This window comes from Paenibacillus sp. 7523-1 (assembly GCF_002276415.1).
Classification (GTDB): Bacteria; Bacillota; Bacilli; order Paenibacillales; family Paenibacillaceae; genus Paenibacillus; species Paenibacillus illinoisensis_A.
This window is the reverse complement of record NZ_NPBR01000003.1, coordinates 1-57,671: the sequence shown is the minus strand read 5'-3', so window position 1 is coordinate 57,671 and position 57,671 is coordinate 1. Positions and strand designations below refer to the sequence as shown.

Annotated in this window: 45 protein-coding genes and 1 pseudogene (1 of these 46 running past the window's edge); 16 read left to right on the top strand and 30 right to left on the bottom strand. The window is 45.7% G+C overall.

The features are described from left to right. Both CHH60_RS01910 and CHH60_RS01905 read right to left on the bottom strand, forming a co-directional pair. Window positions 1-837, bottom strand: partial view of a DgaE family pyridoxal phosphate-dependent ammonia lyase gene (locus tag CHH60_RS01910; protein WP_095357643.1) — the 5' portion only. 273 nt of this gene lie to the left of the window's left edge; 837 of the gene's 1,110 nt are visible here — the first part of the coding sequence; its start codon is at window positions 835-837; the stop codon falls past the left edge of the window. Then, window positions 815-1,867 carry an amidohydrolase/deacetylase family metallohydrolase gene (locus CHH60_RS01905; RefSeq protein ID WP_255247779.1) on the bottom strand — a complete coding sequence of 351 codons (1,053 nt, stop codon included), beginning with the start codon at window positions 1,865-1,867 and terminating at the stop codon, window positions 815-817. The genes CHH60_RS01910 and CHH60_RS01905 overlap by 23 nt, the downstream gene beginning before the upstream one ends. Window positions 1,868-2,146: 279 nt before the next feature. On the opposite strand from CHH60_RS01905, the gene CHH60_RS01900 reads away from it, so the two are divergent. After that, a complete protein-coding gene (locus CHH60_RS01900) occupies window positions 2,147-4,483 on the top strand; it encodes a helix-turn-helix domain-containing protein (protein ID WP_095357641.1) in 2,337 nt (778 codons plus the stop codon). 61 nt (window positions 4,484-4,544) lie between these two features. On the opposite strand, the gene CHH60_RS01895 is transcribed toward CHH60_RS01900, so the two are convergent. The 4 genes from CHH60_RS01895 to CHH60_RS01880 are packed head-to-tail and all read right to left on the bottom strand — an operon-like array spanning window position 4,545 to window position 9,138. Continuing rightward, complete coding sequence (locus tag CHH60_RS01895; protein ID WP_095357640.1) at window positions 4,545-5,558, bottom strand: glycosidase; 1,014 nt, start codon at window positions 5,556-5,558, stop codon at window positions 4,545-4,547. A gap of 52 nt (window positions 5,559-5,610) precedes the next feature. Beyond that, window positions 5,611-7,221 (bottom strand): extracellular solute-binding protein, encoded by a 1,611-nt coding sequence (locus CHH60_RS01890; RefSeq protein WP_095357639.1) that lies wholly within the window; start codon window positions 7,219-7,221, stop codon window positions 5,611-5,613. 38 nt (window positions 7,222-7,259) lie between these two features. Further along, window positions 7,260-8,171: a carbohydrate ABC transporter permease gene (locus tag CHH60_RS01885; RefSeq protein WP_095357638.1), complete on the bottom strand. Its 912-nt coding sequence runs from the start codon at window positions 8,169-8,171 to the stop codon at window positions 7,260-7,262. A 16-nt stretch (window positions 8,172-8,187) separates the two neighbouring features. Beyond that, window positions 8,188-9,138, bottom strand: a complete 951-nt coding sequence (locus CHH60_RS01880; protein ID WP_095357637.1) for an ABC transporter permease — start codon at window positions 9,136-9,138, stop codon at window positions 8,188-8,190. Between the two features lie 407 nt (window positions 9,139-9,545). Here CHH60_RS01880 and CHH60_RS01875 point away from each other — a divergent pair, with 407 nt between their 5' ends. From CHH60_RS01875 to CHH60_RS01865, 3 genes are all read left to right on the top strand, one after another. Further along, on the top strand, window positions 9,546-10,826 hold the full coding sequence (locus CHH60_RS01875; RefSeq protein ID WP_095357636.1) for a glycoside hydrolase family 125 protein: 1,281 nt from the start codon (window positions 9,546-9,548) through the stop codon (window positions 10,824-10,826). A 445-nt stretch (window positions 10,827-11,271) separates the two neighbouring features. Continuing rightward, window positions 11,272-12,099, top strand: a complete 828-nt coding sequence (locus CHH60_RS01870) for a helix-turn-helix transcriptional regulator (RefSeq protein ID WP_095357635.1) — start codon at window positions 11,272-11,274, stop codon at window positions 12,097-12,099. Between the two features lie 286 nt (window positions 12,100-12,385). Next, window positions 12,386-12,616, top strand: coding sequence for a cupin domain-containing protein (locus tag CHH60_RS01865; protein ID WP_441339376.1), 231 nt, complete (start codon window positions 12,386-12,388; stop codon window positions 12,614-12,616). A gap of 243 nt (window positions 12,617-12,859) precedes the next feature. Here the strand turns inward: CHH60_RS01865 and CHH60_RS01860 are convergent, their stop codons facing one another. Next, complete coding sequence (locus tag CHH60_RS01860) at window positions 12,860-13,315, bottom strand: DinB family protein (protein WP_095357634.1); 456 nt, start codon at window positions 13,313-13,315, stop codon at window positions 12,860-12,862. A 247-nt stretch (window positions 13,316-13,562) separates the two neighbouring features. Here CHH60_RS01860 and CHH60_RS01855 point away from each other — a divergent pair, with 247 nt between their 5' ends. Further along, entirely contained in the window at window positions 13,563-14,201 is a 639-nt protein-coding gene (locus CHH60_RS01855; RefSeq protein ID WP_095357633.1) for a nitroreductase family protein, read from the top strand. A gap of 144 nt (window positions 14,202-14,345) precedes the next feature. Next, complete coding sequence (locus tag CHH60_RS01850; protein WP_095357632.1) at window positions 14,346-14,771, top strand: MarR family winged helix-turn-helix transcriptional regulator; 426 nt, start codon at window positions 14,346-14,348, stop codon at window positions 14,769-14,771. 106 nt (window positions 14,772-14,877) lie between these two features. Here the strand turns inward: CHH60_RS01850 and CHH60_RS01845 are convergent, their stop codons facing one another. From CHH60_RS01845 to rarD, 15 genes are all read right to left on the bottom strand, one after another. After that, complete coding sequence (locus CHH60_RS01845; protein ID WP_095357631.1) at window positions 14,878-16,335, bottom strand: S8 family serine peptidase; 1,458 nt, start codon at window positions 16,333-16,335, stop codon at window positions 14,878-14,880. 128 nt (window positions 16,336-16,463) lie between these two features. Then, window positions 16,464-18,776, bottom strand: a complete 2,313-nt coding sequence (locus tag CHH60_RS01840; RefSeq protein ID WP_095357630.1) for a stalk domain-containing protein — start codon at window positions 18,774-18,776, stop codon at window positions 16,464-16,466. A 265-nt stretch (window positions 18,777-19,041) separates the two neighbouring features. Further along, window positions 19,042-19,446 carry a VOC family protein gene (locus CHH60_RS01835; protein WP_095357629.1) on the bottom strand — a complete coding sequence of 135 codons (405 nt, stop codon included), beginning with the start codon at window positions 19,444-19,446 and terminating at the stop codon, window positions 19,042-19,044. Between the two features lie 281 nt (window positions 19,447-19,727). After that, a complete protein-coding gene (locus CHH60_RS01830) occupies window positions 19,728-21,008 on the bottom strand; it encodes an MFS transporter (protein ID WP_095357628.1) in 1,281 nt (426 codons plus the stop codon). Window positions 21,009-21,552: 544 nt separating this feature from the next. Beyond that, window positions 21,553-22,344: an SDR family NAD(P)-dependent oxidoreductase gene (locus CHH60_RS01825; RefSeq protein ID WP_095357627.1), complete on the bottom strand. Its 792-nt coding sequence runs from the start codon at window positions 22,342-22,344 to the stop codon at window positions 21,553-21,555. Between the two features lie 381 nt (window positions 22,345-22,725). Continuing rightward, window positions 22,726-23,934 carry an MFS transporter gene (locus tag CHH60_RS01820; protein WP_095357626.1) on the bottom strand — a complete coding sequence of 403 codons (1,209 nt, stop codon included), beginning with the start codon at window positions 23,932-23,934 and terminating at the stop codon, window positions 22,726-22,728. 72 nt (window positions 23,935-24,006) lie between these two features. After that, the gene (locus CHH60_RS01815; RefSeq protein ID WP_095357664.1) at window positions 24,007-25,221 is read right to left on the bottom strand and encodes a M24 family metallopeptidase; all 1,215 of its coding nucleotides are present in this window, start codon (window positions 25,219-25,221) and stop codon (window positions 24,007-24,009) included. Between the two features lie 18 nt (window positions 25,222-25,239). Continuing rightward, the gene (locus CHH60_RS01810) at window positions 25,240-26,061 is read right to left on the bottom strand and encodes an ABC transporter permease (RefSeq protein ID WP_095357625.1); all 822 of its coding nucleotides are present in this window, start codon (window positions 26,059-26,061) and stop codon (window positions 25,240-25,242) included. Further along, complete coding sequence (locus tag CHH60_RS01805) at window positions 26,054-26,971, bottom strand: ABC transporter permease (RefSeq protein WP_095357624.1); 918 nt, start codon at window positions 26,969-26,971, stop codon at window positions 26,054-26,056. Before CHH60_RS01805 ends, CHH60_RS01810 begins: the two co-directional genes overlap by 8 nt. Next, window positions 26,968-28,086, bottom strand: coding sequence for an ABC transporter ATP-binding protein (locus tag CHH60_RS01800; RefSeq protein ID WP_095357623.1), 1,119 nt, complete (start codon window positions 28,084-28,086; stop codon window positions 26,968-26,970). The genes CHH60_RS01805 and CHH60_RS01800 overlap by 4 nt, the downstream gene beginning before the upstream one ends. Before the next feature lie 57 nt (window positions 28,087-28,143). Beyond that, window positions 28,144-29,280, bottom strand: coding sequence for an ABC transporter substrate-binding protein (locus tag CHH60_RS01795; RefSeq protein ID WP_095357622.1), 1,137 nt, complete (start codon window positions 29,278-29,280; stop codon window positions 28,144-28,146). A 59-nt stretch (window positions 29,281-29,339) separates the two neighbouring features. Next, the gene (locus CHH60_RS01790; protein ID WP_095357621.1) at window positions 29,340-31,328 is read right to left on the bottom strand and encodes a hydantoinase B/oxoprolinase family protein; all 1,989 of its coding nucleotides are present in this window, start codon (window positions 31,326-31,328) and stop codon (window positions 29,340-29,342) included. After that, entirely contained in the window at window positions 31,325-33,370 is a 2,046-nt protein-coding gene (locus CHH60_RS01785; RefSeq protein WP_095357620.1) for a hydantoinase/oxoprolinase family protein, read from the bottom strand. Before CHH60_RS01785 ends, CHH60_RS01790 begins: the two co-directional genes overlap by 4 nt. Before the next feature lie 16 nt (window positions 33,371-33,386). After that, window positions 33,387-34,139 (bottom strand): FCD domain-containing protein, encoded by a 753-nt coding sequence (locus tag CHH60_RS01780; protein WP_095357619.1) that lies wholly within the window; start codon window positions 34,137-34,139, stop codon window positions 33,387-33,389. Window positions 34,140-34,575: 436 nt separating this feature from the next. Then, window positions 34,576-35,454, bottom strand: a complete 879-nt coding sequence (gene rarD, locus CHH60_RS01775; RefSeq protein ID WP_095357618.1) for an EamA family transporter RarD — start codon at window positions 35,452-35,454, stop codon at window positions 34,576-34,578. Window positions 35,455-36,112: 658 nt separating this feature from the next. On the opposite strand from rarD, the gene CHH60_RS01765 reads away from it, so the two are divergent. Next, window positions 36,113-36,514: a VOC family protein gene (locus CHH60_RS01765; protein ID WP_095357616.1), complete on the top strand. Its 402-nt coding sequence runs from the start codon at window positions 36,113-36,115 to the stop codon at window positions 36,512-36,514. Between the two features lie 74 nt (window positions 36,515-36,588). On the opposite strand, the gene CHH60_RS01760 is transcribed toward CHH60_RS01765, so the two are convergent. After that, window positions 36,589-37,239, bottom strand: a complete 651-nt coding sequence (locus CHH60_RS01760) for a GntR family transcriptional regulator (RefSeq protein ID WP_095286705.1) — start codon at window positions 37,237-37,239, stop codon at window positions 36,589-36,591. A 292-nt stretch (window positions 37,240-37,531) separates the two neighbouring features. Between CHH60_RS01760 and garR the strand changes: the two genes are divergently transcribed. From garR to CHH60_RS01740, 4 genes are all read left to right on the top strand, one after another. Then, window positions 37,532-38,440: a 2-hydroxy-3-oxopropionate reductase gene (gene garR / locus CHH60_RS01755; protein ID WP_095357615.1), complete on the top strand. Its 909-nt coding sequence runs from the start codon at window positions 37,532-37,534 to the stop codon at window positions 38,438-38,440. Then, window positions 38,427-39,860, top strand: a complete 1,434-nt coding sequence (locus tag CHH60_RS01750) for a four-carbon acid sugar kinase family protein (RefSeq protein WP_095357614.1) — start codon at window positions 38,427-38,429, stop codon at window positions 39,858-39,860. Before garR ends, CHH60_RS01750 begins: the two co-directional genes overlap by 14 nt. A gap of 132 nt (window positions 39,861-39,992) precedes the next feature. Continuing rightward, entirely contained in the window at window positions 39,993-41,312 is a 1,320-nt protein-coding gene (locus CHH60_RS01745; protein ID WP_095357613.1) for a gluconate:H+ symporter, read from the top strand. Window positions 41,313-41,517: 205 nt separating this feature from the next. After that, window positions 41,518-42,879, top strand: a complete 1,362-nt coding sequence (locus CHH60_RS01740) for a PD40 domain-containing protein (RefSeq protein WP_095357612.1) — start codon at window positions 41,518-41,520, stop codon at window positions 42,877-42,879. A gap of 408 nt (window positions 42,880-43,287) precedes the next feature. On the opposite strand, the gene CHH60_RS01730 is transcribed toward CHH60_RS01740, so the two are convergent. After that, window positions 43,288-44,058, bottom strand: coding sequence for an alpha/beta hydrolase (locus tag CHH60_RS01730; protein WP_095357611.1), 771 nt, complete (start codon window positions 44,056-44,058; stop codon window positions 43,288-43,290). A gap of 123 nt (window positions 44,059-44,181) precedes the next feature. Here CHH60_RS01730 and CHH60_RS01725 point away from each other — a divergent pair, with 123 nt between their 5' ends. Next, on the top strand, window positions 44,182-44,799 hold the full coding sequence (locus tag CHH60_RS01725) for a TetR/AcrR family transcriptional regulator (protein ID WP_095357610.1): 618 nt from the start codon (window positions 44,182-44,184) through the stop codon (window positions 44,797-44,799). Window positions 44,800-45,148: 349 nt separating this feature from the next. Here CHH60_RS01725 and CHH60_RS01720 read toward each other — a convergent pair whose 3' ends face one another. The 3 genes from CHH60_RS01720 to CHH60_RS01710 all read right to left on the bottom strand — a co-directional run bounded on the left by CHH60_RS01720 (window position 45,149) and on the right by CHH60_RS01710 (window position 48,561). Next, window positions 45,149-46,375 (bottom strand): multidrug effflux MFS transporter, encoded by a 1,227-nt coding sequence (locus CHH60_RS01720; protein WP_095357609.1) that lies wholly within the window; start codon window positions 46,373-46,375, stop codon window positions 45,149-45,151. 616 nt (window positions 46,376-46,991) lie between these two features. Then, window positions 46,992-48,218, bottom strand: coding sequence for an NO-inducible flavohemoprotein (gene hmpA / locus CHH60_RS01715; protein WP_095357608.1), 1,227 nt, complete (start codon window positions 48,216-48,218; stop codon window positions 46,992-46,994). A gap of 94 nt (window positions 48,219-48,312) precedes the next feature. Then, a complete protein-coding gene (locus tag CHH60_RS01710) occupies window positions 48,313-48,561 on the bottom strand; it encodes a hypothetical protein (protein ID WP_095357607.1) in 249 nt (82 codons plus the stop codon). 247 nt (window positions 48,562-48,808) lie between these two features. Between CHH60_RS01710 and CHH60_RS01705 the strand changes: the two genes are divergently transcribed. From CHH60_RS01705 to CHH60_RS01695, 3 genes are all read left to right on the top strand, one after another. Beyond that, complete coding sequence (locus CHH60_RS01705) at window positions 48,809-50,413, top strand: extracellular solute-binding protein (RefSeq protein ID WP_095357606.1); 1,605 nt, start codon at window positions 48,809-48,811, stop codon at window positions 50,411-50,413. A gap of 93 nt (window positions 50,414-50,506) precedes the next feature. Further along, window positions 50,507-51,397: an ABC transporter permease gene (locus CHH60_RS01700; RefSeq protein WP_095357605.1), complete on the top strand. Its 891-nt coding sequence runs from the start codon at window positions 50,507-50,509 to the stop codon at window positions 51,395-51,397. Between the two features lie 14 nt (window positions 51,398-51,411). Next, window positions 51,412-52,302, top strand: a complete 891-nt coding sequence (locus tag CHH60_RS01695) for a carbohydrate ABC transporter permease (RefSeq protein WP_095357604.1) — start codon at window positions 51,412-51,414, stop codon at window positions 52,300-52,302. Window positions 52,303-52,342: 40 nt separating this feature from the next. On the opposite strand, the gene CHH60_RS01690 is transcribed toward CHH60_RS01695, so the two are convergent. Then, a complete protein-coding gene (locus tag CHH60_RS01690) occupies window positions 52,343-53,974 on the bottom strand; it encodes a cache domain-containing sensor histidine kinase (protein ID WP_255247775.1) in 1,632 nt (543 codons plus the stop codon). Window positions 53,975-54,102: 128 nt separating this feature from the next. After that, complete coding sequence (locus tag CHH60_RS01685; protein WP_095357602.1) at window positions 54,103-55,737, bottom strand: helix-turn-helix domain-containing protein; 1,635 nt, start codon at window positions 55,735-55,737, stop codon at window positions 54,103-54,105. 281 nt (window positions 55,738-56,018) lie between these two features. Here CHH60_RS01685 and CHH60_RS01680 point away from each other — a divergent pair, with 281 nt between their 5' ends. Beyond that, window positions 56,019-56,921: a dihydrodipicolinate synthase family protein gene (locus CHH60_RS01680; RefSeq protein WP_095357601.1), complete on the top strand. Its 903-nt coding sequence runs from the start codon at window positions 56,019-56,021 to the stop codon at window positions 56,919-56,921. A 155-nt stretch (window positions 56,922-57,076) separates the two neighbouring features. Here the strand turns inward: CHH60_RS01680 and CHH60_RS30465 are convergent. Next, window positions 57,077-57,671 (bottom strand): annotated as a pseudogene (locus tag CHH60_RS30465) (hypothetical protein); the annotation flags it as partial.

Below are 57,671 nucleotides of genomic sequence, written 5' to 3'. Positions count from 1 at the left end.
CACCTGAAGAGCCTCCAGCGCTTGCTTCTCCCGTTCGCTGTTATCGGTCTTGTTCTGGTATTCCTCCAGCGCCTGAAGCAGCCCGAAGGTAGTCTCTTTACCAACCTTCATACTGCGGCCGATCCCGTGCAGCTGTACCTTCAGCCATTCGGTATATTTCTTTTTACCGGCAACAATCCCGGAGGTCGGACCCTCAATCGCTTTGGATCCGCTGTAAATCGCCAAATCTGAATAATGGACATATTTGGACAGGTCTTCTTCTGCTGCGGCATCAACAATTAGCGGAACCCCTCTGCGCTGTGCTACCTCCCAGGCCTCTTCCACAGAAATCATGTTCTTTTGGACAGCGTGGTGAGATTTGACATAGAGAATTGCCGCAGTATATTCACCGATAGCCTGTTCAATATGTTCCTGCCGGCCTTCATTGGCGTATCCCACTTCCACAACCCGGCCGCCGCCAAGAAATACCATGGTTTCAACAGGTGCTCCATATTGCACGTTATGACCTTTTAGCATAATAATTTCGTTTTTCAATATCGGCTCTTGGTGAAGACGAAGACTGAGCCGCGGATCTCCGCCGGTCACCATGGATGCCACCGACAGGGCTATGCCGCTGGACGCCGAGTTCACAACAACTGCCCCTTCCGAACCAAGCAGGTGTGCAATATATTCTCCCGATTTGTCTACAAGGTCCGCGATTTCTACGTACTGTTGTCCGCCTTGTTTCATGGCCTCCATGACCGAATCCGTTGGTGCGGAAACGCCAAGAATGCTCATTCTACCACTTGCATTTATCACACGCTTCAGTCCATATCTAGCTTGTAATGAGTGATCCATTAGCATAGACTCCTTTAACCTTAATATAGTGCTGTGCCATTCGAACATCGCCTTCCGAGTCCATCAGTTGCTTCTCACCTGCTTCCAGAGCAAACAAAGTCAGGTTCGCCTGCTGTCCCACCCTAATCTGTCCGAGCTCCGGCTTGCCGAGCCATGCTGCTGCGTTGATTGTAACCGCGCGGATGACCTCTTCCAAACTGTAGCCAAGAACGAGAAACTTGGTCAGCACATTCGACATACTGTACACTGGCCCGTTCAGACGGTTGCCGCGGTAAATATCCGTACTGATTGTATTCAGTTCAATGCCAGCCGCTTTGGCCTGTTCTGCAATTCGGAAAGAGAAGCTCGCTGTGCCATGGCCCACATCCAGATGAACTCCACGGGAAGCAGCATCAAGCAGTCCTTGTAGAGGTGTGCCGTCCTCATGGAACAGGTTATTGGACTTGCCATTAAGGTAATGGGTAATTACATCGCTCGGCTGTAATAGCTCCAATACTTCGGAGATTGCAGGCGGAGCGGAACCAATATGAACCATGAGCGGCAGCTTCGTTTCTTCGGACAATATGCGTGCCAGCTTGAGCGGTTCAATGCCGTTGTCTTTGACGACGCTTCCGCTTATGCGTGCCTTCAGACCAACGATAAAATCAGGATAAGCCGCCGCCGCTGCCTGGGCCTTCGCCCGGTCTATCCATTTCAGCTGTGACAGCTCATCTGTCCGTTCGAGCCCGATCCTCGAAATATTCAATAGAGCAAACACCCGCGTATCAGCCTTCAGGCTGGCACTGTACAAGGCACCGATCCGATCTGCACCGCAGCTTCCGGCATCCACGAGCGTGGTTACTCCCTGCTTCACACCAATTTCGTCGATTTCATCGCCATAGGGATCAAGCTCCGGCACGGCATGCACATGCAGATCAATCCATCCGCTAGACACATATAACCCGGAACAGTCTTGACCTCTCTTAGCTTCCACGGCCTGGCCTGACGGTGTAATGTTGGTGATGACTCCGTCCTGAATGGCGATATCCATGATCCGCCCGTCAACAAGCTGCAAATTGCGCAGCACATTCTCTGTGCCCAATCATCCCATCTCCTTCTTCGACCCAGGTATACAGGCAAAATTCAAAATTGGATTCATTTCATGAAACCTGTACCTCCTTCTATTAAAAATAAACCTGACGTGCTACTTTATTCCAAAGATTATAATGTTATAATGTTTATGCTGACTTAAGTATACTCCAGAACAGAACATAAATTTATATTCCAGAATGACTAATTCTAACTTTTTAAATACGGGAGGGACAACTACATGGCTAATCCGGCACTCAAGCCATCCTTGCTCAACCAATTCAGACTCAGCTGGAATCATTTCAAATCAAGACTTCTTCTGAAATATGCGTTTTCCTACATCCTCATATTTCTCATTCCTCTAACAGGGGTTACTATTTTCGTATATGAAAACGCTGTCAAGGGCCTTCGTGTCGAAATTGAACAATCCAATGTCAATCAGCTGAACCAGGTGAAGAACACCATAGATACCCGTATGAACGAGCTTCAGGAAATAGCCGGGCGAATCGCTTATGACAAGTATTTGACCCCATACATGGTGAAGGATCCCTACTACAGCATGGAGGCGGTACAGGCCTTGGCGAATTACAAAGCCAGCAGCAACATTGCCGAGGACCTACTTCTGTATTTCCATAATGACTCCAATATCTATTCTCACCGTGGTCTCGCTGATCTTCATGTCACCTTCGATACGCTCTATCAATTTGAACGCTGGACTCCTGCAGAATTGCGACAGGACTTAAATGAAACCAGACAACCGCTGGTACGTCCCGCGGAGAATGTAACCATAAATTCTCGGACAGATCCAATGCTTGTCATGCTCGTACCCATTAAACCGAATGACCCTTATCCATATGGAACGGTTGTCTATTTAATGAAAGAATCCAAGCTTACTGGCGTTATGGATTCGATTTTGAGTGACTTCACGGGGAGCAGCTATATATTCGGTCCTACTGGAGAGGTGTTGACCGCAAACAGCCACGGCGTCACCCTTCCACGGAACGACCTTGAGAAGATATCCGGACTTGAGCCTGGGATTCATAATCTGAAGCTGGACGGGGAACAACACTCCGTCGTTTCGGTGCAATCAGAAGAAAATGGCTGGACCTATGTGACCACGATGCCAAGCTTCCAATTTTTCAGCCGTGTGGCCCATGTTCAGACCCTGATTTTAATTGTCTTTTGTATTACGGTAATCACTGGAATAGCTGCCGCACTGCTGCTGGCCAAACGGCAGTACCATCCGATCAGGGATCTGATGGAATTCGCCAAGCTGAAAAGCAGCGGCAAGGATGCTCCCAAGGTTCGCAATGAGTGGGAATGGATCCGGCAGACTTTCCATGATTACATTGCCAAAATTGATTTACAGGAGCCTTTCGTCCGCAATCAGTGTATGCTGCTGCTGCTCAAACATGGCAAGCCGGACGACCCTGAGATTGAGCAGATGATCTTCAGTACCGGCTTCAGCCATCCTCAGGGAGAAGGGCTCTATTTCTCAGCTATATTATCCTGGGATGACACCAAGCCGGGCAGCAAGTCCTGGCAGGAACGGCATCTCCTGCAGGAAATCCTCAGCAATGTGTGCTTGCCCACTTCTGGTGCACAGATCTTTGGTGTGGAATTTTCGGTCAAGGACCAATTTGCCCTGATCATTTCGCTTCACGGAGATGCGGACATGCTCGTCCAGACCCGGATGGAGCAGGTTATTGAAGGCATTCAAGCGATCATTCGCGAGCACTCGCAGCTGTCCTTAAGCATCGGTGTCGGTATGGCATACAGCGACCTGAGCCGCCTTAACCAATCGTTTATTGAAGCTGCTGCGGCACTGGAACACCGAATGATCCGTCGCAGCGGACAGGTAACCTACTTTGAGCAGCTTGCAGAGCTGAACCCTTCCGCCACCGAGAGTTTCTGGATTCCGCGCAAATCCATGTTGAAGCTGGAGCAGAGTCTGAAACAGGGCAACGAACCCGTAGCCGTCCAGATGATTGCTGATACCATCGAGATGATCAAAGACGAGCCGCTGCAGGTTCATCTGCTGCGCTGCATCTGCTTCGAACTGCTGAACGCTTTTCTGCGCACGGCCTCCGAACTTGGGATGGACAGTGTGTTTGCCAATATGCCGGAATTGACCTCCTTTGAAACGCTGGAAGAGCTGGAGAACCGCCTGCTCTCTCTGGCCGCTGACATTTGCATGCAGGTCGAGCGGAACACGGAGACTAGCGAATCTTCGTTAATGGATGACATTCTGGCATACGTGGACGAGCAGTTCGCAGACTACACACTCAGCCTGGAACATGTGGCGCTTAAGTTTGCCATTTCAACCTCTTATTTGAGCCGGAGTTTCAAAGAGAAGACTGGCAGCAATTTCTCACAATATATCTGGCAAAAACGTGTGGATGAAGTTATCCGGCTGTTAGAGAATACTAGCGCACCGCTCAAGGAAATTATCGAGCAGGTCGGTTATTTGGATACGCCGAATTTCATCCGCAAGTTCAAAAAAGAAATCGGTCTGACACCAGGGCAATACCGTAAAGAACATGCTTTGAAGGGGACTGTTGTGAAAAGGCCCATTTAATTCCGGGCTTCCTTCTTCCCCTGCAAAGCAATTGAATTACTAAGCAAGTCGGCCCTGCTTACTACCCTTCCCGAAGGACATGCTCTACCAACTCATCCAAAGCAACCGTGGCGAGAGCAATCGCTGTATCCGTTACTCCGTAATAGATATAGAGCAGTCCGTCTTTGACCACATTTCCGGTCGGGAAGATTACATTCGGAATCTGGAATCCAAATTTCTCGTAGTACGTCTCCGGCTCCATAATGTAATGATGGGTCCGGGCAATGATTTTCTCAGGCTGCTCCAAATCCAGCAGCATAGCTCCCACACGGTAGACGATATCTTCATCGACGCCGTGATAGAGCACCAGCCAGCCCTTGTCGGTACGGATAGGAGGCGTCGAGCCCCCGATTTTCCGCGATTCCCAGGACAGGTTTCCGGCGGTAGCGAGCAGCTTGGGCTCTTCCCAGTTCACCAGATCCTCGGAGTAGGTAATCCACATGGCCGCCTTATCCGTACCGTAGTCTCCACCCACATATTCCTCGGGGCGGCGCAGGAGCACGAATTTGCCACCTATTTTTTCAGGAAACAGAATGTTGTCCCGGTCGTTAATATCAAGGGGCGTCGTATCCGCCACAAACTCCCAATCCAGGAGATTATCCGATTTCAGAATGGAGGAGCGGGTCAACCAGTGTCTCTCCTCTTCCCCCCATCCGTCCGGATATTCAGGAATAGAGCGCATGGGGATGCCAGCTCCGGTAGGATAATAGCTCATTGCACAGGGACGCAGGGCGTAGTTCAGATAAAAGGTTCCATCAATTTTGACAATACGGGGGTCCTGCACACTGCCATAAGGAAAACCCAGCATATCGGGGGTCACAATGGGCTCATCCTTCACGTGGGTGAAGTTAACGCCGTCATCGCTCTCCAGCAGCCCCAGATAATTCTTGCATGGAGTCAGGGAGCCTGCGGTGCGCTCAATCATGTAAAATTTGCCGTTATCTATGATGACCGCCGGGTTGAAGACCGTAACCTTGCGCCACTCATAGCCGCCCGGGACGACAATGGGATTGTTCGGGTGTCTCGTTATCTGCATGTCTGTTCCTCCTGGAATTCATGTTCAAGGTATAGTTTACGCATGGGCTTGATTAGTTGGATTTCCAGCGGTCATATGCAGCCTGATTAATTTCAGCCACACGCTCTCCGCCCATTTTCTTAACGGTAGCCACATAATTGTCCCAACTGGTTAGCGGCTCTGCACCGGTGATAAACTTCGCTTCCATCTGCTTCACATAAGTGCTCAAATCCGAATTCAGGTTGCTGATTTCCGTCTGTTCTTCCACGGTCAGGAACAGTGTTGGGAACGGAATCCGAGCGCCTTTATCGAGAAGCTTCTGCTTCGTTTCCTTCTCTACCCAGAGATCAAAGTCTGTCTTCAGCCCTTTACTAATATCATCCATGGACAGGGTCGGAGCAGGAATACCGTAGTTAGGTGTCAGAGTGGCTCGATAATCTTCCATTTCCTTTCCGTCCGGTACAGGCAAGTATTTCTTGACCCGATTTTCTTTGTCGGTGTATTCCCAGAGAATGCCCTCTGGCCCTTTATTGAAGAACATGGCACCTTCGTAGGAATAGAGATAATCCACCCAACGCATGGAGGCTTCCGGCGCCGGGTTGCTCTCCGTAATGGCAAAGGCACCCGTTGTAATGCCTCTGTTCTTCGCAATCGCCGGAGCATCAACCGATTCGCTACGGACAGGTGCAAACATCGGATCTGCCGTCGAAGGCTCTCCGCCTTTGGACATGTAGGCATGCCAGTCGGAGAAGAGGGCGACCTGGTTGTTCTGTGCCTTAGCCTTCTTTTGCTCTGCCGTCTGCGAGAAGCTCTCATGATCCAGTAGCTCTTCGGACCACAGACGATTCATATAAGTCAAATATTCCTTATAACCTTCTTCAAGCGGTGTATAGTGCACCTTATCGTTATCATCCACGTATATTTCTTCTTCATAAATACCGAAGGCGCCAAGCAGCCAGGTGCGAATATCACGGAGGTTGGCAGCAGGTGTTGTCACCGAAGATATCGGAATTTCATCAGCGATACCGTTACCGTTCGGATCCTCCTCCTTCACACGCTTCAGGTAGGTATACAGCTCTTCTGTCGTTTCGGGAAGCTTGTCGATATTTAATGCTTTCAGGAAGTCCCCGTTGTACCACATTGGGTTGCGATACCAATGCTGACTTAGTTCTACTACCGGCAAAGAGTAGATATGCCCGTCCGGTGCTGTAATGGATTTCCGGACATCCGGGTTCTCATCCAGCAAGGCCTTGAAGTTCGGAGCGTATTCTTCAATCAGATCCTCCAGTGGAACGAGGATACCCTGCTCTCCATAATTCATCTGCTCCGCAGTAGTCAAACCGGCAGCATAGAGAATATCCGGGTAATCTCCGCTGGCGAGCACCAGATTCTTCTTGGTCTCGAAGCTGTCCTTCGGTGCATTTCTGTATTCCAGCTTAATGCCTGTCTTCTCCTGCATCTGCTGGAGCACTTTCATGTTCTCCCAGTTCTGAATCCCCACATCCGGCGCCATAAGCGTAAGAGTTACGGAGTCATTGACAATCGGGAAACCCTCTTTATTCACAGCAACCGCTCCGGTACTGTTATCTCCTGCTCCTTTGTCAGCATTGCTGCAGCCTGCCAGCAGTGTAAGAACTAAAGCCGAAGACAACAGAAGCTTCCATGGTTTGCGTGTGGTCTGCATGAATAATTCCTCCCTTGTTATATACACATTCTAATGGTTCAACCTTTAACTGAGCCAATCATGACCCCTTGGACAAAGTAACGCTGCAGGAATGGATAGACCGCAACGATCGGCAGCGTGGAGACCACAATGACTCCATATTTGATTAGTGATGCTGTTTCAGCCTTATTGTTCATGGCCGTCGCCACCTCACTATTGATCGAAGCGCCCGTGGTTTCGGCCGACATCTCCTGAAGGACAAGGATCTGGCGCAGAACCATCTGCAGCGGATACTTGGCTTCATCATTCAAATAGATCAGGGACGGGAAATAACTGTTCCAGTGTCCTACTCCATAGAATAGAGCCATAACGGCAATAATGGGTGCCGACAGCGGCAGAATAATGCGAATGAACAGCTTCAGATTCGTACAGCCATCCATGTGAGCCGCTTCCTGCAGTTCTTTTGGGATGGTCGTCTGAAAAAAGGTGCGGGCCACGACAATATTCCAAACTGAAGCAGCCACCGGCAGAATCAATGCCCACATGCTGTTGATGAGTCCGAGGTTCTTGACCAGCAGATACGTCGGCACGAGCCCTCCGCTGAAGAACATCGTAAACAGAATGAGACCCATGAACAGATTACGCCCGACAAAATCAGATCTGCTAAGCGCATATGCGGCTGGCAGAGTAACGGCGAGATTGACCAGAGTCCCTACCACCGTATAAATAATCGTGTTCAAATAACCATTCCATATCTTCGGGTTTTCGAAAACAAGCTTGTAGCCGTCCAATGTCACATTCTTCGGAAACAGCCACATGGCTCCCGAATTGACGTCCTTCGGAGAACTGATGGAAGCACTGAGTATATAGATCAGCGGATAGAGAACAACGAGCAGAGCAAGAACCAAATAAATATAGGTGCAGATCACAAACAGCTTGTCTCCTCTGGATTCTTTCATGGCAGTAACCAAAGACCTCAACTCCTTTCTACCAGAGGCTATTCTCACTGGTACGTTTGGCAATCTGATTGACAGTAACAAGCAAAATAACGTTGATTACCGAGTTAAACAAGCCAACAGCCGTTGAGAAGCTATACTGGGCATCCACCAAACCGGCGCGGTAGACATAGGTGGAGATTACATCGGAGGCTTCCATATTGAGTGAATTCTGCAGCAGCAGAATTTTCTCGAAACCAAGGCCCAGTATATTACCCATATTTAAGATCAGCATAATTGTAATCGTGGGCACAATTGTCGGTAGATTGATATGCAGCATCCGTTTAATCCGGCTCGCTCCATCCATAATGGCCGCTTCATGCAGCTGGGGATCTACGCCAGACAGAGCCGCGAGATAAATAATCGTACCCCACCCGGTACTCTGCCAGACTCCCGAGAAAACATAAATCGTCTTAAACCAGGCTGGGTCCGTCAGAAATTGTGCAGGTTGAAAGCCCAGGAATTCGATGAACCGGACGATCATTCCACTGGAAGGCGACAGAAAGGTAATGATCATCCCCGCCATAACAACGACGGAAATGAAATGCGGAGCATAGGTTACCGTCTGAACCGATTTCTTGAACGGACCGTTCCGAACCTCATTAAAGGCTAGCGCCAGAATAATCGGAAGTGGAAACCCGATCGCAAGTTCATAGAAGCTGATGCTGAACGTGTTCCAGAGCAGATCCCAAAAGAAATAAGAATTGAAGAATCGTTCAAAATGGTCAAAGCCAACCCATTCACTGCCTGTAATTCCTTTTGAAGGTACGAAATTCTTGAAAGCAATCTGAATGCCGTACATCGGGCCGTAATGAAAAACGAGGAAATACAACAACGCGGGAAGCATGAACAAATAAAGCTCCCAATTTTTCCAAATTCTTTTGCCAAGGGATTTGTTCTTTAATGAAGGTTTTACGGATACTGCAGCATGACTCACCTTCATTCTCCCACTCCTCTCTATGGTTTTTTTCGTTACATAAAATAAATTTGTATCCGCTTTGCATGTAGCTGACCTCTCTTATGCTAGCGCTTACAATTCAAATTGTAGTGAACCCTAGCTGACACCGTAAATATGTAGGTTGTGCATTGTCATCTTAGAAAGCGCGTATAACCGTGCTGCAGCGGTACTTTCGGGCTTGCCGTGATGTAAATAACCACTGATAAATGATGGCGATAATGTGTGAATTATGAACCTCCCTTTAAGCTGCAAAAGTTACATATTGTGATCAACGGGCAAGTATGCAAACATTTGCTACGAATGCCAAGGCTACCACACGGACTGATGATATCAGAAGGTTTCTATTATGAGCCGTGCAACCTTAACCTAACTATGTAGGAGGAGTTTTGACTATGAATCTGCCACCTTCCATTACCGAGTACTTGAATGAAGCCGACGAACGGCTTGCCCATCATCCCAAATTGCAAAAGCTGTTCCGCAACTGCTTCCCCAATACACTTGAGACGACAACCAAGCTGCTTGAAGACGGCACCACTTTTGTATTTACTGGCGATATTCCAGCCATGTGGTTGCGCGATTCTACGGAGCAGGTGCGCCACTACATCCCGTTTGCCAAAAATGACTCTGAGCTTCAGCGGATTCTTCGCGGCCTCATAGCCCGGCAGATGTTCTATGTGAATATCGACCCGTACACGAATGCATTTAATGAAACAGCAAGCGACAAGCATTACCGGGCTACGGATGATTGCAATTTAAACCCATGGATGTGGGAGCGCAAATACGAGCTGGATTCCCTCTGTTTTGTCGTTCAGCTGGCCTATATGTACTGGAAAGAAGCGGAGCAAACCGATATCTTCGATACCGATTGCTACCAAGCACTCAGCTCCATTGTGAACGTTATTGAAACGGAGCAGTACCACGGAGAGAAGTCGTCCTACCATTTTATACGGCAGACGCTTCAGGATACGGAGACGTTGTACAATAACGGACGTGGCATGCCTGTCAACTACACCGGCATGAGCTGGTCGGGCTTCCGCCCGAGTGATGACAGCTGCGAATTCGGCTACAACATCCCCTCCAACATGTTCGCTGTGGTGATTCTTGAGTATATCCGCGAGATCGCCAGCGTTATCTATAAGGACGAAAGACTGGCTGCCCGAGCAGCGAAGCTGCGCAAGGAAATTGACTTCGGCATCCGGACGTACGGGATTGTGAATCATCCGAAATACGGTCGAATCTACGCCTATGAAACGGATGGATTCGGGAACTATTCACTGATGGATGATGCTGGCACACCGGGATTACTATCTATTCCTTATATTGGTTATGTAGGGGTGGAGGATGAAATATATCAAAACACCCGCCGATTTGCCCTCAGTTTCGATAACCCCTTCTACTTCGAAGGTAAACATGCCAAAGGCATTGGCAGTCCGCATACGCCAGGAGGTTATGTGTGGCATATGGCACTGTCTATGCAGGCGCTAACAGCAGATAACGATGAGGAAATGAAAGAATTAATCGATATGCTGATCAGGACTGATGCAGATACCGGGTATATGCACGAAGGCTTTCACCCGGATGATCCCTCCGACTTTTCACGTGAATGGTTCGCCTGGTCTAACAGCCTTTTTGCTACGCTGATCGGCAAAGCGATGGACAAGGGAATTATTTAAGCCCACTAAGATATACACTCTTTTAGAGACAGCTACAGCGAGAATTATCGTATTCCAACAAAAAACCTCTGCACCGTCCTGTTTATAGGGAAGGCCGTAGCAGGTTTTTCGTTTTTTGTAGGTTTCCTCACTATTCTATATTTAGTAGCTAATCCGAGTCCGATCGATTTTGACATTAGACACGCTGTCGCTTGCCTCATAATACGTGCTTCAACGCCAGCGTAAATGATTCACAGACAATACAGGAGCACCAATGTCTCAAGGTGATCCTGTTGAAAAAATTCTCATGTTATTTAATTTCTGAACTCATTCTATTATCCCGGTGAGCATTAGTACGTTCGTTCTTGACAATGATAATCGTTATCAATAATGTGAATATAGGAAATACATTGATTAATTAACTTCAAAATTTGATCACATACTACTATTGAAGTGAGGTCGCACTGTGAACATAAACATCAATCTACTAGCAGAACACTTTGCACAAATTCCTTTTCAAGTAGAAGGAGTATACCGATATGGTAATACATCTGGAGTGCCCTACGCAGATTATACAGATTCTTTCCCGGGATTTGTGTTCCCCTTGACAGGGAAAATACAATTTCATTTTAATGGAATGCCTTATATTTTTACGCCAGGGAAAATTGTTCATGGGGGGGCGAAAATGAAACTAGAACAAACAATGTTTGGTGACACTTACTGGGAGTATATTCTTGTGTTATACCGGATACATGACTCAAAATTAAAAGAGTCGTCCTTTTCTCATCAACATTTTGAATTGCCAACCGGAGATTCCACCCGTCTAACCGAATTAATTATACGCCTTTGGCATGTGTATAATCAGCAAGGTGGAATTTCGATGTTTCAGACAGAAATGTTGTTTCGTGAAGCACTAAATGAAGCATTATTATGTGCGGATAACAGGCAAACTAGCAGTGAATCACATGCCTTATTCCAAAGTGTATCGAAATTCATACATGAACACTATTATCAAGGTCTTACAATATCATCGCTCGCAGAGCATTATGACGTTAATCGAAATCGCCTTTCTTATGTGTTTAGAAGACATTCTGGTATGGGGCCCGCAGAATATGTACTGAAATACCGCATTAACATTGCGCAAAAAATGTTATTTACAAGTGATGTCTCAGTACAGCAGATTGCAGAATCTGTTGGAATTACAGACCCCTTTTATTTTAGTAGAGTGTTCAAGAAACAATTTGGTCTTTCTCCAACCGAGTATAGGCAGAGATTCACCAATAATCCATGTTAGTTTCAACAGGCATCCATTTTAAACTGAAAATAAAAATTATATGCTAATAGCAAGCCAGGAAAACAAGATGTCTGGAATATTGCGTATGTAAAAACGTAAATGTCTGATCATCCCAAAGTGATATGTTACGGACCCCAGGTGGTGAATCGCCAATTTCAGTGTTTGCATTCTTGTGAAGCAAAGTACATAAAAATAAGGAGTGATTATTATCCATTATAAAGTTATTAAACTGAGTGAGGAACTATCTACAATTCATGATCAATGGACTCCAAAATTCATTGGTGAAATGAATGACTATCAAATTAAGCTTGTAAAGATTGCCGGAGAATTCGATTGGCATGTTCATGAAGAAACAGATAAGGTATTTTTCGTGATCGAAGGGGAAATGATCATTGATTTTCGTGATAGTCAAGTGAAGATTTACAAGGATGAGATGATTGTTATCCCGAAAGGAATAGAGATCAAGCCATCCGCCATAAAAGAATGTCATATCATGTTGATGGAGCCAAAAGCTTAGCAAATGCCGAGTATACAGCCGTCAAAGGTCTTTGAACCTCATGGTTTGTTTGTGGCAAGAACATCAGTGAGCTGATTCAGAACATTCATTTACCTAAGAAAGGAGCTGGTAGCAGAAGCTCCTTTCTATTTTTTTCAACTCTTTGGTTATTAGCCGTTATTCCCAGTACTTTTTTATTGAGCTACCTTTAAGTGTTATCTCAAAGCCACTTCAATTCAGTGTATTGGTGATTATGAGCCGCCGTTAAAGCCTCGCAAACGTGATGTAATCGATTGGGACAGGCTCTGCCGATTCAATTCGAAGCGCTTGGTTGATCTGTCCCCGGTGATATTGCCCATGTAAGATAACCTGTGACAGAATGTCCCGGACGGACGTTTGAAACAGAACCCCGCTCTGGTTCGCGTAGTCGAGCATCTCATCCAACTGGGATTCATCAATTCCTTCTATATAGACGCGATATTGCTTGGCGTTTTCTTCGAACATCGACCGAATCACCGAGAGGTCTTCAGCCTCCTCCCACAACGAATATTGCCCGCTGCCCTTGCCATGCAATCGGGATAGCCAGACACGTTCTGCAACCGCGACATGCCTAACCAGCTTTAACAGGTCTTTGTTCCTCGTCTCACTTTTCTGAAGCGCGTCCAAGATTCGTTCGTCGGCCCAGTAAAGATGCTCCATCATAGCCTTAATTGTCTTCATTTCGACAACCCTCTCTTCTTCTCATCACTTTAAATTCACCAATTACCTTCTAATCAACTACATTCGACAAACGCTCATTTTCTTATTGTGCAATTGAACAATACAATCGTTCATCTCATAGTTTGGCATATTTTAACAGAATAAAAAAGGTTGAAATGATTCAAGAATTCAATTATATTTGACATATCAACTATTGACTAGTCAAATATTGATGCATCAACTATTAGATAAAGGGAGAGAAATGATTATGAAACCATCTCAAAAAACAAACGATTTTAATGAAATTATATACGGACGCCGCTCGATTAAGACTTATGATCCATCCGTCAAGATTACCAGAGAAGAAATGACTCAAATGATCAACGAAGCGAGCACTGCTCCTTCCTCCATTAACATGCAGCCTTGGCGTTTCCTTGTTGTGGATACACCAGAGGGAAAAGACAAACTCGTGCCACTGTCCCGCTTCAACAAAGAAAAAGTAGCTCAAGCGTCAGCTGTTATTGCGGTGTTTGCGGACAAAAACAACTTCGATTATGCCGAAAACATTTATGGAAAAGCCGTTGAACTCGGATTAATGCCACAGGATGTGAAGGACTTTCAGTTGAATGCATTCAAACCGATCTATAACAGCATGTCTGATGCTGAAATGAACGATGTCATTATGCTTGACTCCGGTCTGGTTTCCATGCAATTGATGCTGGTTGCCCGTGCGCATGGATATGACACCAATCCAATTGGTGGATATGAAAAAGATCAAATTGCCGAAGTGTTTGGATTGGATAAAGAACGTTATGTACCCGTCATGCTGCTGACCATCGGTAGAGCTGCGAGCGAGGGATATACGTCCTACCGCCTGCCAGCAGAAGAAACGACATTCTGGGCTTAATTCAAATAAGCTGCATGCCATAATGCGATCAGCCATCACATTGTGATATAGTTGCCTTTAGCTGCTGAATGTCTTGGAAGAGATGTGCCTTGGTTACCAGGCTGCTTTTCCAAGATATTCGGCACCATTCAAGGAGGGGCACACATGAATTGTTCATTGGAGCAAGAAAACCTATTAATTCTACTTAAAAATATAAGCAATCAGCTGAAACCCAAATTTGAACGTTGTACGGGGATCAGTTCCTCACGATATGTTCTGCTGTATCATCTCTATATTCATGAAGAGGTGACTCAAAGCCATTTGCAAAAAGCCATTCACATCGACAGTGCTGCCATTACACGCCATTTGAAGCAGCTGGAAGCAGATGGTCTCGTATCAAGAAGACGAAATCCCATTGACCAAAGAGAAACCTTCGTTCGGTTAACTGAACAAGGACTCACACATATAGCCAACTTCAAACAGGATCGTAACGAGTTCGTTCATCAGATGCTGCTTGATTTCAATGAGGAAGAAGTTGCCATGATGACAGACATGCTCGCACGTATGCAATTCAATATGAAAGATATGTAACATTTAATGGAAACGGTCTGGAACTGCCGAGGTTGGTCAATCTTATGGAGATCTTTACGTCCTATTAACGTAACGATTTTTATAGACCGTTTTCATCTGTTCTTCTTCACATTAAATTCTTGGATTTTTTTAACCACTGCAGTACCTTACTTGCCTTTTCTTGTATCAAATCCGGATCATGCGTCTTTTCCAATTGAGGAAAGGATTCAACATATCTAGTTAAGTATTCACTAACAGACCAACGGACTGCCCAATTGCTATCTGTGGAACATGGAATCCACTTGGATACTTCTGACTTATTCGTATTTTGTAACAATCCGTGCGCATACCAACCGCGCACTCCTCCCTCGCTTTCCTCGCTTAATCGTTTCCAATAGCGCCTTCTCTCATATTCGTCTTCTGGTTTAGCTAAGGCGTAGACTGCTATTTTCCTTATTACATCGGATTCATCTTCAGCATACTTCCATAATTCTTGTCGAGTTACGATTTGTTGTTGAACAAGTTTGGATAAAGCTAACCCCCTTTCAATATCATTTAAAGATTCTATAGAATGGTCATCGCCAGCAATACGGACACTCGATACACATTGGTTTGCTTTTTTCAGGTTGACCTGCATTTCTAAACTATGAATTACATTACCTACATTTATTCTTGGTGCATTATTTTTGTAATCTTCTATTGGATCAGCATTCTCAATCAATTTACTACGTAAGTTTTTTGTATTTAATTCTGGATATTTAGAAAATAAGTACGCAGCAATACCCGTTACGAGCGTTGCTGCACCGGAAGTTCCCCAATAATATGATACCTGTTCTTCTCTCTGCTTGGACTCACAGAAAGGAAGCGTTAGATATACTCTTGGAGCTAGAATATCTGGCCTGAAATGTCCATCTCCATTCTTGCCAAACGGCTCATCGGGATAAGGCAAATGCAGGTGACTCTCCGCCTTCCCACGATCATTGAAACCGCCCACAGTGAAATATTCGATAGGCGGCATAATGTTTCCCAATCTGGTATTGCCGTTTGAACAGATGACCATCAAACCTCTTTGGACTGCAGAATTTAAAGCTTGAACTGTTGAATTCTTATGAGTTTTCTGTAGGAGTACAGGATTATCCGAAGCATGCCAACCTGTGCATAAAATTATTTTGATATTCCAGTTTGGCTGTTTCAGGACCCAATCCATTCCATATTTTAAACGCTCACCTTCACCTTCTCTGAAAGCACCATGGTCAAGCACAATGAAGTTTGCAGCAGGAGAAAGACCTACATGTGTTTTTCCTTCTAAAAAGAAAGGTTTATGAGCCAGGGTTAATATGGTCATCAAGCCATGTTCACCAACTTCCTCATCTAGCTCACCTGAAGATTGGAATGCAATATTATTGCAATTTATAGTTAGATCATTTTCGACAGTTACGTACTTAATTCGGTCACCCAAGTGGCGAATCGTATGATGGGGCTTCATTTTATCAATGATTACTACTCCAATATTATGGCCGGAATTATGAAAATCCGGTGGTTCCATAAATCCTAACCTTGCCCATGTCGGATCAGGAAATGCCATCGTTGTTATCCCCCTATATCTTCTAACAGCGATTGTATAACAGAAAAGACTCCCTAAGGAGTCCCTTCTTTCAATGCTTAAGCCTAACAATATATTTGTTATCACTCTGGTCCATAAGATCAACTACACTACTTCTCCATTGGGAGCGGTGTAAAGAGCAGGTTAACTGGCAGGTTGCTTCCTGGCGCTGCTGAGAAAAGAATCGTTACACTCTCCGAAGAGGATCCTGTTCGGTAAAGTACGCTTTGTTCACTGGACGTGTTGATCGATATGCTACCATCGACAATTTGTACAACTTGACCGTTCACAAGTGCTACTCCAAAGTACTTTCCTCCACGTGGGTTAAACGAAATCAGTGTACGCGGAGCCACATTGCTTAACGTGATTTTGTATAACACCCCAAAGTTACCTGCATTGGATGCATCCGTGTAAGCCATTGGATCCGTTCCAACCAAATTCGGGTCGCTTGCATTATCTCCAAGGGGTAAGCGTGCAGGCGTTGCTCCCACTTGCTGGTCGTACGTTATAACACGAGTTGCATTCGGGTATGTGCCACGGTTGTGCACACCGTCACGATCAAGCACAGGCAGCGTTGGTAACGCTTCGAACGGGTCTTTATTTTCTTCGACCAGAATAACGTTATAATCCAGAGAATAATCGCTGAATGCATCCGAATAGAGTGAAATCACTTGTCCTTCTTTCATCGGAGTTTTATTAAGTTCGGTCAAAATCAGTTTACTTTCCCCAGGTTCAAAATATTCTTTCTTTTGATCCGCTCCAGTCTGTATAGACCTGAACCATTTATCAATAGACAATTTACCAGCCACAGTAGCAAACGGAGTCGGTCCTGCGAAGCCCATATTTTGCTGCTCGAATACTGCCGGATATGGGTTGTTATTTGTTGCAATAACATACATTTTTACTCTTTTGCCTGTATTGTTCACATGGTGAATCATGAAGCGCGTCTGCCCCGAAGAAGACTCTTGGTACACAATGCCTTCCGTATTAACTGTTTCCGGACTGTTGCTGCGAATCAGCAGACTTGCTTCATCCCTATACGTATAAGGCACTTTCTCCATGGAAGTCACTTCGCCACCATTGAAGGTGAATTTCTGTCCAACCGGTGTGAAAAGTAAATTAAAATCCGAGAAATTATATAACGTTTCATTGGTTATGTTAATGACTTTGGAATACGTATCAGTAGCCCCATGGTTATCAGTGACGGTCAAGGTCACCGTTTTGGGTCCAGGTTCAAAGAATGCGAGCGGATTGTTATCCCAAGCCGTTTTCTCAATCTTGCCTTCATCATCTGTACTTTGATCCAAATACGTTATTTTTTCGCCCATTTTATATTGGTCCTTGTCCGTTGTGAACATGGCTACAGGTGGAAGATTAGGCTGCAAAATTTGAATGGTAACCGAATAGGGATCACTCCACTGGCCGTTTGAATCCTGAACTTGATATGAAATGGTATATGTACCCGCTTGATCAAACGAATCCTGACGACCTGTCCAGCGTTCGCTCGTGATCTCCAGACCGTTTGGCGAACTATAGGAAGTCACATAATCCACTGGATCTCCCGCAAAAATTTCCTTTTGGGAAATCACAAAGCTTGCAACAGGTTTCTTATGTAGATTGAGCACAACGGTTTTCGCCGACTGATTCACTTTGTAGGAAATGTTCAGCGCTTGAGTAATGGAAGTTAACGGCACCATAAACGTATTTTTTTGCTGATACGCAGGTCCTTTCATCGTTCTGGATTCACCATTAACGGTATAAACCTTGCTGTTTGTTTTGAATCGGAGCTCATTGTCACCACTGATAATAATGGTCTCCTTGGTTTTGTTATCGTATTTAACTCCGTATCCCACACGATCCACCAGTGCACGAATCGCAACATAGGATACACCGTTTTTGACAGTCATTGGCTGGCCTGCAAGATACGATTTTCCATCCTGCTCCATTTTATTGCTGTTCATGTACAATATAAGGTCTCCACCTGATGTAACAGCAGTGGAATCTCCTGTTGCAGGTTGTTGCTCGACTTGAGCTGGAGTAGCTGGAGTAGCTGGCGTCTTGTCATCCTCGGCAGTTCCCTCCTGGATTGCAGAACCCTCCTCGGATTCATTCGTTGTTGCTGCTTTATCAGTAGTATCCGGATCATTTTCTGCCGCCGGTGTTGTCTCCACGACTGCTGATTTGGAGGCTTCTGTGTCTTCTTCAGCAGATTCAGCTTTTGATGATGCTGTGCTGCTTTTTATTTCCACTACATTCTCGGTATGCTGCTGCTCTTCCTTAATGACCTCTACGGATTCTACTTTGGCAGGCGTTACAACTGCTACATCCCCTTGATCCACGGGTTGTGCGCTCGCCGAACCGACTGTAAATGCTTGAAGTACAGCTACAGCGGTAAATATGGACATATTCCTCTTCAGATTCATTCTTCGTTTCTTCCCCTTTCGTTTCCTAGCAAATTTGATTCTATTAAAAGTCATACTATTAAACGCTCGAATACGGAAAAAGTTACTAAATAAATTGAATATTATGGATTTGGTGCAGCTATTTTCAATGGGGATGCTATTCATATAACAAGATTATTGAGTCATCTCTAGCTCAGACACTATCCTTTCGTTAGGTTAGAAGTAAATCAAAAACAGCTGATCCTATTGATCAGCTGCTTTGATTCGGTTTACTAGTGTTAGACTTTCAACCTCTACTGCTAAACCGTTTAATCGCTTCCTCGGTCACCGGCTGGAAGAGGTTAATGAGATTGCCGTCGGGATCACGGAACAATATCGCACGGTTCCCCCACGGCATCGTGGTCGGTTCCTTCACCCAATCATCAACAATGGGCTTCAAGCGTTCGTATTCAGCATCGACATCGTGAACACGGAACTCGAGGATGACACTGCGATTATCGGCAGCCACTGCAGAACCAATACCGAACAGTGGTACCGTCTCGGAGTGACCTATAGCCAGAGTGCACGAAGGCAGAACGAGTTCGGCAAAGACTGGCGCGGAACGTTCCGCTGTTATACCCATGACTTCCTCATAGAACTCGACAAGACGATCCACGTCGTCAGTAATCACACGTACAGAAGCAAAATTCATAAAAGTACATCCTTTCTCTTCTAAAAGATAAATACCATATCATCTTTGGGTTAGAATAAGCTTTCCATCCTACTGGTTTACTTCATGAATCATAAAAGAACGCTACTGACCACGGTATGTCAGTAGCGTTTACACCTCATAACTTCTTAGATCTTTAAATTCTTAAATCATTCAAACAGATTCAGATTTCATGTATTAAAAAAGGCAGACTGCCATTCCGCAGACTGCCCGTGTTTTTAGAGTTAACGTTATCGTTTCTTAATCATGGTACATGGCATAAATTACCCGCTTATATGGGTATGATCGGCTTGGTCCCGGAAAGCCCGGTAGCTCAGTAAACCTACCAGGAGTGCTAGAATGGTCAGTCCGGCCGCGAACAAATAGAGATTCACAATCCCGATGTATTCGGCAAGTCCAGCCATGCCCAGTAGCGAAATACAAAATACGAGATGCATAAGTGAAGCTTGAGCAGATAACACCTTGGGCAGCAGCTGTTTGTCTACACTATGCTGAATCAATGTGCGGCGGTTAATCACGGAGAGTTCCGCGAAGGGCCCCATTAACATGACTAAAATAAGAGCGACAAAAGGCTGCGTGTTAAGTGCATAAAGCGCGGTCAGCACGCCATATCCAGCCATTCCAATCATCATCACTATTACATAACGGTTACCGATGGTCCGTGCCAGTGCCAGTACCAGCAAACCACCACCTATGGTCCCTGCGAAATAAGCGGCATTAATAAATCCCCACCATTCTTCGCCTTGACCAAGTGCAACTTGTACAAAAGCAAGGGTAAATGCACCTACCCAAATGGATGCCCCGAGCATGTCGATAATGTCCATAAAGGTTAGAACCCTCAGACGAGGCTTTTCCCATATCATTTTCCAGCCTTCAGTTAACGTATGCCATTTGGATATGCCAATTTCCGGTATGGCATTAGAAGAAAGTGCATCTAATTCCTTTTCTACTACATCCGATCTCACGGGTTCTTTGACACCCAGCGTAAATACCGCGGCCAGACCGTAAATAACAGCGGTGAGCAATAAAGTGGGGCTAGCTCCCATAAATGCAACGATGATACCGCTTAGTCCCCAGCCTGCAAATTGCACGATCTGGTCGCTGACGCTAAGCAGTCCGTTGGCTTTAAGCAGACCTTGCTCACGCAATACCAAACGTGGAACAAGTGCATTACGAGCCGGAGTTGTCCATCCATCGAGAAAAGACATCACGAATACTAGCAAAAATACTATAACAAGTGATGAAGCCTCTCCGTTAAACTGCAAATAAACCGCCAGGCCAATAAATAACAAAAATTGTCCCACTTGCGACATTAGTAGAAGGTTGGACAACTTGAAACGATTAATCAGTAATGGCGCAATCAAGCTGCTCAACATTTGGGCTCCGCTGCGCATTAGCGGCATCAGTGCTGCCGACACAAGAGAGTCAGTTCGATCAAGGACCAGCACTGTAAGTGCCATGATGTAAAGCACGTCTGCTGCATTCGCAGCAGTTTGGGTTGTCCATAGAAAATAAAATGGACGGGTTAAATCAGATGACTTCATCGAAGCTTATTCTCCATTTCTCCATAAGTTACTTCATAAAACAATATAATCGATATTACAATCAAAATAAGATTACGGCACTTAAAACCGTTTTACAACAAAAATCAATACAAAAAATATAGATAGTAGCAGCAAATCACCGTATAGGTGGTACACCTTATACCAATACATAGAGGTCACCCTCCTATCTAACTAGTCCTGTCAAAACAAAAAAAGCCGCAAAATAGCGACTTCCAACACATTGCTAAGATGCGATCAGAAAAGGACCGTTAATTAAAGACGACATGGATATCTTCTGGATATCCATATGATACTCTTACAAACTGTGTATACAACGATAACGGTACAGTGAGACAAGTTAATTGCATTCCAGAAGCAATGTGAAGCTAACAAAAAAAAGGCGAGCCCTTAAGCTCGCCAACATGTGACTTTCAAGCACTAGATGATTTGAATAACTTCTACTGTACCAACATCCCATCATTGAAAATGAACATACCCGCAACCGAGAATATCAGCTATACATTCGTTTCTAAGCCGTGCATGTTTAGTAAATCGTTGGAACCATTCCTCCATCCATACGAATCGGTGAACCTTTAAACGGTGCTGCATAAGGGCTGCATACGAATGTAGTAAGTCTACCGATCTCGCTCGGTCTGATGAAACGCTGCAGCTCGGATTGCGGAAGATTCGCAGCCATGAATGTTTTTTCTTTTTCCTCAAAAGTCATGTTCTCATCCTGATAAACGCTCTCGATAATCTGTTGTACATTCTCCGAAAGTGTTGGTCCAGGCATGATTGTATTGACCGTTACTTCCGTTCCCGCTGTCAGTTTGGACAGACTCTTCGATAACGAGAGCAGCATGGATTTAGTAACGGCATATTGCGGCATATGACCTGGCATCACGGCTTCTTCACTCGCTATGAAGACGATTCGGCCAAATCCGCTGTTCAGCATAGCCGGCATATAAAATTTGGTCAGAGCATTTGCGGAAAGCACATTGGTCTGAATGTATTTTTCCCACACGGCGTCATCTACATCGTAATAAGACATGATCTCATAAATCCCGGTGTTATTTACCAAGATATCAACCTGCGGGAATTTTGCAAACAATGCTTCGCGCTCAGCAACAATAACGATATCAGCTGCCGCATTTTGAGGCGAAGTATTCGGATACGCCAACTTGATTTCTCTGACAACACGTTCAACATCTTCATGTTTCCGTCCATTAATCAGTACGTTGACCCCTTCTTTAGCCAACTCGTTGGCAATTGCTTTGCCTATTCCTTTCGTGGAACCTGTTATCAACGCTGTTTTGTTATTTAAACCCATATCCATGATGCATTTCTCCTCTGTTCTGGTTGATTAATGAATATTCATTCTTTCTGAAGGCATATCTACTGCACGGATCTAATGATACGCTCCACAATTCGATGTGTAACTAGCAGAGAGCGACAACAAACTAGCAGATCACGCCTTTCTCGAATGATACGTACCAGAAAACAAACCAGGAGATCTGGGGAACTGAATCCACTTGTTTACAGATCAAAGGTACACATCAAAAAACCGTTGATCTTGAGATCAACGGTTCAAAAAATAATAATTTGTTTCGCATAACTGTTATGTTCTTTGAGAATCTATTAAACACCCTTCATAACCGAATCACTATGGATTTCATTTGTGAATGGCGTTCTGATCTTTGACATCACAAGTTGTCTCTCAGTATATCGGAGTGCCGGTCGTCTGTTGTTTTTGACCAATCAGGAGAAAACGGCATAGCGCAAAGCCTGCCACAGCGTACGCGCCGATCATGCCAACAATGCCGATCCATCCAAAATGGCTGTACAGGTATCCCCCACCAGTTCCACTAACACTGGAACCAACATAATAAAAGAATAAATACAGGGCATTTGCCTGCGACTTATGATGGGCCGCAACAAGACCGACCCAGCTGCTGGCGATGGAATGTCCACCAAAGAAGCCGAAGGCGAACAAACCGAGACCCACAATTTTGATCCACAATGCCGGATGCACGGTGCAGATAGCACCCGCCAGAATGATCGCAATGGTAATGCTAAGTACATGGGACCGTCCATAACGGTCGGCAAGCCTGCCCATCCAGGTACTGCTGACTGTGCCCATAAGATACACAACGAAAAGACTTCCTACCAAGGATTGGCTGAGATGATACGGAGCACCGGTCAGTTCAAAACCGATGTAATTAAACAGCGTAACAAAGCCCCCCATTAGCAAAAAGCCCAGCCCATACAAACTGAGGAGCCGCGGATTTCGGCATTGTGACCATAGAAGAGACAGCGCCTTGGTTAATCCCGGAGAAGTCTTGATAAAATTCCGTGAGGGCGGAATGACCAACCAGAAAACAACAGCTGCACACAGGCCAAGCACACCGATATATCCAATGGCTGCTCGCCAACTGAACCAGTCCGTGATAACTCCACTTATAAACCGCCCAGCCAGACCCCCGATGGAGTTGCCACTGATGTACAGCCCCATGGCGTACCCCAAACTAACAGGTTCAATTTCTTCCGACAAATACGTCATCGCCGTGGCAGGCAGACCCGCAAGTGCCACGCCTTGCAGGACGCGGAGCAGCAACAAATCTGTATATCCCTGGCTGAATGCGCTCAGAATAGCGATGATCGAAGATAGCACCAAGGATGCCGTCATGATAAATCGCCGCCCAAGGGCATCAGACAACGTGCCGATAAACAACATGGTGATAGCCATGGCCACCGTTGAAACGGAAAGCGTCAGGCTCGATTGTGCCGGAGTAATGTCAAATGCCTCACTAATCTCCGGCATAAGAGGTTGGAGACTGTATAACAACGCAAACGTAACGAATCCTGCGGCAAACAACGCAAGGCTAATGTTTCGAAACGTCTTGGTTCCCTGCTGAATCATTGAAATTCCAACTTTCTCGGCAGGAAAGCTCCTGATCGGCAGCTGCCTGATCGCTTGCTCGAAGCCTTCCGGGATTCGTTATTTAATGAATAATTTGCGCTCCATATGCGTCAGAAACTCATATCCGTCTGGCGTTACGACAACCGTATCTTCGATTTGAAAGCCACCTGCGCCAAGCTCGTAATAAGGGACTTCCACGCAAAGTACCATACCAGGCTCCAGTATGTGCTGGTCACCCGGGGAAATGGTCAAGTCGTCATACAGCTCGAGGCCGATCGCATGGCCCACATGCTGTCTCCGGTAATGAGGGATGCCTTCCTGCTGTACGCGGGATACAGCCGCATGAAATATATCCGATGCTCTGACACCAGGTCGTACGGTTTCTAAGGCAGTTTCCCAACCGCTCTTCACCGCATGAAAATGTTTTTTCATCCAAGCCGTTGGTTCACCAGCAACGACGGTGCGGCCCGTATCCCCCCAGTACCCGTCCAACTGCATGCATAGATCGAAGCGGATCTGGTCACCCTGCTCGATCGTGTGGAAATAATTCTCGATCAGCGGCAGGGCACTGCGCGGTCCTGCTCCCACGGCTGTCATCGCTGGTGTACCGCCCGCACGCATCACAGCGATCCGGTAATGATCGGCGAGTTCCTTCTCGTGCATGCCTGCCGCTATCAGATGAATCAGCTCCTGCTCGATTCGTTCATTGACCTCTGCCGCGTGGCGCAGCCGTTCGATTTCGAATGGTGTTTTGACTAGCCGGATATGCCTGAACAATTTATAAGCAGGTACAACAGCACCATCTGGCAGTGCGTCCTGTACCTGTGCCATAATATCCGGCGCAATCCGCATTTCGTCGATACCAATAGGCTGGTTCTCGATGCCGAGGTGTTTCAACGCAGCAAACAGGGCATCTGCTGCCCCTTGGTGAATCACGGTCGTTTGCAGCAAGGAATAGAACAGATCGATGTCTGCGGTGGATGGTTTGCCTTCAATCGTTCCCTCAACGAAGAAATCGCTATAAGCAAAAATGTCAACGTTGGTGATACCAAACTGAGCAACGACGCCCAGACGATTCGTCGGAATGACGATGCACGGCCTTGCAGAACGGTCAGCGGGTAGTATGGCATAGATCTGCATCGTCCAATTGCTGGCACGCAATTGCGATCCGATGACATAATGGATGTTTTCCGGCGTCGTTGCGATAAGGGCTTGTAGTCCCTTCGCTTTCATTACTTCATCTGCACGGTCCCTGTTTAAGCCTGAAGCTTCGGATGGTTGCTGTAGTTCCATGTTCTCAATTCCTTCCATTTATTTTTTTCTGCTACCAAACCATCCTTCGAGCCCCGGAATAGAGTGAAGCACCAGCTTGATGGCCAAGAATAGTGCCAAGGCTCCAACAATCAATACGACAGATACGGCTGCGATCGTTGGATCCTGCCACTTCTCCATATAGAGGAATAGCTGGATTGGCAGTGTATAGCTGTCCTGACGAAGAAGCAGCAATGCAGCTTCGACTTGATCAAACGTAAATACAAAGGCGATCGATCCAGACAACAACATAGCGAATTTGAGCTGAGGCAGCGTAATGGTAAAAAAGATCCGCCAAGGGCTTGCCCCCAGATCCGCCGCAGCTTCCCGATGGACGGGCTTCAGGTTGGCCAGTGCACTACCCACGATGGTGAGTACAAACGGGAGTACAATGACGGCTTCGCCTAATACAAGTCCAAACAATCCACCTGCGATGTGCATTTTGGAGAACAGAATCAGATATGCAATACCCAATGTGATTTTGGGCATAACCATGGGCGATACAAAGAAAGCTCGCAGCAACCCCGTACCCGGAAAAGGATACTGCACGATGGCTACCGCAGCGAGCGTGCCCGTCACCATTGCCAAAATGACAGCTCCTGCTGAAGCAATCAAGCTGTTTTTGAAAGCATCAAGAAACTGGGTTTGTTCCTTCAGGTTGGCGTACCATTCTAAGGTGAACCCTTGAGGCGGAAATTTGCTTGCTGAACCCGAGCCTATGGAAGTGAATGCAATCATTAATAGTGGAAGCAGCAAGTATATGGCGACCGCTCCAACGAACACCGTGAGAAGCCATTTTGTCACACGTCCCGATTTAACCACGTGCACGTCCTCCTTCCCGGGAACGGCGGAACATAAGCCACTCCGCTCCTTTGTTGACCAGCAACGATACCACGACGGACGACACCAGCAGGAATAAGCTAGCCACTGCCGCCATCGGCCAGTTGGTGTCCAGTGTTCGCTGGTAGATGAAGACCGGCAGCGTCATTACCCTTCCCCCGCCGATTAGCTGAGGGGTCGTGAATGCCGTCAGGCACAAGGTAAATACGATTTGGATTCCGCTTGCAATACCTCTGGCCGACAACGGCAATGTTATGGTAAAAAAGGTCCGCCAGCTTCCGGCTCCGAGATCATGTGCAGCTGCTTTGAGTGAAGCATCACTCTGGGAGAGCACATTCAGAATCGGAAAGACCATAAAGGGCAGGAAGATGTGTACAAGCGCAATGACTACGCCAGTCTCGTTGTTCATCATATTGAAGCCTTCCTCGGTCATGCCCAGATGAATGAACAGCCAATTCATGAAACCCTGCTTGGACAGAAGCAGCTGCCAGCCATAGGAACGCACGACCGCGCTCACGAGCAGAGGCAGAAACGTAAGCAGCAGCAAAAACTGCTTCCATCCCGGCTTCTTCAAGCCCGCGATGCAATATGCGAGCGGATAAGCGAGCAGCAAACTCCACGCGGTTACCTTGAACGCAATGCGGAACGTATTTCCAATCAGTTTCCAATAATATGGGTCCGTCAGAAAAGCCCGGTATGTGCCCCAGTCCCAGCCGCGAACCAGTTTGCCATTGTCGTATATGTCGAAACTGTATCTTCCGAATATCAGCAACCCGCCGAGATACACGATGCCCATCAACAACAGCGCAGGCAAAAGCAGAAGCAATTGGGTCGTCCATTTGCGATTGCCGGACGAGTATATATTGACGACCTTGTCGGTAATCCGGCTCATGATGCCGCACCCGTGCCTGAATCTGCGAGCAGGAGAGCATCGTCTGGATCAAAACCCAGCTGGACTGATTCGCCCGGGGAATATCGCGTTCCTCCACGTTGATGCGGTACACTCGCCTGAATGCGAAGATGATCCAGCGTTTCGATGACATATCGGATACTTGCCCCGCCATATACACTCTCAATAACGCGACCGTGCAATTGGTTTGCACAATGGGCCGCCTCTTCCCCTAGACGAATATACTCGTAACGGATGGATAAGGAATGTTTCGCCCCTGGCCGGAATGAAGCAGGTTCTTCATTGCTTCCGGCGAGCAGCGAATGTCCCAGAATGCTTACACGTATTCCATTTGAATCCGGCTCGACAACCGAAACCTCCAAAAGGTTGGTATCCCCGATGAACTTGGCTACAAAGCTGTCGGCAGGTCTTTCATATATTTCATCCGGCGTTGCGTATTGAAGCAGCCGACCTGCACGCATAACGCCGATGCGGTCAGACATGTTCATCGCTTCACTCTGATCGTGTGTGACGAAGATGAAGGTACCGCCGAATTCCCGCTGGATGCGTTTCAACTCCCGCTGCATATCAAGACGCAGCTGCATGTCCAGCGCGGAGAGCGGTTCATCCAGCAGCAGCACTTCCGGTTTGTTGATTAATGCTCTCGCAATCGCTACACGCTGTGCCTGTCCGCCAGATAGCTGAGACACGGCCCTTCTGCTGTAGTCTCCAAGTTGTACGAGTTCCAGCATCTCATGGACCTGGCGTTTGATTTCTGCTTTTGGGGTCTTTTTCACCTTGAGTCCATAAGCGATGTTGTTGAATACATCCATATGCGGAAACAGTGCCAACTGCTGGAAAATCATATTGCTGTTCCGGCCGTATGCAGGAACACCCGTGACATCTTGCCCACCGAGCAGAATGATTCCGTCGTCGGGTTGTTCGAGCCCACCCAGCATTCGAAGCAGCGTTGTTTTGCCGCAACCGCTCGGACCGAGAAGGGAGACGAACTCTCCCTTGTTGACCTGAAGCGTGACTTGATCGACGGCAGCCCGTCCGTCATAGATTTTTGTAACATGCTTTGCCTCAATCGAGACGGATTGGTGCTCATTGCTCATCTTGGATCCTCCTATTCCTGCCTGGTAATCATCTCGTCTATGTTCCAGGCGACCATGTTATTGAAGATTGGTTTTCACGAGACGATCCCACAGGTCCTTCCATGCGGAGCTGTTCCGAGCGAGTACGTCCCAATCTGGATTGATGCCATTGCTCTGGGTCTCAACAGAGAACGATGGATCATCCTTGTATTTATCCGGTACAGCAGCGGCTGTGCTGGTCACGGGTGTGCCGGTTGCTTCGGCGTAACGTGTCAGCGCGTCTGCACTCAGCAGCTCATTGATAATTTCGTTGGCCACACGTGTTTGTTCCGGCGTCGAACCTTTCACGACCTGGAGCGAGTACGGAAACGAGATTGCCCCTTCTTTCGGATAGGCTACCGCCAGCGGTGAACCGCCATCAATCCAGGTTTGAGCGACTTGCGCACTGAATGGTGCAATGAGGGCATCACCGGATTCGAGCAATGCTTTTAACTGGTCGTTGGATGTAACGAGCGTGCCGACTTGATCACTGTGGTCAGCCCAATATTGAAATGCAGGTTCAGGATTGTCGTAGGATGCGCCGATCTCTTCTCCTTTGGTTGCAATCAGAGGTGAAATATAGGAATAGAACATGTAATCCCATAATGCCGTTTTGCCTTTGAATTGCTCGTTATCCCACAGATCATTCCAACTGGTTGGCGGCGTAGTTACCAGATCTTTGTTGTAAACCAGGCCGAAGCTGGATACGCCCCATACGATGCCTTTGTTGTCAGGCTGGTGAAATTGTTCAGGAATGTCCTTGATGTTTGTTACGATGCTGGTATCCAGGGGCTCCCACATGTCATCGTTTACGCCTTTGGCTGTGGCATCTGCATTAAAGTAACCGAAGTTGACGACCGGATTGTTCGGATCAGCTTGTTTGCCTGCTACCATTTTGGGATACATGATCGCATTGGAGGATTCCTCGAAAGTAACTTCAACGTTAGGGTGTTCCTTGACATATTCCGCAACCACTTCTTTAGGTACGACGTCCTGATTGGAGCCTGCCCAGATAAACATGGTCAGCTTGATTTTGTCACCGCTGCTATCCGAAGTGCCCCCATTCTCTGAAGCGGTTCCCGAGCTGCTCGCTCCGCCGCAGGCTGAAAGAATAAGTGAAGCAGTCAGCGTTAATGAGGCCAAGCTTAAAAAACGTTTGCGTTTTGATTTAAACATACGAATTCCCCCATAAGATTAGTTGGTTTAATACCCATACACCTTCACATTTTGTAGGCTTACATACGACCTGTTCCCTGCAGTCCGATGCTGTTCCTTAATCCGCTCACGGTGGAGGCAATTTCCTCTGTTGTCACGGACAGTCCATCCACATGCCTTTGTTCCAATATATCCATCGTACGGCGCTTCAGGTAATCCCGAAGAGCAAGCGGATATTCCTTTAACGCTTGTCCCAACGTCAGCTGCATCTCATCGCTCCAGATGGCTTCGAATTGGTCTCTGGTTGGACCATAACTGAAATCTTCCACATTGATCTGCATAGTCGCCCGCAGTGATTGCGTTTCGGACTCGTTAACATTCGTGCCCTTCACGACGACGCCATAAAGTTCCCGTGCTTTTGCGATGGAAAGCAAACCACTTCTAACGTCTGCGAGCACGGACTGGACATTTCGATTTAAAGGATCTCCATATCCTCCTCCTCCTTGGGACAGGAAGGTCACCGTATCCCCAGGCTGCAGCAGCAGTTCGTCGATTCGGCCAAGGTCTCTCTCTTCGGGAAGCCCCTCATTCAGAATAGCCTCTCCATGCGTTCCAACATCGCCGCCCATTCTGCCCCAAGGCTGAAATTCCATGCGCTCCATGTTGCGTGCCGTCATGACCGTGTCTGGTGTGACGATTCTAACCCGCAAGGCGATCCCGCTTCCGCCGCGATATTCCCCGGCGCCAGCGGAGTCTTCGCGAAGCCCGTAATGTTCAATGAGAACTGGCATCTCGGCCTCCACCGTTTCTACCGGAATGTTGCGCAGATGACCAACGGCGAAATCCATGCCGTCAATGCCGTCTTTCATTGGTCTTGCTCCGGAACCACCGCAGATTGGCTGGATGACCCCAACCTTTTTCTTTCCGTCATTTGCATCCGTCATCGCCATCATGACGATACAGGCTTGGCCTGCTCCGGCCGCAGGCACTTTACTGGCCTCGGCTTTGCTAAGAGCACCCGTAATCACGTCCATCAGACGGATAAACGTAGCTGCTCGTGCGCCGACAGCGGCCATCGGTTCCGGATTCAACACCGAGGCTGGTGGCGCATAATTGCTCACCATACGGATCATGCCGGAGTTCCATGGAATTGTCGGGTCCAGGGTGCGGAAATAGCGAATCAACGCAGGTACTAGCATATAGTGGCCTTGCTGATTATGCGTCGGAATATTAAACGAAGCCCGGACCTGAGGGTCGGTGCCGCTGAAATCGAGATGAATGTTGCTATCTTCGATTGTCATTTTGCAGCGTAAACGGATTGGATATCCTCCGGGTCCCTTTTCGAGATAATCCCAGAAATCGTAAGCTCCATCCGGAATTTCACGAACGATGGCACGAGCCTTCATTTCGGCATATTCAAGCAATTGCTCGATGCCCTGCTCAATCCGTTCCGCGCCATAACGCGCGATCAGTTCGGCAAGCCGCTGTTCACCCCGATTTAAAGCAGCCATCAGTGCCTTGAGGTCCCCAAGGTTTTGCTCTGGAATCCGGCTGTTATCCAGAAACATTCGCATAACCTGCTCGTTTAACACGCCTGCTTCATATAACTTGACAGGGGCGATTCGTATGCCTTCCATATGAATATCGTATGCACTTGGAGAGACACTTCCAGGTACCTTACCGCCAACATCGGATGAGTGAACGAAACACATCCCGTAGGCAATGATGCGCCCCTCGTGGAAGTAAGGTTTGATGAGATGAATGTCGGGAAGATGGGTTACCATGCCTTGGGTCACATAAGGATCATTGCAGATGACCAAGTCTCCTTCCTGCCAATCCTCAATGCTGCGTATCGTTGCTTCTGCTGGAATACCGAGCGAAAGGTTATACCCTGTTTCCAGCGGTGAACCAAACGTCTCTCCGGAAGGAGACAACAGATAAGTACCAAAATCACCGGTCTCTTTTACAAAAGCGGTAAATCCCGTTCGCAGAACGACGTTTGCCATCTCTTCGACCGCCGCTTGGATTCGATTGTTGAAAATTTCCAGAAATACCTTGTCTGCGATCATTCCGCCGCCTCCCCGATCAGATTGCCATGCGCATCCCTTCTTACGTTATAACCTGGAGGAACAAAAATGGTCGTATCGTATTCCTCCACAATGACTGGACCCGGAATACTTGCTTCCAGCGGGATCTGTTCCCTAGTCAGCACTTTCGCCGTTCTACGCGCATGATCGAACGTTATCGTTCGTTCCTCTGCTCCTCCGCCATGACTGACTTGGGCATACGAATCCACGCTTCCATGGCTTGGTACGATGCCGACAATTGTCGCCCTCAGGCTGATGAACATCACTTCGGATTCTGGCTGGCTGATTCCGAACACATTATGGTAGAACGCATGGAACTTCTCCTTGGCCTGTTCAGGATCGGCTATTTCCTCCTGCGTTAGTGCAATCTCCAGATCAAAGGCCTGTCCTTCGTATCGCATATCGGCACTATAGAGACAGTAGACGCTCTCGAGTTCAACACCGCCACGTGCCTCTACCTCTACCCAGCTTCGCCCCTGCTGCTCCAGATCTGCATAAAAGGAGGCCAATTCTCCACTTACTAATGCATGGCTGCTCTTGTGCAGCGATAGGACAAAGTCATTTCGGAGATTTGCCACCGTGCAGCCCATGGCACAAAGTGTTCCAGGAGCAGGTGGCACAAGTACACGCCGGATCCCGACTTCCCGGGCCATTAGAAACGCATGCATTGGTCCCGCTCCTCCGTAAGCCAGCAGTGTGAAATCACGCGGATCAACACCCTTACGAGCCATTAGAGGCGAAAATTGGGCGTACATATTCGCTGTGGCCACATCCAGAACCGCCTGTGCGGTCTGTGATGCGTCAAGTCCCAGCTTCGTGCCGACCGTATTCAGTGCACGTTCTGCGAGCTCTGGATGGAGTCTCATCTGACCACCAAGGAAACGATCTGCCTGTAAAATACCAAGCTGCAGGTAAGCATCCGTCGTTGTCGGTTCCTCGCCACCTCGGCCGTAACATGCAGGTCCGGGATAGGCTCCGGCGCTGCGTGGACCAACCTTGAGTACACCGACGCTGTCGAGCCATGCAACCGATCCACCTCCTGCGCCAATCGCCGTAACGTCAACTGCCGGCAAAATGACAGGAAAATCACCGACTTTGTTTTCGGTTGAATACGCTGGCTCCTTGTCAATTAAAGCCACATCCACACTTGTGCCGCCCATGTCGAACGTGATGACTTGATCAATGCCGGCCTTCCTGGCAATATGCGTCGCTGCAATGACACCTGAAGCCGGACCCGAGAGCAGGGTGCGAACAGGTTCACTCGCAGCACTTGCCGCTGTCATGATGCCACCGTTGGACATCGTGGAGAGCAGATTTGCTTTTAAACCGTACTGGTGAATACCTTCCTGCAGCCTGACAAAGTACGAACCCATGCGTTCACCCACATATGCATTCATGGCCGTTGCGAGTGTCCGTTCGAATTCACGCTGCTGCGGCCAGATGGCACTACTGCGGCAAATGAACAACTGCGGATGCCGTTCCCTGATGAGCTCTTCAGCTTCCTTCTCATGAGCAGGGTTAGCGTAAGAGTGCATAAAGCTGATCGCCAGTGCGGTAATGCCTTCGTCCACCAATTCGTCAACCGCCTGCACCAGCTGATCTTTGTTGAGTGGTTGCAGTATGTCTCCACTAGCTAGAGCGCGTTCTTCAATTTCTTTGACGAGATATCTCGGTACGAGCGCCTCCGTTTTATCACCGTACAGGTTCGTCGTATCCTCCAGGCGAAGTCTTCGAATTTCGAGAATGTCCCGAAAGCCCTGGGTTACGATCAGCCCGGTTACAGCTCCATTGCGTTCGATCAACGTGTTCACACCAAGCGTCGTGCCATGCACGAACATATCGATATCGCCAATGTCCACACCTTGTTCCTGAAGCTGATCCAATGCATTAAAAATAGCCCGTTCTGGCGCTTCTGCGATAGATGGCGTTTTCAGTGCAGCCACCATCCTGCCTTGCCGATCCGTCACCAGTGCGTCCGTGAACGTGCCTCCGATGTCGATACCCAAGCGATAGTTTTTGTCCACAAGTTCATCTCCCTTTTTAACGCGCTTCCTCGATGTTTAATATCTGGTTTTTTATAGCAAAATAACGTTTGACGTCTTCAATCATCTGATTGATGTGATTGACCATCGCGGCTTCGGCTTCTTCCGGGGAACGTGATATAATGGCATCCAGGATCTGGCGATGATCCACCACCAATTCACTCCCTACAGTGCGCCGAATATACGCAGTCTCCAGAAAGTCTCTGCTGGTGTCCCATACCAATTCCACGGCATGGCGCAAAAACTGGTTCTGGGCTGCAAAGGCGAGCAACCGGTGGAATTCCCGATCTTCCTCATAAGGTATGATATTTTGCTCCAATTTCCGCTGCTGCTCCTGAATGGATTGTTCGAGGAGATGGATATATTCTTTTGTGGCATGCTCCGCTGCCAACGAAGCAATCTCCCGTTCAAGCGCTTTGCGTGCAACGAGAATGTCAAGAAGTGCCTTTTCCCCTGAATGATTCAGCGTCTGCATCAGGCGTGAGTTAGCATTTTTCTGCTGCAGCTCCCGTTCAATTAACTTCAGCCGTTCTGAACCCGCTTCTGTCAAAATACGGCCTTTCCTGCCTTCCAGCGCCGTATATCCTTCAACGTCCATCTCCATTAGCCGTCTGCCTATAGTTGCCTGGCTTAATCCGTATTTTTTGCCTAACGTATGAACGAGCGTACTTGCACCGATAGGAGCAGTTGCATCCTGAAGCTGCTTGAGCAGGTCGTACTCCAATTCCAATTCATATAACTCTGGAGCCACATGTTCCCCTCCTATATATGTAAGTTTCACTTCCTTGTTACTCACTGATGATTAACGTAATAAACAGAAGTATAACTTCTATCGAACATAATATCAATCATTCGCACCAAAATAGTATGAATTAACTTTATAGAATGTGGTATATCTAGGGTTTCTTATTGGTGATGTTTTTCTTATGGGTTTTTTTCATTCAAAGAATGAATCAATCAGTAAATGCAATCAAATAGTTATCTAATTTCAACCCAAAAAGACTAGCTTACAGAGCCAGCCTTTTTAGATCTTCCCCTCCATTTCTATCCCCAAACTTGTAGTTCTAATAATTAAATAGAATGCTGAAGGCCCTGTCTATCAGCATACAGGCAGCAAATAGAAAAATGGCCATTTCCGTCGATTAGACAGAAACGACCATTATGACGCAACCAGAGCTCTTCTGCCTTCAGCTCGCTTTCGCGAGTTTCGTGCCACGTACTGATGATATCGCATATACGATCAGTGAAATCCAGATCAACGCGAACCCAACAAGGAGAACCGGCGATACGGATTCCTTAAATACAAATATGCTTAGGAACAGCATGATGGTTGGCCCGATGTATTGTACGAATCCGAGTGTGGACAGCGACATCCGTGCAGCAGCACGCGCAAAAAATAACAACGGCAGCGCCGTTACCACGCCAGAAAGAAGCAGTCCGATGAACATAGACGAAGACAGCGTCCATGCAGTCGATTCTCCTACGACCGCCAAATAGATCCAATAGCCTAGCGCGATGGGAAGGACTACAGCCGTCTCCGACAGTAAGCCTACAGAAGCGTCTTGCACCGTCTTTTTCTTCGCAAGTCCATACAAGCCAAACGATGCAGCCAGCGAGATCGCGACCCACGGAAAACGACCATAGTCGATGGCGATAATAAGTACTGCGGCACCAGCGATAGCAATGGCGAGCCACTGCCCGCGGTTTGGCTTCTCATGAAGGAAAACAACGGCTAGCAGTACGTTTAGCAGTGGGTTCAGATAGTAACCAAGACTTGTCTCAACAACGTGCCCATTGTTGACCGCCCAGATGAAAATAAGCCAATTCACTGCAATCAACAGTCCACTTGTAGCGAGCGATAACAGCTGTGAACGATTAGCAGCAATCCGCTTCATATCACCCCAGCGGCGCTGGACAGCCACGAGAATACCCATGAAGACAAACGACCAGACGACACGGTGGGACAGAATCTCGCCTGCTGGCACATCGTTGAACAATTTCCAATAGAGTGGGAGAACCCCCCACATGATATAAGCAATTATAGCGTTGACTAACCCGTTGTTCATGAATCCAATTCTCCTCTTCTCTCTCTGATGTCTGAACGGATTATACGCCTTGATCCTAACCTAAGTAAAGGAAATAATCTGACATGCAGCAAGCCACGCTCATGACCATCCCTCCTGGTATTTTGCAAAGAAGATATCAAAAAGCAACATTTCATGTTAGCCCGCTGCTCACATGAAATGTTGCTGAGTCACTAATAATAGGATAAGTGAAAAAATACAGCTTGTTATTGCAATGATGATCTGAAAACAAGTGAATGAGATTTTTTCCAGAACATTTCTTCTCTTCTTTTTTTGATTAAAATACGAGTAAATTAACACAGTAATCACAACAGGCAAATATTGATGAAGGTCCGGTCCTTCCCTACTCGGCAATATTTTATGTATATAACCACCTATAGTCTCGTCAATGATCATAAAACTATATATAACTCCGATGATCGCAGAAATAAGAAACGAAAAGGCTACCTGAACTAGACCTTTATTATGAGTGATAAGACCCAGTTTTCGGTGTAAGTCTTTTATCATAAACGATTACTAACCTCCTCCATTTAGTTGATCTCCCTATACTTTACCACACCCTTCCAATTCATGCTGGTTTGGGCAGCAGCAGTAGAGTATAGTGGAAATAGTTAAAAAAATATTCCAGGAGGCTACAGCCATGTCACAGGATATCTGGATTAACCTGCCGGTCAAAGACGTTGAGAAATCTACTTCCTTTTTCAACGAGATTGGATTCCATGCGGTTAGCGTTGGTAATGAAAGAGCCAAGCTTACCATTGGCCAAACCACAATTCTGCTGTTCCCGGATGCAGCGTTTGAGAAATTTACAGGTTCAACCATCACAGATACTTCCCATAGCGCAGAAGTCATATTCTCAATTGGTGCTGATAGCAGAGAAGAAATCGATGCTTTTATTCAGAAAGTTGAAGTTGCCGGAGGAAGTATCTTTGGCAAACCAAGTGAAAATGAAGGCTGGATGTATGGCGCAGGATTTGCAGACCTGGACGGTCACCGATGGAACCTGCTATACATGGATGAGAGCAAAATGCCGAAACGCTAATTGAAAAACGCCGGTAGCCTTATTAAGGTTACCGGCGTTTTAGTTATACCTCTTCACTCTTACCCTCTTGCCTCTTACTGATTACTCATGACATGGAGATAAAAGTTCAGATCGTTCTCGAGGTGCTTTTTCATCAACTCTTCAGCTTTCTCGCCTTCTCTGGACTTGATTGCATTATAAATTTCTTCATGCTCATCAATCAGATGAGGACGATTATAGATGACAACGGTTTTCCTGAACAGATAAATAATAGCCTGCATCCGGTCTATAATATCGATCATAAGCGGGTTATTACTCGCTTTTACAATGTCATTATGGAAGCTTTCATTCGCGGACATAATCTCATCTTTGGTCCCCGATCTCCCGATTTCCACATACTTGTAAAGTTCCTCAATCTCGTTGTCTTTTAGGAAATTCGCCGCGCATTTAGCTGAATACCCTTCCAACAATATCCGAACATTGAACAAATTTCGTAAGTCCTTTTCCGTTGGCTTAACCACTTTCTTTTGAACAATTAATCCTTCGTTCTCCAGTTTTCGTATGGAATCCCTTATGGGCGTTCTGCTAACACCAAGCTCTGCAGCTAGTTTCTCTTCAACGATCTTTGTACCGCTAGGAAGCTCACCGTTTAAGATCTTGTCACGGAGAATTTCGTAACACTGATGATACGCCGGTCGTGAGCTATTATTGTCATGCACTAACTTCACCTCAGTTTCATTTCTCATCATAAATATAGTACCAAATTATGTTCATAAAATCATTCCAATAAACGATGCCAAGTAATAAAAGTATACGACAATTCATAAATTGTATACAATTTTATATTTTAGTGTATACAGTTTTAATTTTTTAGTATACAATGAAAACGCAAACAACGATGTAAGCGGTTGCTGAATCAATCATTTTATTTTCAATAACTCAAGTTCACTTCAACGTTGTTTGATTCTAATCTGTGTACAGAACTCAATTCATAGGCATATAAGCCTTTCTTAGAAAAGTTATTAGGAGGAAAACATCATGGCAAAAAAAGTTGGTTTTATTGGACTCGGCATCATGGGGAAACCGATGGCTCTAAACCTCAGAAAAAAAGGACACGAACTAACCGTTAATGATCTGAATCAGGAAGCGGTACAAATATTGGTAGAATCCGGTGCAATCTCTGCCTCCTCACCTAGAGAAGTCGCTGAAAACTGTGAAATCATCATCACGATGCTCCCTGCATCCCAACATGTGCAAGCTGTAGTTTTGGGTGAACAGGGCATTTTATCCGGAGCCAAAGAAGGCTCGATTATTATTGATATGAGTTCCATCACTCCTGCTGTTTCCATTGCTCTTGCTGAAGAAGCAGCGAAAAAAGGCGTCGGCTTTTTGGATGCACCCGTTAGCGGCGGAGAACCTAAAGCCATTGATGGTACGTTAGCCATTATGGTGGGCGGTAAAGAAAGCGTATTCGAACAAGCCAAGTCTGTGTTGTTTGACATGGGAACGGCTGTCACCTTGGTTGGAGATAGCGGATGCGGAGTTACAGCGAAGCTCGCGAACCAAATCATCGTTAACTTGAATATTGCTGCGATGTCCGAAGCCCTTGTCCTGGCTGCCAAAGCGGGCATCGATATTGAGAAAATGTATCAGGCAATCCGAGGCGGATTAGCAAGCAGTGCTGTTCTGGATGCCAAAGTACCGCTCATTCTGGACAGGAACTTTGCCCCAGGAGGTACGATTGCTATCAATATGAAAGATATTACGAATGTCATGGATACAGCTCACGAGATTGGAGTACCTCTTCCCCTTTCCAGTCACCTGTTGGAGATATTCCATGCCCTAAAAGTTGACGGGAAATTAATGGACGATCACGGCGGGATCGTACAATACTATGAAAAATTAGCAAATGTCGAAGTTAGGGGTCTTGGCCATGAAAACGAATAATCGGTCTGTTGAAGAAGTATTCAGCAACATTCCTTCTGTGGATACCGGCCTTGTTCATGAAATGATCGCTAAAGAGCTTCAACGCTTTAATCACAAAATTATCGTGTTGGATGATGATCCAACTGGTGTTCAAACAGTACATGGTGTATCGGTCTATACGGATTGGTCGTTGGAAAGCATCGACAGAGGTTTTAAGGAAGAGAATTCGATGTTCTTTGTTCTCACCAACTCACGCGGATTTACTGCTGCAGAAACGAAAAAAGCACACCAGGACATTGCTGCAAATATCGTGGCAGCTGCCAAGAAAAACAACCGCGAGTTCACCATTATTAGTCGTGGAGATTCCACACTCAGAGGTCACTACCCGCTGGAAACGGAAGTACTGAAGGATACCGTGGAAGCACAATCAGATATCCGATTTGACGGTGAGATCATCCTTCCTTTCTTCAAAGAAGGCGGACGCTTCACGATCGATAATGTTCACTACGTTCAATATGATATGGAACTGGTTCCTGCTGGAGAAACCGAATTCGCCAAGGACCGCACCTTTGGTTATACCAAATCCCATTTAGGTGAGTGGGCTGAGGAAAAATCGAATGGTCAGTATAAAGCCGAACACATGACGTACATTTCGCTTGAAAGTCTGCGTGCCATGAACTTGGATCTGATTGAGCAGCAGCTGTTGAACGTTGAGGATTTTAACAAAGTTATTGTGAATGCGGTTGACTATGCCGATGTACAGATCTTCACTATTGCTTTAATTCGAGCCATCAACCAAGGTAAACACTTTATGTTTAGAAGTGCTGCTGCCCTTACGAAGGTTATGGGAGGCGTTAGTGACAAAAGTCTGCTCACTCGTGAAGAGATGATGAGTGATCATACAAACCATGGCGGATTAGTCATCATCGGATCTCATGTTAAGAAAACAACGGAACAGTTTGAAGAACTGAAGAAGTCCGGTGCAGTAGAATTTGTTGAATTTAATGTTCACCTTGTTCTGGAGCCCGAACAATTCGAGAACGAGCTTAATAGAGTTGTGGAGACTACCAACCAATTCATTCTTCAAGGTAGAAATGTGGCTGTCTATACCCGAAGAGAACGCTTGGATCTTGGAGAAGACCGAAAAGAAGAGGAATTAAAACTTTCCGTGAAGATTTCGGATGCTGTCACGAGTATTGTCAAACGTTTGAAAGTAAGACCATCCTATATCATTGCTAAAGGAGGGATTACCTCGAGCGATATCGGAACGAATGGCCTTGAAGTAAAACGAGCGACCGTTGCTGGACAGATTCGTCCAGGTATCCCCGTGTGGACAACTGGCAGTGAAAGTAAATTCCCGGGGATTTCCTATGTCATCTTCCCTGGTAACGTCGGTACCAAAACGGATTTGAGAGAAGTCGTTGAGATGTTGAGTTCGTAATCATTCTAATAAATTTAATATGACCAGATCTGTAAGGAGTAACACGGATAACGAAGTAATACCAGAATCAATCGTGCACTCCTTACAATAGGGTCTTCTTAATCAAGCCAATAAAGAAAAGAGGACAAATACATGCCAATTATCTCTGTTACCATTGGGGTCATTTTACTGCTCATATTAATGATGGCTTTTAAGTTAAACGCTTTCATATCGCTCATTATTGTATCACTGGCCGTTGGCGTACTGGAAGGAATGACACCGATTCAGGCTGTCGAATCCATCGAATCGGGTCTGGGCGGAACGTTAGGACATTTAACGATGATTATTATTTTCGGAGGTATCCTGGGTAAACTAATGACCGATTCCGGTGGTGCGCAGCGTATTGCGACAACCATGATAGGTGCCTTCGGTCAAAAACGGACTCAGCTAGCGGCAGTTATTACGGCGGCTATTGTTGGAATCGCTTTATTCTTTGAAACAGGTGTAGTGGTATTAATTCCATTGGTATTTACCATCGCGAGAGCTGCACGTGTGCCAGTTCTGTATCTGGGAATGCCCGTTATTGCAGCGCTGATCACCATGCACGGATTCGTCCCTCCGCATCCTGGACCGACAGCGGTGGCTAACGTTTTTGGAGCCAATATCGGATTAACGATGATCCTGGGTATAATTATTGCGATCCCTGCCTTTATCCTTGCGGGTCCTGTTTACACCAAGCTGTTTAAAAAAGAAGCACTGCAGATCGATATCCCTAAAGGTCTATTTAATCCGAAGGAATTCAAAGAAGAAGAACTTCCTAAATTCGGAATCAGTCTTTTTACAGCTCTTCTACCGGTCATTTTGATCGCACTTCAAACCGTTGTTGAGATTTTTGCTCCTGATTCAGCAATTTCGCCAGTAACGGACTTTATCGGTAATGCAAATGTGGCTCTGCTAATTTCAGTTATCGTGGCTATCTTTACTTTCGGGTTAAATCTGGGCAAGAAAATGCCTGAGATTATGACCTCACTGAGCGAATCTGTAAGCGGAATCGGAATGATCCTTTTAATCATTGCTGGTGGTGGTGCGTTTAAGCAAGTTTTGATCGACAGTCATATTGACCAATATATTTCTGATCTTATGTCAGGCTCGAGCCTCTCTCCACTCCTGTTAACCTGGCTGATCGCAGCAATCTTAAGAATTGCTGTCGGTTCTGCAACCGTAGCCGGTATGACAGCAGCTGGTATAGCTGCACCTCTGGTTGCTGCAACGGGCGTAAGTCCCGAACTGATGGTTCTCGCAGCGGGTGCCGGTAGCGTTACCTTCTCTCATGTCAATGATGCGGGATTCTGGATCTACAAGGAGTACTTCAATCTTAGTATCGGTAAAACGATAAAAACCTGGTCGGTCATGGTAACAATAATCTCACTTGTGGGACTTGCTGGTGTTCTGATTATGGATATGTTTATGTAAACCGTCAATAGGTAACGAAGTAATAAAGGCACGTTCTTATCAGAACGATGCCTTTATTTTTTTGATCCAAGATTGATATGCTATGTGCCTGAAATCTGTATTTTTGTCCTCAAGCTTTTCAACACAAGGTATGATGATAACTATTCGCCCATTTTCCATTCTTGAATATATTGTAGGAATTCGAAATGGAAGGACGGATTGGCATATGAATCGAACTGATCGTGAAGCAATCCTTTTTAATTCTAATGTTGGGGGTGGTTCGTACGATATTTGGCTTTATCACGTTTCAACAGGTCGGACCATGAAGTTAACCCAGAATCTTGGTGAAGAATTTTCAATTCCATATTGGTCCCCAGATCTTCAGCATATCGCCTTTATCGGCAAGAATAATATGGTGATGGTATTGAATCTAAACAGCAGAACATGGGCACAGATTGATCAAATCGAACCTTACACTTTACTGAGCTGGTCACCGGATAGTCATTACTTGACTTATGTAAAGAATGATCGAATTGTAATCTACAATATCTACGCCCATACCAGCGGCTCGATCGTTCAATATGGAGTCACCGATGTTCAATGGTTTCCCTCTGGAGAAGCTTTCCTGTATGCAGCACCGGATGAAGCAGGCATCACTCAATTATATAAGATCAACCGGGATGGCATGAACAAACAGCAATTAACTCATAATACGGAGGGGCCTCTCCACAATGTCAGAATATCTCCTAATGGAGAGTTTGCTCTATATACATCCCCAGGGGCCAGCATTTCCTTAATCACTACCGTGAATTTATCAACAGGAGTGAGCTACCAACTCCAAGGTGGACCTCAGGCCAAGAACTATTTTCCCGAATGGTCTCCAGACTCTACGACAGTCGCATACAGTGCTACAGATATTGTGAATAATCAATACGTCTCACTCATCCAGACTGACAGCCGAGTTGGCGGACAGCAAAAAACATGGGCCGTCTCCACCTGTTTCTCTACCCCGCTCAGTTGGTCTCCGGACGGGAAACGACTTGCATACTTATCAGGATGCAGCAATCAAGAACAAGCAGATGAAATTTGGGTTATTGATTTAGATCACCCTAATCATCCGACCAAAATTGTTGAAGCCAAATGGATAACATCTATAGCCTGGTCACCACAATTCCATGAACATGATTCCTATAAATTATACCTAAACCAGGTATACAAGGTATCCTTCTATTATCCGCGAACCTGGCGCAAAGTGACCGAAGAACGGTTCGAAGGATCGGACGGATTTTTTCAAATATCGGCCATATCTTCAGAAGAGGAACTTCACGCAGTATGCAGAGCGGAAGCCTTCCATGTCCTGCAACCCTATGGAACCAATCCTCGAATCTTCCCTGCTTTGGTTCAAGCACAGGAAGCCTGTTTCATATTTCCTTCTGAAGACCAACCCATAGAAATGAGAAATCAGGCTGCACTTATTGTCAAATACCCTACTCCTGTTGCGATTCAAGGAAGTACGTATTCCTATTTCATCTTGTGGGCCGATCAAGATCACTTAATCTCACTGGTAAAGACTTTTAGTTTTATTTAATTGAACAAGAAAAGCCGCCTTGAAAAAGGCGGCTGTTTTCTGTGAGGTATGGTGATATGATCTACCTTGTGTACCTTTCAATATCGTTTATCTCCGAATGCGACTCTCTTCGATAATGATCTTCGTACTGACGAACATCATTCTTCAACTTTACTACGAATCCCCATCCCATTAAGGCCAGTAAAGTACAGTAATCAAGGCATAAGCGAAACTGAATAAATTCATGAAAAAATTAATAAAAATTGCGGCCAGCATGAATCCCAAAATCCATAATACCCATTTTGTGCTCTTTTTCAACCAACTTCCTCCTTGAAGTGATTCCTTATTTTCCCTTCTATGTATCATAGTACATACGAAGGTAATTATAAATAGTTTCCAATCAAGGATTCGAAGATTCACAACTAGATATTAGCGATTTATGAGGTTAAACCATGCTTCGAGTCCAGCTACTACTTCCTCCAATTGCTGTTCCTCACTGATTGCTGCTGCATGATCTCCTTTCTGTTCCCCATATGAACCAAACTGTCCATGATTACCGCCTTTGATGCTTACATATGTCGTGCTTTGCGGAAGATTTATTTTGGATTCTTCCCATCGTTCGAAATTCAGCACTCCATCATCTGTACCAGTGATCTGTAATGCGGACAAGTCCGACTCCTTCAGGCTTCCACTCTCGTCGGCGTAGGATGCTAAGTAAAAGACCCCTTCCAGCGTGTCTGTGTGCTCGGCAGCATACCGTGATGCAAAGACGCCTCCCAGCGAGTGACCACCAATTACAAAGGTTTCATCTGGATGTTCCTCAATAAAAGAATCCGCCTTGTTTTCCCCAAACATGGCCAAATTTAAAGGCATATCGGCAATATAAACTCTATGTCCTTCTTCTGCCAATTTTCTGGCAAACGGAGCATAACTGGTTGGTTCCACTAGACCTCCCGGATAGAAAATGATGTTGGGTTCCACGATCCCTGTACCCTCCGGTTCAAAGCGATAGCCATTTTTGATCTTATTGATGCTAACCTGACTATCCGGGTTCATGGCTGCTTCGGCTCTTTCCGACGGACTATACGTGACGGATTGGAGATAAACGAAAAGTCCAATCACAACTATAATTACGGATAGACAAGACCAAATGAGTACCTTTTTCCACTTGTTACTGCGTTTTGCTGTTCTCAACTTCATTCCACCTTTATTCATAACTCGTTTTCGTTTCATATAAATTATACTTACCGGTAAGTATAATTACAAGTTGATTTTGCTTATGAACGAGGTTTGTCATAAAATATTCAAGGAGGAGAGTGTGCAATGCCAGATAAATCACCCAAACGTTTACCCGGAAGACCCAAGCAAGCGGATACCCAAATTTCCGTACAGCAAACGATCATTTTAACGGCTTCCAAATTGTTCATGGAATACGGCTACGAAACTGTCACGCTCCAACAAATTGGAAAACGATGCAATGTGTCCAAGCCGACCATATACTATCACTTTGCTAGCAAGCCTGAACTTTTTAAGGTAGCTATGATAACCATGTTCCAGAATGTACGCCGAGTAACTTCAGAATTTCTTGATCATGCTGAACATCTGGAGGATGGACTTATACAGTTGGCCGAGGCCAGACTGGCGAACCCGCATGCAGAGGTTGAAACCATGATTAGAGAAGCCGAACCTTTTCTTGAGAAAAATCAAATTCAGGAAATCAGAGAAGCCGAGGCTCGCATTCATGAGGTATTGGCGACCCATTTCCAATTGGCCATGGACCAGCAAACTCTCCGCGAAGACGATCCCATGTTCTTAGCTGAGACTTTTTCGACCCTGATGTTAATGGGGAATCGGGAGAACACCCCCCAAAAGTATGAATCTAATCTTGCACTGGGCCAAAGGTTAGTAGGTATCTTTCTGAGAGGTACGAAATCAACTTGAATTACTGTTTCTCTAGTGTAGATATGTTTTTTTGATTTCCTGAGGGAACTATTGCAGATCAGTTCTTGAACTGCCTTATTAGATTGTTACCCGCAGTCGAGCTTAATGCTTGGCTGCGGTTTTACATATTGTGTTGTAGTAAAACAACGAACAATATAATTACCTACTTTATGCTGTAGGTGATTTTCGATTAAACAATTATTTGTGTAATACGTTTTTTTTCAGGTATAGCTATTCGTACACGTTCTTATTCCTGCATCAGAACTGGGCTCTGGTCCCTATATATAAAAAAAAGCCGCTAAATGGTATTAGCGACTTTTCGAAGTACAATGTTTTAGGACTCGTATCACTACATGTTGAGATCGGACTGAACCTCTTGAGTATGGTCAGGTACCTTTCTAACCAGTACGAAGTAAGTGATAATAGCAACAATACTCGTCCCTAACAAAGTAAGGCCCAATGGAACAGCCGTGTCTTCACCGGCAACCCCTACCAACGGAGCGACCAACGCGCCAAGCAAGAAGGGAACAACCCCAAGCAATGCTGCGGCACTTCCGGCACTTTTGGCTTGACTCTCCATGGCAAGTGGAAATGCTGCTGTTGACGTAATACCTATAGAGCATACAAAGAAAAACAGCGGTATAACCAGAGCAAAAAGAGGACCATGAGCCAGAGTAACCATCAAGGCAGCAATACTTGCCACTAGCGCAAGCCAAAGTCCCGATAATAGGAGTGTCTGCTCAGAGATTCGCTGTGCCAACCGGCCTACAAGTTGAGAGCCGATGATCAGGCTGATCCCGTTGGAAGCAAATAATATAGCAAAAACCGTCGGCGTGACTCCATATATATTTTGATAGATAAAAGGTGTGCCTGCTACATATGCAAAAACCCCAGCCGTCATAATTCCCTGTGCCAGCATATAACCTACGAACTTCCGGTCACGTAGAAGCTGTCCATAGTTACGTATCTGAAGTTTGAAGTTGGGAGCAACACGTCGTTCCGGCGGGTTCGTCTCTTTCAGACGCCATTTGGTCATTGCCCATAAGAAAACTCCCAGAACGGAGAGTGAGATGAACACACCAATCCATGTCGTAAATGAAAGAACGCCACTGCCTGCGATCGGTGCTGCCAAAGGCCCCAAATTCCCTACGAGCAGTAATAAGGAGAAGAACTTGGTAAGCTCATGTCCACTGTAAAGGTCGCGAGCTATCGCGCGGGAAATAACGATCCCTGCTGAAGCCGAGAAACCTTGAGTGAAGCGAAACAAAATCAACAGACCAATATTCGGAGCGTAGGCGCACGCCAATGAACAGATGATATAGGCAGCCATGGAGATCAGTAACGGTGTACGTCTTCCATAAGCATCGCTCAGTGGTCCCATGACCAGTTGTCCCGCACCCAGCCCTAGTAAGCAAGCAGTAAGACTGAACTGAACAAGTGAAGCGTTCGTATTGAACGTTGCTGCAATCTCAGGGAATGCTGGTAAATACATGTCGATCGTGAAGGGGCCTAATGTTGAAAATAAACCCAACAATAAGGCCAAGCCTGCAACATTCCATTTGTTGCTTTTAATCATTAATCCATACCTCTCTCTAAAAATTACTTTAAGCCTTTAGACAGTATAGCTCTTAGAGTTAACTTTAGGTCAAGTTATATTTAAACGTTCATGATTCATGCGTTGTAAGAAATGTTATTAGTTAGCCACGCTTCATTCACGAAGTAGTAGAACGATTGCAACATAAAAAAACGAAAAAGCCGCCAAAACACTCGGCAGCTTCGTTGCTTCTATTTCAATATAACGTTGGGACCGGAGAACAATTGTAGGAAGCAATTTCACGTAATCCAATCGAGTACTGATTCCATCTCCCACCAAAAAATCTGTAGCCATAGGCTCTCGATTCACTGACCGCTGTCAAGAAAAACCAGAAGCTGTCTCCATTCCTAAGCCACATATACGTGAAACGATTAATGCAATTTTGAAGTCCCAAGGGATTAGCGGGAACGGGATATATGGGCTGTGGGTATGCCATATTTACAGATTCACTCCTTATAGGTAATTGACCTATCACCATTTTATGCCAAGCGTTACGATTTGGGTTGGGTGTGAGCCCAGGAGATCAGCTGTTACACAGCAGAATTTACATTGATTTTGACTCTTAACTCTGCAAGATTTTTTTGCCCAGGATGTTTTTTCAATCCTCTCCCTCACTTAACATAGCTAGAGGACTAAACGCTTCATAATGAATGTGAGACTTACCTACTCCCCACTCTGTTAAGATCCGATATATGGACTCCATAAATGGAATCGAGCCACAGAAGTAAAAGTCAGCATGTTTTGAAGGAACTACGGTTTGCAGCCACTTCAAATCAACTCTTCCTTCTAAATCGAAATTATGAGCTTCCCAATCATGCGGAGTTGGTGAAGAATAACATATCACTGATTTCACGTTGTGGTGACTCTTCTCTATCTCAAGCAGATACTCCTTAAAGGCATGTGTCTCGCTGTTGGCAGTGGCGTGAATGAAGGTCACTTGACGATCCGGTTGTTCTTTGACAATCGTATTCAGCATGCTCAAAACCGGCGTGATTCCGATACCCCCACTGATAAAGACAAGAGGTTCATCTGTGGTTGTAATAATAAAGTCACCCGCTGGAGCGGAGAATTCTAAAGTATCACCTGCTTGAACATGTTCATGCAAGAAATTAGATACCAGTCCTTCCGGATCCTCATGGCTTGCATCCTCGCGTTTTACTGTAATTCGGTAGTGATCGCTGCTTGGCGCATCAGACAGGCTATAGTGACGAATATGAGTATACGTTTCACCAGGTATGTTTGCTTTTATCGTCAAATACTGACCGGCTTTGTAATTGGCGATGCTTTGTCCGTCTTGAGGCTTTAGATACAACGAGGTAACCTCTTCTGTTTCTTTTACCTTTTTGTCTACAACGAAGGTACGATAATCCGCCCAACCTCCCATCTGATGCTCTGTCTCATCATAGAGTTCTTTCTCGATACGAATGAACGCATCGGCTATGAAGGTATAAGCTTTCCCCCACGCTTCTATGATTTCATCCGTGGCAGCGTCACCCAAGACATCCTGAACTGCTTCTAGCAACGTTTCGCCTACGACTGCATACTGCTCGGGTTTAACTCCAATAGCTCGATGCTTTTCTGTGATTCGCCGGATAACTGAAGTCAATGCATCCAGGTTGGTGATGTGTTCGCCAGCTGCATAAACGACATAACCTAATGCTTCCTGCTGAATCCCTCTTTTTTGATTCGTTTGATTAAAAATGTTGTTCAGTTCTGGGGCTTTCCTAAATAAGAGCTCATAAAATCGTTTCCCTATTTGTCCACTATGCTCCTTCAATACAGGAGCTGTTGATTTGACGATTTCTATTGTTTTTGAATCAAGCATATGTCGTACCATTCCTTCAAATGAGATTTTATGTTAAACGGTTAAAGCTTCTCCAAACAAAAGGATGGGTATACTCGACTGACAATCCATCAGCTTAGCTTTCATCCTTAAAATGAAAATGTTCACGATGAATCTCGTCCATCCCAACCAACTTACCACTCTTTTTATGAAAATAGGCGAAGTTTATATTTAACGGCATTCGAAGTACTTGATAATTGCGATCTCTTGGTAGAGCATTAACTTCATTCATAGCTAATTCCCGTGTAGTGTAGCTACCTATTGGAAAAAAATTAGGAAAAATTGCTGTTCCATCAGCAACGAAAATTCCCCATACATAAATCACTCGTCACATCCTACACCCCCTTTGCTTTCATATCATAAGCACAAAATTCTGTTTTCCTAAGTAAAAAAAGGTTTAGGCATAAGTAAAATAAGTGCACGTTCCCTCCTTCTCCATTCTCCTCTCAGCTTCAAAAGTAAAAAAACGAACGCGTTCTCGTCAATAACTTTGATATCGCGTTATCCCTTTCTAGATTACAATATTTTCAAGAATAGATTTGCTGAAATATTGCTAATAAGGGGGAAAAGAAATGAACAAGAAAAGCAAATTGGTCATGTTGTCATTATGCATCTCATCCTTATTACTGGCCGCGTGCACGAGTGATGGCAGTGCCGGGAAAAGTCCAACGAACACAGACTCAGAAACCAACGAGGCTGGAACTGTAACCATTCACACGGTAACCTCTGAATACACTTCGGCGAAATATCCCAAAGGTGACGATATCACCAATAATGTGTGGATCAGGAGATACAAAGAGAAACTTAATATCGATGTAAAAACAGACTGGGTTAGTGATGAATACGATACCAAACTGAATTTGGCCATATCATCGAACGATCTACCTGACGTCTTTCGGGTGAATCCTTCACAATTACGGCAATTAGTCGAAGCAGATATGGTCATGGATCTTACAGAAGCATTTGATCAGCATGCCTCCGACCGCCTCAAAGGTTATATGAAAGCGGATGCAGACAGTTTCGAATCAGGTAAAAAGGATGGCCAACTGTACGGGATACCTCAAATGCACTGGGGTTTAATTGAGCAACCGGATTTCGTCTGGATCAGGAATGATTGGAAGGAAGAACTGGGCCTCGAAGATCCAAAATCAGTGGAAGACATCAAGAACATCGCACTGAAATTTATGGAAAAGCACGGTGGTTATGGCCTGGCGGTAGATCAATCGCTGGATTATCTGAACCTGCTCGCCATCGCATGGAACGCCCATCCGGATATTTGGATTGAGGATAGCAGCGGAGAACTCGTATATGGCTCAATTCAACCGGAGATGAAAGCAGCACTGGCTGAATGGGCCGAATGGTATAAGCTCGGCATCATTGATCCGGAATTCGCGATCAAAGACTTTAATGCCATGAATGCCGATATTGTTGCCGGCAAAGTGGGCATGCAGCCTTACTATCAATGGTGGGGTTATAACCCTGGCGTTGATACGGTAGCCAATTTGGGCAAGGACGCCATCTTTTATCCGTATATCATCCCTACAATCGACGGTAAAGAAGCAAAACAATCGATCTCTTTCGCAAACGGTAACTATATTGTCATGAAAAAGGGATTTGAACATGCAGAAGAAGTCATTAAAATCCTGAACGACTACGCTTATGTCGTAGATGAGGGCCAGGGCAAGGAATCCAAAGAAACGTTATCCGCCTTACTGGACAACGATATCGCTCACGTGGTTGGAGCTTTCCGTGTACTTAATCCGAACTCCGACTATGAGCAGTTTGAGGCGGTATCCGCTGCGCTTCAGTCCAAGGACACCAGTGGGCTCACCACTTCGGGAATGTGGCAAAAATATAACAATAGTGTTGAATTTATGGAAAATGCAACGCCAGGAGCAGTCGGTGACTATTTGCAGCAAGGGGCTCCTAAGAATGCTTATGGTCTTGCCAAAAAAGTGCTCGATAGCGGGAACTATGTCAAGACAGGACTTTGGGGAGTAACCCCAGAAGCGCTGGCGAGCTACGGCACAACTCTGGATGATATCCTGACCGAAGGATTCACCAAGATCATCATGGGGACGGAAAGTATCGATCATTTCGATGTGATTGTTCAGAACTGGAGAGCTGCCGGCGGGGATGAAGCAACCCGGGCAGTCAATGAAGCTTACGGAAAATAAATAGGTTATGCAGCGGGGATGAGGAATTGTAACTTCTCTCCCCTTTTATTTTGCCGGGGTTTCGATTCCATTACCGTGAACGGAGGAAAATGAATGCTGAGAAAATTAAAGCAGCAGAGTCCCTACCATTTAATGTTGATACCTAGCTTAATTTTGGTTTTCATCTTTAGTTACATCCCATTCTACGGACTTGTTATTGCCTTTCAGAAATACAATCCGGGGCTGGGGTTCAATTCTCCATGGGTAGGATGGGACAATTTCTCGCACGTGTTTAATCAGCCGAATTTCGTTAGGACGATCTGGAACACGCTGTATATGTCTGTCTTCAAGATCATTGGCGGCATTATCGTGCCTGTTATCTTCGCCTTACTGCTTAACGAGGTCGTAAGAAGTGCAGTCAAACGCACGTTTCAAACCCTTGTTTATATCCCCAACTTCCTCTCTTGGGTCATCATGGCTGGAATTATGCTCGATATTCTTAGCGCCGACGGCATCGTGAATTCGTTTTTAGGGGTATTCGGGATAGAGAAAATCTCATTTCTAGGCACACCATCCATTTTTCCATGGACCATGATTATAAGTGATATCTGGAAGGGCTTTGGTTTTGGTACCGTTGTTTATCTGGCAGCCCTAACGAGTATTGATCCCGGGCTATATGAAGCCGCTGTGATTGATGGAGCCAAACGGTGGAAGCAGACCATATATATTACTTTGCCGCTTCTTATGCCCACCATTGTGCTGATGACCGTATTGTCGCTTGGAAATGTACTTAATGCCGGTTTTGATCAAATTTATAACCTGTACTCCCCTGTCGTCTATCAAACAGGCGATATTATTGATACCTACGTGTATCGTTTAGGGATTCAACAGGCGCAATATTCCATCGGTACCGCTGTCGGATTATTCAAATCCATCATTTCCACCATACTGATGGCCCTATCATATTTCCTGGCGTATAGGGTAGCAGGCTATCGCATCTTCTAAGGAGGACGATCACTATGATCAACGATAATAGTATAGGTAGACGTCTGTTTCATATCATAAACTACACCATATTGATGATCATCTCTCTACTATGCATTCTGCCATTTATCAACCTGCTGGCCGTTTCATTTAGCAGCAGTGCGGCAGTGTCTGCAGGCAGTGTTACATTCTGGCCCGTAGAATTTACGACAAAAGCGTATGAATTTGCATTATCCGGCGGGGCATTCTATTCTTCCCTATGGGTAGCCGTCAAACGTACCCTGCTTGGAACCCTCGTTAATCTTGTCCTGATTGTGCTTACAGCGTATCCGCTCTCGAAAGCGAAGCAAAAATTGATGGGACGTAACGTATATATGGGATTTTTCATCGTGACCATGCTTTTTAACGGAGGATTAATCCCTACATATCTCGTGGTGGTCAAAATGGGACTAGTCGATTCGATCTGGTCATTGATATTACCTGGCGCTCTACCAGTCTTCAGTATGGTCATTCTCATGAACTTCATCAGGGGGTTGCCAGAAGAGATTGAAGAATCCGCGATTATCGATGGTGCAGGTCCTTTACAAGTTCTTGTCCGTATTTTACTCCCCCTTCTTAAACCTGCTCTCGCAACTGTCGGGTTGTTTAGTATCGTTGCCCATTGGAATTCATGGTTCGACGGAATTATCTACATGAACAATCCGGCCAATTACCCTTTACAGAGTTATCTGCAGACGCTCCTGCAGAGTTTTGAGCAAATCATGCTGAAATCAGGCTCCGATTACACTCAGCTGCTCTCCATGATGAATGCCAGAACCGGGCGCGCAGCCCAGATGTTTTTGGGTGCCATTCCGATTTTGCTCGTTTATCCGTTTCTGCAGAAGTATTTTACAAAAGGTTTGGTACTCGGTAGTGTTAAAGGGTAACGTAAGAGGCTTGCAGGATGACCTGCAAGCCTCTATTTTTTTACTCAGGTACATTCGCAATAGCAGGCAGCAGGATGGAAAAAATCGTACCTTCTCCCACCTTACTCTCTACCCGAACTCCATAGGGTTTGCCAAAATGCAGTTGAATGCGCCGCTGCACATTATGAAGACCGATTCCATTGGAACCATTGCCCGGATCAACCCTTCCTTCCATAAAACTCCGAATGGCATGATGTTCCATACCGACACCATTATCGCAAACTTCTATCGATATATTATCGCCCCGCGCCTGAATACGAATCGTGATTACACCGTCTTCTTCGATTTCGGCTAGACCGTGAAAGATGGCATTTTCAATAATGGGCTGTAGAATCATCTTGGGCATAAGATAATCCAGCAGCTCATTTTCAATCTCATACCTCATCTGAATAGACCCGTAATATCTGACGTTCTGTATGGTTGCGTAATTCATGATATTATCCACTTCCTCACGAATGGTTACCAGGGTTCCATCCGACTTGGTCGCATAACGAAGCATCGAAATGAGTGCATCTGTCATTTCCACGATTTTATCTGCTTGCTGCATGGATGCAATCCATTTTACGGATCCAAGTGTATTGTACAGAAAGTGAGGGTTGATCTGGTCATGAAGTGCTCGCATCTCAGCGGCGGCTTTCTCTATTTCTTCTTTTTGCATTCGCTCAACCATACGTTTCAGTTCATGCGACATCTTATTGAAGCGGACCGACAAATGTCCGATCTCGTCCCGAGATCGAACCTCTTCAACCTGTTCAAACTGCCCTTTTTCAACCAGCGCAATATTTCGTAAAAGTTTCTTAATGGGACGCGTGATCACATGCGAGAGAAAAATCGAAATAATGGCAGCAAACAGGGACATGACGATAGCCAGCATGATGAGATTACGACCTAGTATTTTCCCATCCGCAGTCAGCTCATCCAAAGGCATATATAAATAAGTGGTCCACTTTTGCTGACTTAGCGGGCTGGTAACGACAATATTCAATGATTCTACTGGACGAACGTTGTCACGGAACAAGGTCCCAATCAGCTGGTCATTTACGTTGTATACAATTTTGTCATCCTCATCGACGATCATAAATCTGGAGCGAAGCCCTTCCTGCAAGTTGCGATTAACGATCTCTATAAACCTAATATCGATGCTGACAACGATCACTCCAAGCAGTTTCCCATTGGTCACATCATGAATCTTGCGTGCGTGTGATACCGCGAGAATTTTATTTTCCAATTGCTTATCAATCCTGGTGGTCAACGTAATCGTTCGATCATTGGAATGCATAAACTTTTTAAACCATAATTCGTTCGCCATCTTGAAGTTGGGGTCTATGGGCTGGTGTGGACTAACGAACAGATCCTGTCCTCCGTTCAAGTTATAGAGGTAAATGGAAAATACGCGATCCTTCATCATGATGTAATTCATTAGAAGATTATAGGCCGCAATCTCATTCTGCTCATTACCATCCCGCAGGAAATCCTGTATCGGGAAGCTTCCATCATGTGTCGCAGACAAACTGTCGTTAAGTCCATTGCTGGCAAGCAGCGAGATTTTCTCGATTTCCTTGAGAAATTCGTCAATACGAATATTGGTCTGCTTGGCCAGATCGCTCAGCAGCTTGGTATAATTCTGTGCCAACAAGCGTTCAGAAGAGTAATATGAATTGATGGTCATCACGAATACCGGAAGGATAATCACTGTCATACAAATCACCAAAATTTTGTACTTGATACGGAAGAGCCCTGCACGCTTCATATGCTGCACCTCTATTCACGGGATAGCCTGGACTCCAGCTCTAGCTCACGGTATTCCTCTGGGGTTACACCTACTACCTTTTTGAAAATCTTGCTGAAATACGTGTAATTGTGGTATCCCACCGCATCTGCGATCTCATATACTTTTAATTCGCGGCTAAATAAATAAGTCTTGGCATGTTCGATTCGAACCCGTGTCAAGTAGGAGATAAAGTTCTCTCCTTTCTCCTGCTTAAACAATCTGCTAAGATACGACGGGTTCACATTGATCTGACCAGCTACGCTTTGCAAGGAAATGTCCTCGGCATAATACTTGTCAATGATTTGAATGGCCAGATCTGCGTAGGTAAGCTCTTGCATGATTTGGGAATCGGCTTGGAAGCAATAGGCGATATGAGTCAGCATTTCCTGATGAATGTCCTCCCAATATTCTCCTCTTAGAACCCTTTCATAGGGCGACTCTTCTTTTAAATAAGGCTTGCTGCCTCGTGTATCGCGTGTCATATGGGAGTGAAACATTTCCATCACCGTGATATATTGCTTACGAATACTGTTCTCATCTCCCTGCTTTGCTTCCAGATCCAATCGCACCATTTCAAGAAACTTCTCCGCCTCTTTGACGTCCTTGCTTACCCACAACTTATGAATGTCTTTTTGTTGCTGCGGACTCAGTATCCCATTTATTTCGTATCGTGCCGGAGCTTGAGCCAGATTCTCGTAAAACAATACCTGGTTGCTGCCTGTGAAAAAACTCTCCCTTAGTGCAGATTCTGCCTCCTGACATGCCTTCCTAAGAAAGCGAAACCCGGAAACCGATGTACTTACACCAGCCGTTAGCGATAGATTCATAAAATCCTTGATCGAGGATAGTAGCTTATTGCACAGTTTATTAATGTCGACCTGGTTAGACCCACTGCCAGAAGGGAGATTGATGATAACCCAATATTCGGATGAACTTTCAACTAAAATTTCCTTGTTCCACTTGGATGGAATGATCTCTTCCATAATATTCACGATCGAAAAGCGGAGCAGCTTCTCTCCTTTCTCGATATATTTCCTCTTCACTTGCTCGTAATAGTTCACGACAAATTTGATGACCACAAGCCTGTCAGACCGTATGCGAAAATGCAGTTCTTCGGCTTTGGTAATCATATCTTTTTCACTTATGAATCCGCTTACAATATCCTGGAAGAAACTATCCTTGAGATGTCTCAAACTCTTCGAATAATCATGCTGCACAAATGGTACGTTTGTTAGACTGTGCTGTTCGCTTTGCAGTTTCTGCCTTATCTTCGTAAGGAGTTCAATCAGGGATGTTTCTGTAATTTCACTTTTGATCAAGTAGTCCACAGCACCCAGCTTTAAAGCTTCCTTCACATAATGGAGTTCATCAAAATTACTCAGAATGACATACTTGCAATTTTTCAGTACTATAGATGCTTCTTTTATGAGCTTCAGACCATCCATAATGGGCATCTTGATATCCGTAATGATCAGATCGGGAGAAGCTTCGATTGCTAGCTCCAAGCCTTCCTTACCGTTTCCTGCTTCACCGATAACACAAAAGTCAAACTCCTCCCAGTTCAGCATGGAACGAATTCCAACGCGCATTAACAATTCGTCGTCCACAATCATCAGTTTATACATGAGAACCCCCAGTTTACGTTATTTCGTGATGAACCCTATTCTATTGATTTTGCTGAAAAATGTGAAAGACCTGGAGCTTTTTAGCTATTTTACCATTGCAAAGTGAACGAGCCTATCTCCTTCAGAACTAAAATTCTAGTCCATATGTAAATCCCGGAGCTTGTCTACTATCCAAACCCAATTGGCCCAATAAACTTTATGCAAATTGGCTCTGTTGTATCATCCAATTTGGCTCATAATTTGATGTAATTCGATATTTACAATTTTGAGGAGTGAAATGAATGTTTCATGGATTAGCTGCTTTTCCCCTGACCCCTATGAATGAACATCAAATTAACGAAAGAGAATTGGTGAAACTAATCGAGCGATTGGTTACTGCCGGAGTCTCCTCTATCGGAGCTCTAGGATCAACAGGAAACTATGCTTACTTGAACCGCTCGGAACGTTTACGAGTCTTGCAACTTGCTGTCGGTGCTGCGGATAGCGTTCCTGTGATGACAAGCATTAGTGCAATACGCACCGCAGATGTGCTTCAGTTAGCAGAAGATGCGCAACGAGCAGGCGCTCAAGCTGTCCTGCTTGCTCCAGTTTCGTATCAGACATTGACGGAGGAAGAAGTCTACTCCTTGTATGAACACGTTACTGCGTCGCTCTCTGTTCCACTATGTGTGTATGACAATCCAATTACTACACATTTTCATTTTACGGATGAACTGCATGCACGAATTGCGGGACTCCCCCTTGTAAAATCCATCAAAATTCCGGGCGTTCCAAGTGATCCAGAAAAAGCATCGGAACGGGTGAACAAACTTCGTGAACTTGTTCCATCCCATGTTACGATCGGAGTAAGCGGAGATCCATTTGCAGTTACAGGCCTAAATGCAGGTTGTGAGGTATGGTACTCCGTATTGGGTGGCTTATTTCCCAAGCTATGCTTGAGAATGACTCAGTTCGCTCTGGAAGGCCGTGCTGTGGAGGCAGATTATTACTCGGTACTGCTCGAACCGATCTGGAAGCTATTCCGGCAATATGGAAGTCTTCGTGTCGCTGCTGCAGCTGCAGAAATTATTGGTCTGACTTCAGGTCCTGGCCTCCCTCTTCCCTTACAGCCACTTCACCCCATAGTAAGAGATCTGTTGAAGCCCCTACTTGCGGAGATTGAATCCTTGGAAAATTCTTTCTAAAAGCTCCCCGGTAAACAAGACAATGGAGCACCTGCCGACTGACAAGCTGCTCCATTACGGCTTTCTTTTCTTATCAAATGAAAAGATATTCAATACGCTTGAAACAAGCTATTCCTCAATTCTTCCATAAAGTAATAAAGCCGATTGGATATCGGCTATACTAATCCAGCGACCCATGGGGATAACAGCAAACTGACATCACTGGTATTAATAACATCACCAACCGCAAAACCTGTAAGATTTTGAACTCTGAAATTGATTGGAATAGCGTCATCTACAGTCCCAGTTCCTGTAGTACGGCCACCTATAGATGAACCGTTAATTTGGTTATAAACAGCTAAGTAATAAACTATATTACCTGAAAGAGTAACTGGTGCAGTTAGTGGCAATATAAACAGGCCTGGTGTTATAGTTGTTGCTACCGTAGTGACACCAATGACACTCGCTGTTGTGCCAGTGACTGGCTCCAACACGGCCATCTGAAAGGTACCTGTATTTGTACCCATTTGTGTAACAAACGCTGCAAGTCTACTGATCGTAGAGTCTTGACCATCAAAAGCAAGTGCCCCAATGGCCTGATTATTTCCGCTCCCAGCATTAAATGGAATTAACATATCGATGTCTCCTATTTTGAGAGTTTCAATAAATGGCGAATCGATGCCAGCAATTCCAGTCGCCCCAGTCACACCCGTTACTCCCGTTGAACCTGTAGCGCCCGTTGCTCCCGTTAAACCTGTGACACCTGTGGCT

Coding starts and splice junctions, on each gene's coding strand:
- CHH60_RS01905 (WP_255247779.1), bottom strand. CDS start 1,867: ATGGATATCGCCATTCAGGACGGAGTCATCACCAACATTACACCGTCA.
- CHH60_RS01900 (WP_095357641.1), top strand. CDS start 2,147: ATGGCTAATCCGGCACTCAAGCCATCCTTGCTCAACCAATTCAGACTC.
- CHH60_RS01895 (WP_095357640.1), bottom strand. CDS start 5,558: ATGCAGATAACGAGACACCCGAACAATCCCATTGTCGTCCCGGGCGGC.
- CHH60_RS01890 (WP_095357639.1), bottom strand. CDS start 7,221: ATGCAGACCACACGCAAACCATGGAAGCTTCTGTTGTCTTCGGCTTTA.
- CHH60_RS01880 (WP_095357637.1), bottom strand. CDS start 9,138: ATGAAGGTGAGTCATGCTGCAGTATCCGTAAAACCTTCATTAAAGAAC.
- CHH60_RS01875 (WP_095357636.1), top strand. CDS start 9,546: ATGAATCTGCCACCTTCCATTACCGAGTACTTGAATGAAGCCGACGAA.
- CHH60_RS01865 (WP_441339376.1), top strand. CDS start 12,386: ATGAATGACTATCAAATTAAGCTTGTAAAGATTGCCGGAGAATTCGAT.
- CHH60_RS01860 (WP_095357634.1), bottom strand. CDS start 13,315: ATGAAGACAATTAAGGCTATGATGGAGCATCTTTACTGGGCCGACGAA.
- CHH60_RS01855 (WP_095357633.1), top strand. CDS start 13,563: ATGAAACCATCTCAAAAAACAAACGATTTTAATGAAATTATATACGGA.
- CHH60_RS01850 (WP_095357632.1), top strand. CDS start 14,346: ATGAATTGTTCATTGGAGCAAGAAAACCTATTAATTCTACTTAAAAAT.
- CHH60_RS01845 (WP_095357631.1), bottom strand. CDS start 16,335: ATGGCATTTCCTGATCCGACATGGGCAAGGTTAGGATTTATGGAACCA.
- CHH60_RS01840 (WP_095357630.1), bottom strand. CDS start 18,776: ATGAATCTGAAGAGGAATATGTCCATATTTACCGCTGTAGCTGTACTT.
- CHH60_RS01835 (WP_095357629.1), bottom strand. CDS start 19,446: ATGAATTTTGCTTCTGTACGTGTGATTACTGACGACGTGGATCGTCTT.
- CHH60_RS01830 (WP_095357628.1), bottom strand. CDS start 21,008: ATGAAGTCATCTGATTTAACCCGTCCATTTTATTTTCTATGGACAACC.
- CHH60_RS01825 (WP_095357627.1), bottom strand. CDS start 22,344: ATGGATATGGGTTTAAATAACAAAACAGCGTTGATAACAGGTTCCACG.
- CHH60_RS01815 (WP_095357664.1), bottom strand. CDS start 25,221: ATGGAACTACAGCAACCATCCGAAGCTTCAGGCTTAAACAGGGACCGT.
- CHH60_RS01805 (WP_095357624.1), bottom strand. CDS start 26,971: ATGAGCCGGATTACCGACAAGGTCGTCAATATATACTCGTCCGGCAAT.
- CHH60_RS01800 (WP_095357623.1), bottom strand. CDS start 28,086: ATGAGCAATGAGCACCAATCCGTCTCGATTGAGGCAAAGCATGTTACA.
- CHH60_RS01795 (WP_095357622.1), bottom strand. CDS start 29,280: ATGTTTAAATCAAAACGCAAACGTTTTTTAAGCTTGGCCTCATTAACG.
- CHH60_RS01790 (WP_095357621.1), bottom strand. CDS start 31,328: ATGATCGCAGACAAGGTATTTCTGGAAATTTTCAACAATCGAATCCAA.
- rarD (WP_095357618.1), bottom strand. CDS start 35,454: ATGAACAACGGGTTAGTCAACGCTATAATTGCTTATATCATGTGGGGG.
- CHH60_RS01765 (WP_095357616.1), top strand. CDS start 36,113: ATGTCACAGGATATCTGGATTAACCTGCCGGTCAAAGACGTTGAGAAA.
- CHH60_RS01760 (WP_095286705.1), bottom strand. CDS start 37,239: ATGAGAAATGAAACTGAGGTGAAGTTAGTGCATGACAATAATAGCTCA.
- garR (WP_095357615.1), top strand. CDS start 37,532: ATGGCAAAAAAAGTTGGTTTTATTGGACTCGGCATCATGGGGAAACCG.
- CHH60_RS01750 (WP_095357614.1), top strand. CDS start 38,427: ATGAAAACGAATAATCGGTCTGTTGAAGAAGTATTCAGCAACATTCCT.
- CHH60_RS01745 (WP_095357613.1), top strand. CDS start 39,993: ATGCCAATTATCTCTGTTACCATTGGGGTCATTTTACTGCTCATATTA.
- CHH60_RS01740 (WP_095357612.1), top strand. CDS start 41,518: ATGAATCGAACTGATCGTGAAGCAATCCTTTTTAATTCTAATGTTGGG.
- CHH60_RS01730 (WP_095357611.1), bottom strand. CDS start 44,058: ATGAAGTTGAGAACAGCAAAACGCAGTAACAAGTGGAAAAAGGTACTC.
- CHH60_RS01725 (WP_095357610.1), top strand. CDS start 44,182: ATGCCAGATAAATCACCCAAACGTTTACCCGGAAGACCCAAGCAAGCG.
- CHH60_RS01720 (WP_095357609.1), bottom strand. CDS start 46,375: ATGATTAAAAGCAACAAATGGAATGTTGCAGGCTTGGCCTTATTGTTG.
- hmpA (WP_095357608.1), bottom strand. CDS start 48,218: ATGCTTGATTCAAAAACAATAGAAATCGTCAAATCAACAGCTCCTGTA.
- CHH60_RS01705 (WP_095357606.1), top strand. CDS start 48,809: ATGAACAAGAAAAGCAAATTGGTCATGTTGTCATTATGCATCTCATCC.
- CHH60_RS01700 (WP_095357605.1), top strand. CDS start 50,507: ATGCTGAGAAAATTAAAGCAGCAGAGTCCCTACCATTTAATGTTGATA.
- CHH60_RS01695 (WP_095357604.1), top strand. CDS start 51,412: ATGATCAACGATAATAGTATAGGTAGACGTCTGTTTCATATCATAAAC.
- CHH60_RS01685 (WP_095357602.1), bottom strand. CDS start 55,737: ATGTATAAACTGATGATTGTGGACGACGAATTGTTAATGCGCGTTGGA.
- CHH60_RS01680 (WP_095357601.1), top strand. CDS start 56,019: ATGTTTCATGGATTAGCTGCTTTTCCCCTGACCCCTATGAATGAACAT.